We start from the raw sequence: 57,671 nt of genomic DNA on the forward strand, positions 1-57,671 counted from the left end.
GCGCAGGTGTTCGTTGATCAGCGCGTCGCGGTGTGACTGCAGGGCGGCGTCGAACTTGGCGGCCTCCAACGCGGGCAAGGTGATGCGGTAGGTGGTGGACTGCTCGCCGACGGTTTTGCTCAGCGACGGTTCGGGGGCGGGGGCGGGGCGTTCGGGCTCGGGGCGCGGTTCGAGTTTGGCTGCAAAGCGCAGTTGGCTGACGGTGGCCACCGAGGCCAGCTGCGCGTAGTGCTCATCAGATCCCGGGCCGGCGTGTTGGGCGATCACCCCGACCTGATCGGCCGACAGTCGGCCCTCCCGTAACTCGGTGGTGCAGCGGGGAAACTCCTCGATGCGCTGGGCGATCGCGGTGATCGTCTTGGCGGTGGTATCAGACAGACCCAGCTTCCAGGCCACCAACGCTTTGACCGAGCGCGCCCCGGTGATACCCCACGACCGCTCACGCTCGATCGCAGCCACGATGTCCACGATGCGCCCATCGATGGCGTTGCGTTGACCGGCCAACTCCTCGAGCGCAGCGAACTGCGCCCCCAGGCGCTCATCGGCCGAGAGCTCCTCAGCCCCACAAGGCGCGGCGCTCAACGTCATAACCGCATCATCACACCCACCACCGACAAATTCCGGCCCCCAAAGTCCACCTCGCCAAGATTGTGCACAAAATGCCGAAAACTGCTGCAGTCGAGTCGATTCCCGACAAAAGATGGTCAGTCGAGGCGCGGACCCTAGCTCGCGGTGCTCAAACCCGCGAGCTTCTGGATGAAGCGAATCTCGTTATCGTCGTGCGCCCGACCGTCGGGGTGGATCAGATCGCTGAACCACGTCTCCGGAAGCGTCGTGTACGGATCGTTCCAGGAGTCCCACGGAAGGTACGTCTGCGTCCGCCCGGCGACGAAGCCCCAATTGTAGGCACCGACGTTGCGCCGCTTGGCAATCGGCAGGATGCCCTCGACCGTGCTGCCGAGGTTGCGGGCGAGGTACTCGGTGCACAGGATCGGCCGGCCCAGCGGGGCGAGCTCGTCAATGCGGTTCTCGAACTCGGACGGCTCGGCGTAGCTGTGGAAGCTGATGATGTCGGAGAGCTCGAGCTGCAGGCTGGCGATTTCACTGCGGCTGCCGGGGTCGCGCCAATGGCCCTGCCACACGCCACTGGTCAACGGTTGGATCGGCTTCACCGCTCGCACCCACTGGAACACGTGTGGCAGGAACGCCGCGACCAGCTTCAGCTTGTCTGCGTGCTCGACCTTGCGGTAGTCCTTCGCGGGGTTGTCCGGCTCGTTCCACACGTCCCACCCCAGAACCCGCGGATCGTTTCGGAACTGGCCGACCACGCCGGTGACATAGCTCTGCAGCACGCGGGTGTAGGCCGGATCCTCCAGGCGGTGAGCGCCAGGGCTTTGCACCCAGCCCGAGTTATGCACTCCCTTGATCGGCGCGCGTTGAGGGCCGGCCTTGGGCAACGGATCCCAGCACGAATCGAACAGCACGAACAGCGGTTTGATGTTGTGGCTCGCCGCGATGGAGACGAACTGGGAAAGCCGCTGGCTGAATCCGGCCCGGTCCGTCGCCCACAGCTGGTCGTGCAGGAACACCCGCATGGTGTTCATCCCGATCCGCCTAGCAACGCTGAGCTCACCGGAGATGCGGCGTGGATCGTAGGTGCCCGCCTGGAACATTTCGAGCTGGTTGACTGCGTTCGAGGTGACGTAGTTGGCGCCCAGCAGCCAGCCCTGCTCCCCGTACCAGGCATTGGCGCGGTCAGCCGACCACCGCCCCGTCTCGGCCGCAGCGGCGGACGGCAGCTTGGTCAGCGCCGCGGCGGCTGCAAAGTACAGCGGGAGTTTGAGGGCGGTTCGCCGGCGCACCTTGTGAACATAGTGTTCACAGCTGACCCGTTTGGTCCTCGTGTCTCATCTTGCAACGCAACAGGTTTCGAATCGTTATCAACCAGGTGACGCAAGTCACGCCTGACGAGACAGGCTCAGACCGTCAGGCCGTCGGCGACCCGCGGCACCCGCTCGGCCTCCGCGCCGTCGAGCACCATCGCCGCAACCCGGTCCCTGTGCTCCTCGGTGCTGCCCAGCAGAACCGCGTTCGTCGCGGCGCGCTTGTAGTAGAGATGCGCCTGGTGTTCCCAGGTGAACCCGATGCCACCGTGCACCTGAATGGTGTCGTTGGCGACGTGGGTCAGGGCGCCCGAGCAGACCGCCTGAGCGATGCTGGTGGCCAGTGCCGGATCGTCGGATCCGTCCGCCAGCGCCCAGATCGCGTGATAGGCAGCCGACCTCGCGTGCTCGACGTCGACGAGCAGGTTCGCGAGCCGGTGCTTGACCGCCTGGAACGACCCGATCGGCCTGCCGAACTGCAACCGCGACTTCGCATAATCCACTGACAGGTCGAGCAGATGCTGAGCGGCGCCCACCTGCTCCACCGCAAGCAGCGCCGCACCGACCTGCAGCGCATGGTCGATCACCCGGGTGGCTTCCTCGGCCCCGGCGATCACGCGGGCAGGCGCATCGGTGAACGTCACGTTCGCCTCGGAGCGGGTGAGGTCGAGCGTGGCCAGCGGTGTGCGCTGCACTCCGTCGGCGGTGCCGTCGACGGCATACAGGGCGACGCCGTCACCGTCACGTGCGGCGACCAACAGAACATCGGCGATGCCGCCGTCAACAACCTGAGTCACCGTGCCCGACAACGTATCTCCGGAAGCCGACACCGAGACGATGTCCGGATCGAACGCGCCGGCGCGGTCCACCACGGCGAACGCCGCTGTGCGCCGACCCTCGACGAGGTCGGCGAGCAGTTCGTCGCGCACCGGCCCTGATGAGGCGGCCACCAGGGCCGGGATCGCCAGGTACACCGTGCCGAACAGCGGCCCACACGCCAACCGTGCCCCGAGCTCCTCGATGGCCACGGCCTGATCGATGAGCGTTCCGCCGACTCCGCCGTCGGCCTCGGGCACCGACAGACCCAGCACGCCGAGCTCGCCGCCGAGTCGGGCCCAGACTTTGGGATCGAACGGCGGGTCGGACTCCATCAACCCGCGGACGGTCTCCTCGGAGAAGTGTTCGGCGCTGAACTTGCGCACCGCATCGCGCAATTGGCCCTGTTCCTCGGTGAATTTGTACTCGGCCTGCGAGGCTGGGCTGTCAACCACGGGGAATCTCCTTCCACGGCATGCCGGCGTCGGCACGCAGGTCACCGGGCAGCCCGAGGATGCGTTCGCCGAGAATATTGCGCATCACCTCAGACGTCCCGCCTTCGATGGTGTTGGCGCGGCTGCGCAGGTACCGCTGCTGGATGGGCCCCTGCCAGTCGCTGTCCCTTTTTGCGACCGGGTGCCCGCTAACCTGCTGATAGCCGTGATACAGAATCCCTTCTGGCCCAAGGAAATCCATACACCACTGGTAGATGTCCTGGTTGAGCTCGGCGCCGACCAACTTGCCGACCGACCCTTCCGGGCCGGGTCCGCCGACCGTCGCGGCCGCGCGTGAGCGTTCGGAGGTGAGCCGTTGCGCCTCCGAGCGCAGCCACAGCTGTGTGAGCCGGTCCCGCAGCACCGGGGTGTGGCGCTCGGGTCGCGACGCCCACAGCCCGGTCGCATCGGCGATGGTGCCTGCGCCGCGCCTGCTGCCGCTGCCGCCGAGTGCGGTGCGTTCGTTCATCAGCGTCGTCATCGCGACGGCCCAGCCGTTGTCGACCTCGCCGAGGCGGTGCTTGTCCGGAATGCGGGCGTCGCTGAAGTAGACCTCGTTGAACTCGGCCTGGCCCGTCATCTGGCGCAGCGGTCGCGTCTCGACGCCGGCCCCGTGCATGTCGATGACGAAGTACGTCAGGCCCTTGTGCTTGGGCACATCGGGATTGGTGCGCGCGAGCAGCAGCCCCCAGCGCGCTCGGTGCGCGAGGCTCGTCCACACCTTCTGGCCGTTGATGACCCAGTCGTCTCCGTCGCGCACGGCCGATGTGGCGAGCCCGGCCAGATCGGAGCCTGCGCCCGGCTCGGAGAACAGTTGGCACCACAGATCGTCGGTGGTCGCCAACGGGCGCAACCAATTTCGTTTGACGTCATCGGTCTGGGCGTGTTCGCGGATCGTGGGCGCGGCCATGCCGTAGCCCATCGGGTTGAGCCCGAGGGGCACCGGGCCGCCCGCGCCCTGCAGGATGCGGTCCGCGACGGCCTGCAGACCGCGGGACACCCCGAGCCCACCGAGGCCTTCGGGAAAGTGCACCCAGGTCAGACCGGCGTCGTAGCAGGCGCCGAGGAATTCGGGAATCGGCACGCTCTTCGGGTCGTGGTCGGCGACGACCCCGCGCGCCAGTTCGGCGACCCGACCGGCATCAGCGTCATTGCTCATGCAGTCACGATAGAAACTCGACGCGCGTCGAGAATCGGCGGGCTCCTCAATTCGGGCTCTGCTTGCGCGCTTGAGGTGTGCGAGCGACCGCCTTTGTACGTCTTGTTACGGCGTGTTGCCGTACAGACGCGGTCGCTCGCGCTGACTTAGCCGCGCTGACTTAGCCGCGGTACTTGGCGACCTTGTCGGCGTAGTCGTCGAGCAGTCGCAGCGACTCGTCGCGCGGTTTGGTGGGTAGCAGCAGGTTCGCCTGCCGGTAGCCGAGGTCCTCGAGCGCGCGCCAGTAGTCCGGATTCGCAGGCGTTCCGAACGTCGTCAACGGGACGTCATGGCCCGCACCCTCGCGCATCTGGTCGATGCGTTTGGCCAGCCTCTCGACCGGCAGTGGATTGGAGATCCAGCCTGCCTTATGACGGATCACCCGCTTGACCGTGGCATCGGAGTCGCCGCCGACCACGATGGGCGGATGCGGTTTCTGCACCGGCTTCGGACGCAGGAACGAGGAGTCGAAGTCGACGAAGCGCCCGTGATACTCGGCGGGTTCCTCGGTCCACAGCGCTTTGATCGCCTCGATGCGTTCGTCCAGCAGCGCACCGCGGGTCTTGGGGTCGGTGCCGTGGTGGCGCAACTCCTCGATGTTCCACCCCGCGCCCACACCGAACACGAACCGGCCGTCCGAGATCACGTCGATACTGGCCGCTTCCTTGGCGGTGGTGATCGGATCGCGCTGGATCAGCAGCGCAATCCCGGTGGCCAGCTGGATCTTCGTGGTCACCGCCGCCGCCGCGGCCAGGGTCACGAACGGATCCAGGGTCCGGTAGTAGACCTTCGGCAGGTCCCCGCCCATCGGATACGGCGACTGCCGGCTGGCCGGGATATGGGTGTGCTCGGCGACCACGAGTGCGTGAAAGCCCCGCTCCTCGATGGCGCGGGCCAACGACACGGTGTCGATCGTGTCGTCATTGACGAAGGTCGAAATCCCGAAGTCCATGCCGCTCTCGCTTCCGTCGATGCGCATGCCAACGCCGGCGAACGACGCGGCTATTCCTCAGGCCAGCGGTTCACCGAACTTGGTCAGCACATGCCATTCCCCGCCGAACATGTCGAGTCCCTGCCCGTTGGCGTCCCTGTCGGTCTGATCGCCCGCATACCGGTAGAGGGGATGGCCGCGGTATGTCACCTGCTCGCGGCCGTCGCGACGCGGCACCGTCCTGGCCGACGCCACGTCGATACCGACACCGCCGGCCGGATCGGCATCCGCCAACAGCGGCAGCCAGGTGTCGGCGCATTCGTCGTAGCAGGTCGGTTCGTTCGGAGCGTCCTGGGAGAAGACGTACAGCGTGCGGCCGGTGCTGTCGACGATGATCTGCCCGAGGTCGCCGCGGTCGTCGATCCCGAGCGAGACGTCCCCGATCGGCAGCTTCCGATCGACCGACGGGGGTGGATTCGGCGCCGGGGTGCGCGGTTCGGTGCGCGGTGCGGCCAACGGCGTCTGGGTGCCGGACTCTGCCGTCGCCGTACTGTGGGTCTCCTTGTTCTCGAGCGCGGCGCAACCGGTCAGTGCCATCAGGCTGACCATCAGGATCGACGCGGACGTCGGCGACGTTCGTGGCGTGGGCATGATCAATCCATTTCCTTCGGTGTCAGCGCTCAAACGTGTCAGCGGCCCGCGCCGCGCGCCAACTCGATCACGTACTGGTTGACGAAATCACCGGCGGGCGGGTCGCCCTTGCCGCATGTCCCGTCGGATTCGCCGGGCCGCTTGACCCACAGATAGGCGTCGGCGTGCGGACCCGCGGTGGCCGTGGTGGGCGCGACACCGAGGGCCCGTCCGCTGGGGTTGCACCAGTAGAGCTCGCCCTCGGCCGGACCGTTCCCGTTGCGGGAGGTGTCGATCACGTAGTGCTTGCCGTTCGTCAGGCCCGAGATCGCTTCGCCGTAACCGATTTCATCTTCGGTGGTGAAGAAGTTCGCGACGTTGAGGCTGAACCCCCGCGCCCCGGCGACACCGGCCTGGTTGAGCCGAGACGCCATCTCCTCCGCGCTGTGCCAGCGCAGGTGGCCCGCGTCGACGTACACCGCGGTCGACGGGTTACGGGTCAAGGTGTCCACGGCGTAGCGGATCAGGTCGAAGCGTTCCTGACGCTGATCCCCGGACAGGCAGTCGGCCATGGCGAGCGCGTCGGGTTCCACGATGACCGCCGCGGGCACCGGGCCGATGTCGGCGGCGATGCCGTCGATCCACTGGCGATACGCCTCACCGGATCCGTGGCCTCCCGCGGCGAAACTTCCGCAGTCGCGGTGGGGAATCCCGTAGATGGCGAACACCGGTAGGGCACCGGCGGCCTGCGCATCGCCCGCATACTTCGCCACCGTCGACGCCGACGAACCCGGCACCAGCCAGTAGGCCTGCGGGGTGTTGGCGACCGCGGACAGTTCGGGGCTGGGCGGGTCCGCAGCTTGCGCGGCGCGCATCGCCTTGGACGTCGGGTTGACGTAGAAGGGCTTGCCCGCCAACGGGTTGCCCTCGCTGGCCAACCGCACCGTCGGCGCCGGACCCGGCGATACCGGGCCGGCGAGGAGCCCCGCTGAGGCGACGACCACCAGGGTGAGGACGGGTGCGGTCATTCGCGAGACGGCGCGAACAGCTGAGGACATCACCCCAGGGAAATTAATGGCTCACGGTCGGCCCCGCCAATCCGGCCCTGGTAACCGACCGTGCAGCCTGCGGCCATGCTCGGCGAGGGCTCGAGGTTTGCGCGCGTTAGTGTGCTGGGGTCGGCCTTACCGACAAACCGGCAGAAATGATGAGCAGATCTATGACCGCAGCACCTGAGACGTCGGCTATCGAAGCGCGGGTCGGCCATTGGTACCGGATGGCCGACCCCTATCTCGTCGGCCGCGAGAAGGTGCGCGAATACGCCCGCGCGGTGCAGGACTACCACCCCGCGCACTGGGACGTGGCGGCCGCCGCTGAGCTGGGATATCCGGGTCTGGTGGCGCCGCTGACGTTCACGTCGGCTCCGGCCATGTCGTGTAACCGCCTCATGTTCGAGCAGGTGGTCGTCGGTTACGACACCTACCTGCAGACCGAAGAGGTCTTCGAGCAGCACCGTCCGATGGTGGCCGGCGACGAGCTGGTCATCGACGTCGAGTTGACGTCGGTGCGCAGGATCGCAGGCCGGGATCTGATCACCGTCACCAACACCTTCACCGACACCGCAGGCGAGCGGGTGCACACCCTGCACACCACCGTGGTGGGGCTGACCAGCGACGACGTGGATCCGGACATCATGACCGCCGTCCACGCCAAGATGATGCACGACGTGGACATCTTCGCGGTCAGCGGAGCCGACGGCGCATACGAGAAGACTGTCCGGCCCGAGGGCGAGGCCCGGATCGCCGACGGTTCGGACCGCCCACCGGGGACACCGTCGTTCGACGAGGTGAAGGTCGGCGACGAGCTCCCGGTGCGCCACACCCGGTTGTCCCGCGGGGATCTGGTCAACTACGCCGGCGTCGCCGGGGACGCCAACCCGATCCACTGGGACGAGGACATCGCCAAGCTGGCCGGGCTTCCCGACGTCATCGCCCACGGCATGCTCACCATGGGCCTCGGTGCCGGATTCGTCTCGGCCTGGTCCGGTGACCCGGGCGCGGTGACCCGCTACGCGGTGCGGCTGTCCGCACCCGCGATCGTCTCCGCCGAGGAAGGTGCCGACATCGAGTTCAGCGGCAGGATCAAGTCGCTGGATCCCGCGACCCGATCGGGTGTGATCGTGGTGGCGGCGCGATCCGCGGGAAAGAAGATCTTCGGCCTGGCGACGATGAACATCCGCTTCCGCTGAGGCTCGGCGCGGCTCAGCTGTCGGCCCGCGCGTCGCGCCCCTGCGGCCTACGCAATCCGAGGGTGCGGCGACCGGCAGCGATCAGCTTCTCGCGCAGTGCCTCCTCGGGGATGTCGCCGTAGTCGAGGCCGGCCGCGGAGGCGATCCCGGACATCAGGACCGCGGCCCTCACCTGGCCCCCGAGACCGGGTTCGACGCCGGCGAGCAACGCCATCTGCCGCTCGACCACCTCGCGCCATTCGGCGCGTGCGCGCAACAACCCGGTGACTCCGGGGTCGCCGGTGAGCAGGGGCAGGAGTTCGCGGTTCGAGGCTGCGATCGCGGCGTAACCGACGAGCATGTGGTCGGCGCGAGCGTGCGGACCGCGGTGCGCCTCGGCTGCTTCGACGAGTGCGGCCACCTCGTGCACAACCGGTTCCATCACGGCGCTCAACAGTTCGTCACGGGTTCGGAAGTGGTGGTAGATCGCGGACTTGGTGAGCCCGAGCTCGTCAGAGATCATCTGTAGCGACGTGCCTGCGACGCTGTGCCGCTTGAACAGCTCGATCGCTACGTCGATGAGCCGTTGCCGGGTCGGGCCGCCGGTTTCCGTCGGATGGTCACTCACACGGGTCTCTCTGTCGGACTGCTTACAGCCGCCCACTCTAGCTGACCAACCGTACAGGAGCGTGCTGTACGGTTGGTCAGGGGTTAGCTTTACGCTTGGTCAGGAAACCTGAGGCTTACGGAAGCTGTCGCGAGCGCCGCGCAAAAGAGGAGAACCATGTCAACTGACTTCGATCGCAGAGATCGCACGGCGTTCGGCCTGTCCGGCAAGGTCGTCGTGGTCGTGGGTGCGGGGCAGAGCGCCGGCCCCGGCACGGGGAACGGACGCGCCATCTCGATTCTGGCCGCGCGCCACGGCGCAGAGATCGTGGCTGTCGACCTCAACCCCGCGGCGGTGCAGGAGACGGTCGAGATGATCACCGCAGAAGGCGGTCGCGCCTACGCCGTCGAAGCCGACGTCGCCGACAAAGGTGACTGCCAGAACATCTTCGACACGGCGATGGCGACCAGCGGCCGCGTAGACGGGATGGTCTACAGCGCGGCCACCAATCCCCCGTTCGATTTCGACTCGAACTCGATGACCGTCGAGAACTTCAACTACGGCATCAACGTCAACATGCTCGGCTGCTACCACTGCAATCTCTTTGCCGCCCAATGCATGGAGAAGAATCCTGGCGACACCACCGGGAGCATCGTCAACATCTCGTCGATCGCCAGCGTCAAGAACGAGCTCGGGCTGAACATCGGCATCATGCCCTACGCACTGGGCAAAAGCGGTCTGAACCACATCACCGAACTGGCCGCCGTCCAGTTCGCCGAAGCCGGAATCCGGGTCAACACATTGATGTTGGGTCCCATCGACTCCGTACTGGCCAACCGGGAGTCGCAATCGTTGTTCGGATTGAACGCCGACGAGGCGACCGAAAGGCACAGCGAGGTCGTCAAGCTGAAAATGGGCCGCGGCAGCGTATGGGAATCCGCCTACGCCGCGCTCTATCTGCTCGCCGACGAATCACGGTTCATGACCGGACAACAGATCCGCCTCGACGGTGGAGCCACCCTGGTGCGGTGACGCGGGGCCGCGCGTTTCAGCAGAGCCGGAGTAGCGCGCGGCTGACGATGTCCATCGCCGCGCCGGTCGAGATGCCGAGGTCCGCGCTGATCATGTTGACCGTATCCGGTGCCAGGACACCGACGCTGCTGGCCGCGCAGGCCCGGTAGCCCTGTGTGAGCAGCTCTTCGGATGTCAGGAAGGAATACCGGGATTGGAGCTCGCGCAGGAACTCGTCCTCGGTCGCTCCGGCGGGTGCGGCCAGGACGACTGCGAGGGTGGCGACTCCGACCCCGAGACGCATTACGGGAAACATGTCGAACCTCCATCGGATCGGGTGTTTCCACCATCGACGGATCCCATTCGTCAGGCAGGTCGATGGTATGCCCGCGACGATGCGCCCGGGGCGCTTTCAGCAAACCTCCTTCAGGGTCGCGGCCGGCTACGCGAAACCGTCAGGGCAGGACCACCCGATCCCACACCCGGTGTTGGCCGAGCGCGTTGAGCAGTGACTGAACCAGCGTCGCCGTGTCGGGGCCGGAGAACAGCCCGGGCCCGTCGGTCGGAACCGCTACGGTGCCAGCAAGCTCAGTTCCTTCCGGCAGCATCGCGATCGCCTTATGGTGCCGGTACATTTCGTCGACGATCGTCTTCGCCTTGGCGTTCGCCGGCGATCCCGCGATGAGGATCGCGTCGAACTCCACCGAGCGGGCGGTCGCATAGGTGCGCGACACCGGGATGGGGCCGCCGTCGTGCTCGAGGGTGCCGCCGTGCGTGGCGACCACGAACGGCACGTTCTTGGCGTTCGCGATCGCCATGACAGCGGCCGCGACGCCGGCGAGGTCGGACTCCGGACCCGTGAGGATGCCGATCTGGCGGCCCTCGACGGGCCATTCCTGCCCGACTTGCGACAACGCGGGACTGAGTACCTCAGGGTCCGCGGGGACGACCGTGGGAGCAGGCGCCGCGAGGCCCAGCCCCTCGGCCACCTTCGCACACAGGTCCGTGTCGACGTTCGCCAGCGCCACCAGTTGGCGCTCCTTGATCGCCTGCTCGTAGCACTTGCCGAGTTCGAACGTGTACGCCTCGGCGACGTGCTCCTGTTCGGCCGCACTCAGGCTGCGGTAGAACAAGGTCACCTGGCTGAAGTGGTCGTCGTAGGTGGCCGGTGCGTCGCGCCGTTTCGTCGATTCGGGAACGACGGTGGGCACCTCGATGAACGCGCCGGTGTCCGCTCCAGCGAGGAAAGGGCAGCCGCCGTCGAGGGAGTTCGGCTTGTACGGAGCCACGCCGGGGTGCACACCGGACTGGTGGAACCCGTCGCGGAACATGTCGTTGACCGGAGCGTGCGGCCGGTTGATCGGGATGTGGCTGAAGTTCGGGCCCGCCAGCCGGGTGATCTGCGTGTCGAGGTATGAGAACAGCCGCGCCTGAAGCAGCGGGTCGTCGGTGATGTCGATACCGGGCACCAGATGGCCGGGATGGAAGGCGACCTGCTCGGTCTCGGCGAAGAAGTTCGTCACGTTGCGGTTGAGCTGCATCGTTCCGATGACCTTTACCGGCGCCAGTTCCTCGGGCACGATCTTCGTCGGGTCGAGGAGGTCAATGCCCTCGAACATCTGCTCCGGGGTGTCCGGGAACACCTGCACCCCGAGGTCCCACTCCGGGTAGACGCCCTTCTCGATCGCGTCGGCGAGGTCGCGTCGATGGAAGTCGGGATCGACCCCGGCGGTGATCTGCGCTTCTTCCCAAACCTGGGAGTGCACCCCGAGGCGCGGCTTCCAGTGGAACTTCACCAGCGACGTCGATCCGTCCGGCCCGATCAGCCGGAACGTGTGCACGCCGAACCCCTCCATCATCCGGTACGACCGCGGAATCCCGCGATCGGACATGTTCCACATGGTGTGCGCCTGGGCTTCGGTGTGCAGCGACACGAAATCCCAGAAGGTGTCGTGTGCGCTTTGGGCCTGCGGGATCTCGCGGTCCGGATGCGGCTTGGCGGCGTGCACGACGTCGGGGAACTTGATGCCGTCCTGGATGAAGAACACCGGGATGTTGTTGGCGACGAGGTCGAAGGTGCCTTGCTGCGTATAGAACTTGGTGGCGAACCCGCGGGTGTCACGCACCGTATCGGCCGAGCCGCGGTTGCCGAGCACCGTCGAGAAACGGACGAAGACCTCGGTTTCCTCGCCGGACTTCAAAAACTGTGCCTTGCAGATCTTCTCGGCGGCGCCATTGCCGCGGAAGACACCGTGCGCGCCGGCGCCGCGGGCGTGCACCACCCGCTCCGGGATGCGTTCGTGGTCGAAGTGCGTGATCTTCTCGCGAAGGTGATGGTCCTGCAACAGGGTCGGCCCGCGCTCACCGGCCTTCAGGGAGTGGTCGGTGTCGTACAGCCTCGCGCCTTGTGCGGTGGTGAGGTACGCGCCCTGCTGTCCGCGGGCGGTCAGTGGTCCGTCGGTGACAGTGCCCGTCGCGGTCCGCAGTTTGGGCGCCGTCTGATCGGGCTTCGGCGGCAGCGGGTCGCGCGGGGCCGTCGGCTCGTCAACCGACGGGGCCTCCGGACCGGGCGCGCCGGGAATGTAGGACGGATTGTGCTGTTCGGCCTGGCCTTCGCGCTTGAGTTCTTCATTGCCGAGCAGCGTTCCGGCCGCTTCCTTGGCCTTGCCCTTGGCCTCCTCGACCATGCCCTTAACGGCTTCCTTGGGTGCGCGGTCATCCGCCATCGATCTCTCCCTATCGCGACTGTTTCGGTGCCGATAGCCGTCATCGACGACGGCTGGCTTCCTCGCGGCGGCGGGTTTCCCGTGCAGGGCCACTTGAAACGTTTTCGCGGGCATCAATGCCGATGCCGGGTGGCGAGCGTTCGTGCTACCAAGCCCGAGTGATTGCGGCCGGTCTCGCAGTTTCCGCCGTCATTCGACATGCCTCGTTTAGCCTCCGTGAGGACGCACAACTCGACCGCGGCGCGGGACCCGGAGGGACACCTGTGAGCACCTACCTGCCGGATCGCGCCGTCGAAGACAGGACGCTGACAAAGGTCACCTGGCGCCTCATCCCGTTCCTCTTCCTGCTCTACGTCGTCAACTATCTCGACCGGGTCAACATCGCGTTCGCCGGACCCAACGGCATGAACGACGACCTCGCGATGAACGCCAAGACATTCGGCTTCGCCTCGGGGATCTTCTTCCTCGGCTACCTGCTGCTCGAAGTGCCCAGCAACATCGCCCTGAACAAGTTCGGGGGCCGGCGTTGGCTGGCGCGGATCATGGTGAGTTGGGGAATCATCAGCGCGGCAATCGCTTTCGTACCGAATGCGCAGACGTTGATCGTCCTACGCTTCCTTCTCGGCGTGGCCGAGGCCGGCTTTTTCCCCGGCATCATCTTGTACCTCACGTTCTGGTTCCCCGAGAAGCAGCGGTCGAGGGCGGTTTCGCTGTTCATGGTCGCCGTACCCGTCTCGACCGCGGTCGGATCGACGATCTCGTCGTTGATCATCGACTGGGGGCACGGCTTCTTCGGGTTGGCCGGCTGGCGTTTCATGTTCCTGGTCGAGGGGCTTCCGGCCGTGATACTGGGCGTGATCTGCTGGTTCTATCTCACTGATCGGCCCGGTACCGCGGGCTGGTTGCATCACGACGAAAAGGACTGGCTGCAAACGACATTGAACCAGGAGCGGGCCGCTGCCGAGCGCAGTGGTCACTGGCCGCTGAAGAAGGCGCTGACCCATCCGCGCATTCTGGCCCTGGCGTTCATCTACTTCGGGATCACCTACGGGCTGTACGCGGTGGGTTTCTTCCTGCCCACCATCGTCGCCGGCTTCCAGGAGGAGTACGGCGTACATCTGGGCATCATCCAGCGCGGACTGGTCACGTCGATTCCGTATGCCGTGGCCGCGCTCGTCATGGTGCCCTGGGCCTGGCACTCGGACCGGACCGGCGAGCGAGTCTGGCACGTCGCGATCCCGGCGATCGTGGGCGGTGTCACCATCCCGGCAGCCCTTTACATGACCGACGTCTACCTTGCGATGCTGGCCGTCACGTTGTGCACGTGTGCCGTCATGTGCGCGTTACCCGTGTTCTGGTCCCTGCCATCGTCTTTCCTCACCGGAGCGGCCGCCGCCGGCGGTATCGCACTGATCAACTCGCTGGGAAACCTAAGCGGGTTCGGTGGCCCCTACATCACCGGCTGGCTCACCGACCTGACCGGTAACAGCAAGGTCGCGCTGTGGGTGGTCGGCACGCTGTCGTTGGCCGCCGCCGCTCTGGTCGTCGCCCTGGGTGCCAGGCCCCGACCCGCTGGTGCGGAATGACGCCCGAGATCAGCAGTCAGTTGCAGGAAGGCCGGCGAGCACCCCGTCGATGATCTCCGCCGCGGTCCTCGCGGCCCGGTCGGCGTCACCGGCGGCGATGTGGTCAAGCAGCACACCATGATCGACGACCTCCACAGCGGCGTCCTGGCCGCTGGCGACGCTGGCGGCGATGGCTTCCATCAATCCCCGATACAGCTCCGTCAGCGTCGCGTTGTGCGAACTGCGGACCACCGCGAGGTGAAATTCGGCGTCGGCGCGGGCGAATTCGTCGGTGTCCCCGTCGGCCAGACAGGCGTCTCGACGCGCCAACAATGCGCGCAGCTCGCCCAGATCGTCCTCGGTTCGGCGGCGCGCCGCTGCCCTGGCACCCTCGACCTCCAGCGCGCGCCGGACCGCAAGCACGTCGCGCCACTCGGCGCCGCAGAGCCGGCGCAGCGCACCCGACACCTCACTGGTGGCCCGGACATAGGTGCCGTCACCCTGCCGCACCTCGAGGATGCCGGCGTGGGCCAGCGCCCGAACGGCCTCGCGCACGGTGTTGCGGCCAACACCCAGCGACGTGACCAGGGCCGTCTCATTGGGTATGCGCTCCCCGACCGGCCATTCGCCGCGCGCGACCGAGTCCCGCAACTGCTCGATGACCTGGTCGACGAGGCCCGACCGGCGTGCGGTGACCAACGGCACAGGGACATCCTTTCAACCAATCATGGGATGTATGGCAGATTAGCAGGATGCGTGTCGGGCGGCGGGATGATGAAGCAGACCTGTCGCCGACGCAGCTCAACGTGGGCGTCGAGGACTCCGCCGAGGCTGACCGCGCCCCCATTTCGGTGGTCGCTGGCGGTGCGTTGCTCGCGCTTGCCGTGATTTTGACCGCGCTCAACCTGCGCCCGGCCGTGACCAGTGTGGCGCCCCTGCTCGGGGAGATGCGTGCAGAACTCGGCGTCTCAGCGACGTGGGCCGGTCTCCTCACCACGGTCCCCGCATTGTGTTTCGCGGTCGCGGGGCTCACCGCGCCCCGGCTCGCCGCGCGCATCGGGCTCGGTCGCACCATCTCCGCCGCGTTGGTTGCGCTCACCGTCGGTCTGCTCGCCCGCACCGTCGGCGGTCCCCACACCGTGATCGCCGCGACTTTGATCGCCTGCGCGGGGATCGCGTTGGCCAACGTGTTGATCCCCGTGGTGATCAAGGGGTCGTTCCCCGCGCGGGTCGGGCTGATGACCGGGATCTACACCGCTGCACTGCAAGGCGGTGGTGCGTTGGGGTCGGCGGTGACTCCCGGGCTCGAGGATCCGCTGGGAGGGTGGCGCGCCGCGCTGGCGGCGTGGGCGGCGGTCTCCTTCGTCGCGCTCGTGGCGTGGCTGCCCACGTCGCGACGACACGCAGGCACGTGGGCGGCGAACACCGCCCCCGCCGGGGGCGGACGCTCACTGCTGCGAAACCGGTTGGCGTGGACGGTGACGCTGTTCTTCGGCTGCCAGTCGCTGATGGCGTACATCGTGATGGGTTGGCTGCCAGAGGTTTTCATCGACAACGGCGTCGACAAGACCCAGGCCGGTCTGCTCGTCGGGGTCACATCGCTGGTCGGTGTGCCCATCGCGTTGGTGATCGCGCCGCTGGCCGCGCGCAGCCGGGGACAGAGCGCATGGATCGTCGGTCTGGGCGCCGTGGGCCTGGTCGGCACGGTCGGGCTGATGCTCGCCCCCGGCGCGCAGCCGTTGCTGTGGAGCGTGCTGATCGGAGTCGGTATGGGTGTGTTCGCCCTGGCGCTCGCCGTCATCGCGCTGCGGGCCCGAAACGCCGAGGACACCGCGCAATTGTCCGGTATGGCACAGGGATTCGGCTATCTGATCGCGGGCGTGGGCCCGTTCCTGTTCGGGTTGCTGCACGACCTCACGCACGGGTGGACGGTGCCGTGGATGATGTTCCTCGGTGTCTACGTGGTGCAGATTGCGCTCGGTACGCTGGCCGGTCGCCCGCGCTACGTCTGATCCCCGCGCTTGAAGGCTGCGTCGAAGAACGCCAACTCCAGCCGCATCGCGCGCCGGTAGGCAACCCGGGCGGCGGACACATCGACGGACTGCTGATCGAGCAGCCGCTCCAACAGTGAGGCCACCTCGTCGAAACCCGGATCGGCGTACGTCTGCACCCACTGGGCATACGGGCCCGCGGTGTCGGCGTCGAGCGTGACCCCGACGTGCGCGTACAGCCGCATGCACGGCGTCATCGCCGCGCACACCACGCCGACCTCGGCGGTGGCGGCGGTGGCCAGCAGGAACTCGGTGTAGGCCAGCGTCGCCGCAGCGGGTTCGACGCCCGCCATGTCGATCCCCCATGACGCGGCATAGGACGCGTGCAACCCGAGCTCTTCGCGCACGCCTGCGAGCAGATCGGCGAAGGTCAACAGGGTGGCGGTATCCGCACTCCTGGAAAGCGCCAGACCGTATGCACGAGCGAACGATTCGAGGAAGAACGCGTCCTGCGCGATGTAGCCGGCGAACAGATCGCGGTCCAGCGAGCCGTCTCCGATACCCCGAACGAACGGGTTGGCGAGCACCTCGGCCACCACATCGGCGTTCTCCGTCCACAACTGCGTTGCCAGTGACATGCCCACGGACTCTAGTCGCGGCCCGCTCGGCATTGGTCGGCACCAGCCTTGGCGAGGCCGTCGGGTAGTCCGCGGCGCGGATGGGTACTCCGCAACCCATGACAGACAGGGAATCTCGCGGTGACAAATCCGACGGCGGCTCCGCCGTCGTCATCTTCGCCCCGCTGCCCGTGCTCACCGTGACGGTCGAGAACCGCTCCGGTGAGGCCGACATCCACGTCCACGCCGGAGGCCAGGGTGTCTGGCAGTCACGCATGATGTCCTCGCTCGGCGTGCCGGTCGTTTTGTGCTCGGCGCTCGGCGGCGAAACGGGCGACGTCCTCGGCCACCTCCTGCCCGCACCGAACATCACCGTGCAGACGGTGCCGGTCAGCGCGCGCAACGGAGCGTACGTGCACGACCGCCGATCCGGCGGCCGCGAGGTGATCGCGGAGGCTGAAGGCAGCCCGCTCGACCGCCACGAACTGGACTCCCTCTACGAGCTCACCCTCACCGAGGGTTTGACCCACGGCCGGGTCCTGCTGTCGGGCCCGCAGGAAGACGATGTACTGCCCGCCGACCTGTACCGCCGCCTGTCCACCGATCTCGGCGCCAACGGCTGCAAGGTGGCGGCGGACCTGTCCGGCGAGCGGCTCGAAGCGGTGCTCGCCGGCGGACCGGACCTCATCAAGGTCAGCCACGAAGAGCTGCTCGACGACGGCCGGGCGAAATCGGAGGACGCGAAGGATCTGGTCGCCGCCATGCACAAGATGCGTGACGAAGGTGCGAACATCGTCGTCGTGTCCCGCTCCGGCGACGCTCCTGCCTTGGCCCTGCTCGGTGAGGACGACGACGACGACGACGTGGAGATCACGATGCCCACGTTGGAACCGGCCGATTCGGCGGGTGCCGGGGACTCGATGACCGCGGGCATCGTCGCCGCGCTGACCAGTGGCCGGCCGCTGCGGGAGGCTCTGCAGATCGGGGCGGCGTGCGGTGCCCTCAACGTCGTGCGGCACGGGCTGGGCACCGGCGGTGCGCGCGCCGTGGAGACGCTCGCCGAACGGGTGGAGTTGCGCCCGTTGAAGTAGCGGGCATCGCACTGGAGGAGGTTGACGCGTGCCGCGCGCACTGGTGACCAACGACGACGGGATCGACTCGCCCGGCCTGCATGCGCTGGCGAATGCGGCGCTCGAGGCCGGGCTGGAGGTGATCGTCGCCGCCCCCGCCGAGCAGGCCAGCGGGGCGAGCGCCGCGCTGAGCGCCGTGCGCCGCGACGGCCGAACCGTGGTAGAGCCCCGAGAAATACCCGCCCTCGACGATGTCGAGGCGTGGGCGGTGCAGGCCCAGCCCGGACACATCGTCGCCGCCGCACTCAACGGCTGGTTCGACCCGCGACCGGACCTCGTGCTGTCCGGAATCAACCACGGCGCCAACGTCGGCCGGGCCATCCTGCACTCCGGCACGATCGGTGCGGCGCTCACCGCGAAGATCAGCGACACCCGCGCCCTGGCGGTGTCGCTGGACGTCGCGCTGCATCCCACGGGCGAGCGGTACTGGGAGACCGCCGCAGGTCTGCTGGCGCCGGTGCTGGAACTGTTGCTCGACGCACCCGACGGCACCGTCCTGTCACTGAACGTCCCCGACCGGCCCGCCGACGAGGTCGGTCCGCTCCGCCACGCGCGGCTGGCCCGGGGCGGGGCGGTGCAGACGCGCGTCGAAGAGGTCCGCGACGGCGGTGTGCGCCTGAGCGAGGTGGAGGTACCAGATGATCCGGAGGAGGACACCGACAGCGCGCTGCTGGACGCCGGTCATCCGACGCTGACCGAGCTGCGATCGGTCGAGGCACACGACGGTGAACTCGTGCGCAAGTGGTTGGCCGACGGACCCTAGGCCGGCGGCATCAGGTCCGGTCCGACCACCGGAACAACGCAAGGCAGCCGATCAGCCCGGCGATGCTCCACGCCGCCAACACGACGAAGATGCGCCAGTGCTCCCAGCTGCCTGCCGGTTCGAACGCGACCATCTCGGCGGGCAGCAGCACCGACCGGAAACCTTGGGCCATCCACTTGACCGGGAAGAGGGAGCCGATCACCAGCATCCACGCCGGCAGGATCATCAGCGGCACGTACGTGCCCGAAACGAACTGCAGCGCAACCGATGGGCCGTTGGTGATGACAGCGGCGGACACGGCGTTGCTCGCCAGGTTGCTGATGAAGATGCCCAGCAGTGAACAGCTGACGATGCCCAGGACCGACACCCAAGCGAGGGTGAACCACCCGTAGGCGTCGGTCGGCAGGCGCAGTCCGAAGACCAGCACCCCCACCCCCAGCAGCAGGACGGCCTCGGCGAGGCTGACCACCGCGACGAGCACGATCTTGCCGACGAAGTACGACGACGCCGTTGTCGGCGTACCCCGAAGCCGCCGCAACGCGCCGGTGTCGCGGTCGGCGGCGATGCTGGTGCCGAGGTTGACAAACGACGTCGACAGGATGCCGTAGGCGAGCATGCTCGCCGCGATCACCGCACCGGTGCTGGTCTGACTCCCGGGCAGTTCCGCGGAGAAGATCGAACCCAGCAGCAGGCAGATCACCGCGGGCATGGAGAACGTCAGCACCACCTGTTCGGGCCGCCGGTAGAACATCTTCAGTTCGGGGACGACCCGCGACAACCCGATGCGCAGCGGCGACGGGAGCGCAGCTCGTGCGGTGGCGCGGTGTCGCGGCGGCGATGGGACGATGACGTGTTCGATATCGGTCATGGCTGGCCGATCAGGTGGAGGTACGCGTCTTCGAGTGTCGGCCTACTGATCGTCAGCTGCGCCAGTTCCGCACCATCCCTGCTGTGTCGACGGACGAACTCAGTCGGGAAATCCGTTGTCTCCACCCGGATTTGACCGCCCTCCATCCATCGCACCGTGGCCGCCGAGCTGACGTGCTCGGTCAATCGCGTCGGCGAGTCGACGGCCACCACCCTGCCGTCCGCGATCACCGCGACACGGTCGGCCAGAGCGGCGGCCTCTTCGAGGTAGTGGGTGGTCAGCACGATCGTGGTGCCGTCGGCGGCCAGCAACTTGATCAGCTGCCAGAACTGCCGCCGCGCTTCGGGGTCGAAACCCGTTGTGGGTTCGTCCAGGAACAGCAGTTCGGGCTTGCCGATGATGCCGAGCGCGACGTCGAGGCGGCGGCGTTGACCGCCGGACAGCGCCCGCACCCGGGAGTCCGCGACGGCGTCCAGGCCGACGAGCTCGAGCACGTCGGCGGGTTCTCGAGCGGTGCCGTAACAGCTCGCGAACATCTGCACGGTCTCGTGCACCGACAGCATCCCGGCGTCGCTGACCTCCTGCAGCACGATGCCGATCCTGGCCCGCCAGCTTCGTCCCGCCGTCCCGGGGTCCTCACCCAGTACTTGCACAAGCCCGGCGTCGCGAGTTCTGTTGCCCTCCAGGATCTCTATCGTGGTGGACTTGCCTGCGCCGTTGGGACCGAGGATGGCGAAGACCTCGCCGGAGGCGACGTCGAGGTCGAGGTTTGCAACGGCCTGGGTCGGTCCGTAGGCCTTGTCGAGTCCCCGCACGTGCACCGCCGTCGAAGCCGCCTCGGTCACGGCGCAGCGCCGCCTTCGAGTTCGGCGAGGAGTTCGCGCAGATCGGCTTCTGACATCTCATCGATCAACTGATCGACGTCGTCATTCATGGCCGGCTCGGTCGGGGGCGCGGCTTCCGCGGCGGGTGCCTCCCCGTGGATCGTGCGCAGTTCGTCGAGCACCCGGGCGGCCAGCGAGTCGACGCTGACGCCCTTGAGAATCTCCAGCACCGGAAGGTCGATCGGGAACGTGGTGTTGATCCTGACCCTGAAGTCCATCGCCATCATCGAGTCCAGCCCGATGTCGTCGAGCATGTCGTTATTCGCGAAATCGGTGACTGCACAGTCGAATACCGCAGCTACGAGGCGCTCGATCTGATCGGTGATCACGTTGAGACGCTCTCCTTCCGGGGTCTTCGACAGCACGTCGAGCAACGACCCGTCCGCTCCGGCCTCCGTCGGCGAGGCGATGGCGGCGTCGAGGTCGGCGAACATCTTGGGAAGGTGTCCGCCGAGAAGCTGGCGGGCACGGTTCCAGTCGGCGCTGATGGCGATGACGTTCGGAGCGGTCTGGTTGATCAGGCGGTCGAGGATCAACGCGCCCGCCGCCGGGGTGATCAATTCGATTCCGCGCATGGCGTAGACGTTTTCGAGGTTGAGGTCCTCGACCATCCCCACCGACCAGGGTCCCCAGCCCACGGTGACGGCCGGCAGGCCCTGTGCCTGCCTCTGATGAGCGAACGCGTCGAGGAACGCGTTGGCGGCGGCGTAGTTTCCCTGCCCGGGTGAGGCGATGACCGACCCCGCGGAGCCGAACATCACGAAGAAGTCGAGTTCTTCGGCGGCGAACGCGGTGTGCAGCGCCCGCGTACCGGTGACCTTGGGACCCAGCACTTTGAGGAAATCGTCTTCGCTGACGTTGACGAGTAGTTGGTCGTGGACTGCGCCCGCGGCGTGGATGACTCCGCGGACGGGCCGGTCTCCGGTGCGGTCGTGATCGGCCAGCCAGGCCGCCACCGCATCGGCGTCGGTGATGTCGACGCTCGCCGCACTGACCTGTGCCCCGAGGCGTTCGACGGCCCGGACGGTGTCAACGGCGGTGAACTGCGGGTCGTCGCGAGTGATGTTCGGCCACCGGTCGCGCGGCGGCAGCCCGCTTCTGCTCAGCAGCGCGATGTGTCGCGCACCGTGCTCGGCCAGATAGGTGGCGACCGTGCGGCCGAGCGCGCCGGTGCCGCCGGTGACGACGTAGGTGGCGGTGGGAGAAAGCTTGGTGGGAAACGGTTTTGTGAGGTTCGCGGTGTGTCGCAACCGCGGGACCAGCGTCACCTCGCCGCGGAAAGCCACCTGATCCTCGGACGTGGAATCGAGGATGTGCCGATAGACCCGCGCAGCGGTGTCACCGACGTCGTCGGTGTCGTCGATATCGATCAGACCGCCCCAACGCTCGACGAACTCCTGATGACCGACGACCCTGCCGAGTCCCCAGACCGTGGACTGGTCGACGGCCAGCGGTTCGGTGCCCAGCGCCGGCTGAGCGTTCGCGGTGACGACGTACATGCGCGGCCTCACGCTGTCATGTGCGGCCAGCGCCTTGGCGATGCGCAGCAGCGTGAGGACGCCGAGGTGGTTGGTGCTGTTCCCGTCGGACGCATGCGGCTCGACGACGAGATCCATTGACCAGCAGTCGATGACGCCGGTGAGTTCGCTGTGTTCGGTAAGGTGTTGGTCGAACAGCTGGCCGACGTGCTCGGGGCGCCGTTCGTCGATGGCGTATCCGCCGTCGACCGCGGTGACGGTGTCGACAGGGCGGTGTGCGACGGTGCACACGCGATGGCCGCCGTGGCGCAGTCGATCGGCGAGCGCCGAGCCGAACCCGGTTTCGTCGACAAACACCAGCCATGACCCGTGGCCGGCCGGCTCCGCACCGTCCTCACCGCTCGGGTCCGTCGCGGGAACCCACTGGAGTTCGTAGAGCCCCTTGTCGATTCGTTCCGGCGACATGCGGGTCGAAGCGCTCAGCGATCGCACCGTGAAGCCCTCGAAGACGGCGAGCCGCTCACCGCGATGGTCGCAGATCGTGATGTCGCTTTCGATCTCCTCGGCGGTCGCGGACCTGACGGCCAGTCGTACGGTCATGTCCCCCTTTGGCGTGCCGTACACGGCGCTGCGCCGGATCCGGGTGGGAAGGTATGGGCTTTCGGCGGCACTCCCGCCGGGAAGCGGTGCGCCGAACAGCGTTTGGAAGGCACCGTCGATCAGCGTCGGGTGGAACCGGTAGTCGTCGAGCTCGGCTGCGATCGGCGCCGGAATCTCCATCTCGGCGACCACCCAGCCGTCGCCTGCGGTGAGGCCGGTGACGGCCCGGAACGCCGCCCCGTAGTCGAGTCCGATGGCTTCGGTGAGGGCGTAGAACTCGTCGCCGCTGAGAGCGTTGGCGGGCGCCGCCTCGGTCATCGGAGGCGGGCCACCCGCCGATTTCGGCAGCGTGGTGAGTTCGGCCGTGGCGGTGATCGTCCACTTGAGCTCACCGTCGGGGGTCGCGGTGTGAGCGGCGAACTCCAGGGCGCCGGTGTCCTGGTTGAGGGTGGTCCGCAGGAGGGGGTCGCAGGTGTCGTCGAGGATGAGCGCGCGGTGCAGCACCAAGTTGTCGACGGCGAGGTTCACGCCGTAGGTCTCCTTCGCCGCGGCCAGCGACAGCTCGATGTAGACCGCGCCGGGTACGACGACGCTGCCTTGGACCCGGTGGTCGTCGAGGAACGGCACGAGCGCGGTGCTCAATTCGATTTCCCACGTGGGATGCACGGCACTGATCGGCTGGCCCAGCAGCGGGTGCACCGGGTGATAGTGCAGCGATTCGGTGGCCTCCTGGGTCTCGTTCCAGTAGCGCCGGGTCTGCCAGGGGTAGCGGGGCAGCTTGAGCAGGCGCGCTTCACCGCGCGGATACATCGCCTCCCAGTCGATGTCGTGGCCGTGGTCGTGAAGCGCGCCGAGGCCGGTCATGAACGTACGCACGTCGTCGTCGTTACGTCGCTGGGTGGCCTGAACGAGGGTCTTCTGCGCGCCGGCGATCTCGAAGATCGACGAGGCCAGCACCGGATGCGGTCCCAGTTCGACGAAGTGCGTGTAGCCGTCATCGAGCATGCGGCGAATCGCCGGCTCGAAAAGAACTGTGGCGCGGGTGTTCTGCCACCAGTAGGCGGCACCGGAGTGGTACTCCTTCAACAGGCCGCCGGTGACCGTCGAGTAGAGCGGGAGCGTCGCAGGCTGTGACGACATCCCGTGGAGGGCGTCCTGCAGATCGTTCTTGATCGCATCCATGTAATGGGTGTGATAGGGCACTTTGCCGGTCAGGTACCGGGTGAAGACCTCGGCCTCGTCCAACCGGCGGGCGATGTCGTCGAGGACCTCACCGTCCCCGGCGATGGTCACAGCGGACGGGCTGTTGACCGCGGCCACCGAAACCCGCCGACCGAATTCGTCGCGCATCCCGTCGTCGAGCGCGGCCATCAGCGAGTCGGTGTCCAGGCCGACGGCCAGCATGCGGCCCTGTCCGCTCGTCCGTTGTTGGAGCCTGCTGCGGTGGTAGATGACCTCGGTCGCCTGCTCGAAGGTGAGGAGCCCGGCGAGCTGGTGGGCGGCGACTTCGCCTGCGCTATGGCCGATCACGGCATCGGGTCGGATGCCGAACTGTTCGAGTTGTGCGGCCAGGGCAATTTGGATCGCGAAATTGGCCGGCTGGGCGAACTCGGTCTCACCCATGCGGGAATCCGCTTCGTCGCGGCGGAGTTCCTCGATCAGGGACCAGTCGGTGTGACGCGCCAGCTCGCGATCACTTCGCGCGATGCTCTCGGTGAACGCGGGCAGGACGTCGAGCAGTCCGCGGCACATCCTCCACCATTGCGGGCCCATCCCGGTGCAGACGAACACCAGCTTGGGCGCAGTCGACGAGGTGCGCGCCGAGGCGACCTGGCCGCCGTCGGCGAGGGCGCGCAGTTGCTCACGTGCATCCAAGACGTCGTCGCTGACCAGGGTGTGGCGGTGGCTGAGGTGCGAGCGCCGTTGGGACAGGGTGAATCTCAGGTCAGAGATGTCGATGTTCGGCTCGGCATCCAGGTGGTCGGCCAACTGGCGCGCCGTCGCTACCAGGGCCTCCTCGCTGCGCGCCGAGATCGGCAGCAGCGTGACGGGGAGGTGCTCGGCGATGCTCGATGCGGGCGTGTCGGTCGGAGTCGGTGGTTCGGCGAGCACGGCGTGGGCGTTGGTGCCGCCGAAACCGAACGAGTTGACCCCGGCGACTCGTCGCCCGGCGGGGAAGGGGCGGCCCGCGCGCGGCACGTCGAGCTTGAGCTCGGTGAGAGAGACTTGGCTGGTGGGGTTTTGGAGATGTAGGTGCGCGGGGATATAGCCGTGCTTGAGCACCAACGCCGTCTTGATCAGTCCGGCGACCCCCGCGCCCGCTTCGAGGTGACCGATGTTGGTCTTGACCGATCCGATCAGCAGCGGATCTGTGCGCTCCGACGTGAGCGTCGCGGCCAGCGCGCGCATCTCGACCGGGTCGCCGACGGGTGTCCCGGTGCCGTGCGCTTCGACGTAGCCGACATCGGTCGCCCGGACACCGGCCCGACGCAGCGCCGAGGTGATCGCCGCGGCCTGAGCCTGCGCGCGGGGCACGGTGATGCCGTCGGTGCGGCCGTCCTGAGACACCGCGGTCCCGAGGATCTGGGCGTAGATCTCGTCGCCGTCGCGCAACGCCTGCTCGAGCGGTTTGATGACGACGACGGCCCCGCCCTCGCCGCGCGCATAGCCGTCGGCCGACTCGTCGAAGGCCTTGCAGCGCCCGTCGGGGCTGAGGAACCCGCTCTTGGACTCCGCGATCGCGGTGTTGGGTCCGATCATGATGTTGACGCCGCCGGCCAGCGCGAGGTCGCTCTCACCGTTCCAGATGCTCTGCGCCGCAAGGTGCACCGCGACGAGCGAGCTCGAACACGCCGTGTCGATCGTCATGCTCGGTCCGCGGAAGTCGAAGGCGAATGAGATCCGGTTCGCCAGCATCGTCATCATCATCCCGGCGGCGGAATGCGTCTTGAACTGGTAGCGGCTGCCGCGGCCCTGGTTCTGCAGCAATTGGTAGTCCAGCGTGAAGCCGCCAATGAACACCCCGACATCGGTTCCGGCGAGGTGGTCGGGCCGGATGCCCCCGTCCTCCAGTGCCTCCCAGGTGGTCTGCAGCATCAGGCGCTGCTGCGGGTCGATCGAATGCGCCTCCCGCGGCGAGATGCCGAAGAACTGCGGATCGAACTGGTCGATGTCGTCGAGGAATCCGCCACGGCGGGTGACCATCTTGCCGACCTTCTTGGGGTTGGCGTCGTGGAATCGGCCTGCGTTCCAGCGTGATTCGGGGACCTCGCGGGTGGCGTCGACGCCGTCGGTCAGCAGTCGCCAGTAGTCCTCGGCGGTGGTGACGCCGCCCGGTAGGCGGCATCCGATCCCGACGATCGCCAAGGGCGCCGGCCGGTCCAAGATGTCGTGCGTTTTCATACCTGCAACTCACGGATAGCGGTGTGGATCCAGCCGGAGCTGACCGGATTGTCCTGTTGTTCACGGCGATACACGGAGCGAAGCTCCCTCAACAAGGGGTCGCGCTGCCACGCCTGCACCTGCGTGACGGCGGCGTCGTCGTCGAACAGCGCGGACTTGTCGGCGAGCACGGTCTCGGCCAGCTGACCCGCGAGCTGACGCAACAACCGGCCGTTGGCCTCGAAAACGTCGGTGAAGTCGGTCGTCGGTTCCATCATCGCCACGTGCAGCGTCTCCATGAAGTTCAGCGGCACGTACAGATCGACGAACCGTACCGGCGATTCGCGGCCTTCCACGGCGGCCCACTCGCGGAAGAACCGCTGCACCCGGTTGCTCAGTGCGATCAGGCCTTCCAGGTGCGGGACGACCGCGGGATCGTCGGCGACGCTGACGAAGCGGCCGTTGCGGTAGAGCAATCCGATGAAGCCCCAGTAGAAGGCGATGTCCCAGACGACCTTGGCCGCCATCACCGTCGGTGTGCCCATGAGCGGGTACTGCTTCTCGTACACCGCGAGCCACATGTCGGCCAGCGACCGGAACAGGGAGTCGCTGATCCCCGCACGGGCCACCACGTCTTCACCGTCGAGTTCGCGTGTGATCATGTCGGTGATGAGGCCGTTGCCGATCGCCACCAGGTCCAGCCCCGAGGAGTACAGCGGGTCAAGAAAGACACCCGCGTCGCCGGTAAGGCACCATCGCGCGGCGCCGTCGAAGACCTTCGTGGCGGCGTGGCTGTAGTGCTTCATGACGCGGAAGTCCATGATCAGGTCTTCGTGTCGGGCGACTTCGTCGGCGCACTGCGGTTCGTGTCGCCGGATCCACGCCTTGGCCTTGTCCAGCGTGTTGAACTCGTCGAACGCGTGGAACTCGGGATCGGCGACGATTCCGACGCTGGTGGCGCCGGAGGCCAGCCGGATGAGCCAGACCCAATAGCCCTCGCCCATCAGATGATTGGTGGACAGCGCGCGGTCACCTTCGACCAGTCGCGCGTGCCAGTCCGCGTCATCGGTCCATTGTCCGATGTCGAGTTCGGCCTTGACGCGGAACCATGCGGCGTTGCAGTGGTGTTCGGTGGCCCGCTTCAGGTTCAGCTGGCGCGACAGCGCCCGGTTGCGGCCGGACGCGTCGACCAACCAGCGTGCCGTCGTGCGGGTGGTCTCGTCGTCGCCCTGGTATGTCACGGTGTGCGCGTCGACGCCGAAGTCCACGGTTCTGACGCGGCCGCGAGCGATGCGTATCCCGGCGGCTTGGCATCGGCTGGCGAGTTCGTTCTCGAGCCTGCCCCGGTCGATCTGATAGGTCACCTGCGGCACGAACGCGGAGCTACCGACTTCGACGCGGCTTGCGATGTCGGTGTTGCCGTCGTGTGAGAAGAACATTCGCAAGCCCATCTTGCGGATCTGCGCGGTGCTCAAGTGGTCGGCCAGGCCGAGGCGTTCGCGGAGGTAGTGCGCGGACACCTCGACCGTCGATTCGCCCACCGTGTGGGTGATCTCGGCGACCGGACGCGCGTTCGGCTCGATGATCACGATCCGGGTGCGGGGCCGTGCGGAGCGAAGCTCCAACGCCAGCGTCAGGGCCGCCGCTCCCCCTCCGATGATGGCCACATCGTGGTCTGTTGACGCGGACCCGTTGGAGGACAGCTGGTTCCGGATCTTGCGGGCGAGGGCGGCACGAGCCTCGGGGTCGAGTTCAGACAGCTTCGATCGCACGTGCGTTACCTTCCCTCTGTCGCCGGAACGGCGGACGTCGCATCGGCGAGGTCTGCTTCCGGCAGCGTGGTGTCCACCGGAGGCCGGTGTCGGCCGTAGACGAATTCGAAGATCGGGGCGGCCATCAACGTCGTGACGATGGCGACCAGCACCAGGATGGTGAACAGCGTCGGGGTGATGATGCCGGCCTCCAGACCGATGTTGAGAAGGATGAGCTCGATCAACCCGCGTGCGTTCATCAACGAACCGAGCGCGATTGATTCGCGCAACGGCACCTTGCTCAGCCTGGCCGCGGCGGCGCACGCGACGCCCTTCCCCGCGATCGCCACGATGAGCACGCCGAGCGTCAGCGCCCAGAGTCCCGGCGTGTTCACCAAGCCGATCTCGGTGTTGAGACCGGAGTAGACGAAGAAGAGCGGCAGCAGCAGCCTCGTGGTGAGTGGCTCGATGGTCTCGGTGAGGCGTCGGGCGAACAGTCCCGACGGCATGGCGACACCGATGATGAAGGCGCCGAAGATCGCGTGGATTCCGATGGTGTCGGTGAGCCAGGCACCGCTCATCAGGACGATCAGGACGGTGCTCAGCACCCATCCTGGAATCGTCCGCTGCTCTTCGGATTTCGCGCCGAGCACCCGCGCCGCCCGTCGCCCGAGCGTCAGCACCACCGCGGTGTAGAGCAGTCCGCCCACGATGGCCGTGATGGCCGTCGCCGGGGTTCCGCGGTGCACGGCGACGACGACCGCCAGGATGCACCAGGAGATCGCGTCGGCGGTGGCGCCGCACGCGAGCGCCAGAGTGCCGAGAGATGTTCCGGTGAGCCGCTTTTCGAAGATGATCCGGGCGAGCATGGGGAACGCGGTGATCGCGATGGCCGCGCCCATGAACATCATCGCCATGGCGGGACTGACGTCTTCACCGAAGAATCCACCCGAGGACAGCAGCGGCACCGCGATGACCGCGCCCAACACCAGCGGAGCCAGGGTCCCTGCCGTGGAGACTGCGACGGCGGTGCGGGCGCGCTGTTTGACGTGCTCGACGTCGAAGTTCAGCCCCACGACGAACATGTAGAGCACGAGGCCGATCTGCGCGGCGGTGTAGAGCACGACGTTGGACGTGCCTGTCGGAAACAGGTCTTCCTGCACACCGGGCGCGATTCTGCCCAGCAGGGAGGGACCCAGGACGACACCGGCGATCATCTCGCCGACGACCGGTGGCTGGCCCACGCGTTGCGCCAACAGGCCGGCGAGGCGGCACGCCGCGAGGATGACCGCCAGCGCGAGAAAGAAGTGAACTGCCGTTGCCGCGGGCATGTCAGGTCCTACGTTCTGCAGTGCAGACCGTAGAGGTCCTGTGGGGTTCGGAGCGCAGCGCTGCGCGGGCGGGCTCCACCAGTCCGTCTATGACTCACCTCATCGTTTCCGACTGCCCGTCTCGCCGGAGACGATGCATCTTCGATGCGGTGGTATTGACAGATTGAGCGGCCGCTAACCGTGGGAATTCTTTCCGATTGGTGACGCGCGCTGATCGGTCGCCCGACCTGCGGTGTCAGGCGCCCGACTCGGCACCGTTCGACTCGCCCTCGGCCCGCTCATCAATTTGCTCGTTGATGTAGCGAACGAGCACCGTGAGCATCGCGACCGTCGGTACAGCAAGGAAGGCGCCGACGATCCCGTACAGCGCGCCGCCCGCGGTCACCGCGAGCAGCACCACCGCCGCGTGTAGTTTCATCACGCGACTCTGCAGCAACGGCTGCAGCACATTTCCCTCGATCTGCTGTACGGCGATGATGACGGCGAGCACCAGCAGCGCATTGACGAACCCGTTGGCCACCAAGGCGATCAGCACCGCGAGCGCACCGGCGACGAAGGCGCCGATGAACGGAACGAACGCACCGATGAACGTCAGCACCGCCAGCGCAGGCGCAAGCGGGACACCGAGTACCACCAGGCCGGCGCCGATGAATACCGCGTCGATCAGAGCCACTCCCGTCTGCGCACGGATGAAGCCGCCGAGGTTGTCCCACATCCGGCCGAGCACCGTTTCCAGATGCCGGCCTGCGCGCCGCCCGGTCAGTCCGACAAGCCAGGGTGAGAACTTGCGGCCGTCCTTGAGGACGAAGAACGACAGCACGACGGTCAGCACCAGTGTCACCAGGACGCTGCCGACCGTGCTGACCCCGCTGACGACACCGGTCGCGATCGCCGAAGACCTTTCCCGCATCGCGTTGACCAGTGAGTCGGCGAAGCGCTCCAACTGCTCTTGTCGGAGGTTGAGCGGGGGTCCCGCGGTCCAGTCCTGCAGCCGAGTGATGCCCTCGGTCGCCTGGTCGATCAGCGCAGGCATCTGGTTCAGCAGTGGCGGGATGATCAGCGCGATGAGACCCGACGCGATGGCCAGAAACAGCAGCAGCGTCGTCAGCGCCGCGGCGGCAGGCGGCAGACCGGCGCGGTCCATCAGCACGCGCGCCGGCGGCCACAGCACCGTGCACAGGATGACGGCGAGCAGGACCGGCAGGAAGATCACCCACAGCTGGGCCACGAGCCAACCGAGCACCACCGCGCCCGCAGCGATCGCCACGATGACCAACGACCACTTCGCCATCCATAACGCGCCGCTGCCGATCAGGGCTCCACGATCCCGCCGGGGTGCTGCGCCGGGGCTGTGTTCGCTCACGAGCATCCCCTTCTCAGCGTCCACCCCAACTCGACAGGACCGAGGTCGTCTACCCCGGCCCGTTGCATCGAAAACCGCACCGCTTCCACGCCGGGTCTCGCTGATCTGGCAGGTTGAGGAACTATCGCCCGGGGTTGTCGAGTTCCACTCCGTCGGCACCCGCGCTGCGCGACGCGGTGGACCCGGCCGGTGCGAGGATGCGCCGGAGGAAGGCGATCTGATCGTTGACGACCCGCTCATGCCAACCCTCACCGGGATACACGTCGAAATGGTCGCAGGGGTAGTGATGAACCGTCGCGCGCATCCGTGTCGCAGCCGCGGTGGCCGCTGCAGGCGGGGCGGTACGGTCCTGATCACCGATCTGCACGAGGGCCGGGCAGGTGACTCGAGCGGCGCTCGCGATCGGTCGATGAGCACCCATGACCAACACCAATCGGGCAGCGAATTCATTGCGCCAGGTGGGTCCCGCGATGCGACGCATGCCTTCGTGGGCCCCGTCGGCGCTCAGACCGGCCACCTCCCCCGGTGCACCCACCACCGGGATGAGCACCGGCGAGCGGCCACGCCCCTTCGCCGTCACATCCCTTATGCCCTGGGCCATCACGCGCAGGACGTAGCGCGGCCCGAGTGTGCGCAGCATATGAGCCACCACGGGTAGCCCGTCGGTGGCCGGCGTCAGCGAGATGATTCCCGCGAGGTGCGGGTCCTCGGCCGCAACCTTGATGACATGCCCACCCGACAGCGACACACCCCAGGCCACGATCCGCGCCGGGTCCACATTCTCGAACCGCCGGGCGTAGTCGATTACCGCGTGATAGTCGGCGACCTGCCCAGACAGCGAGATCAATTGTCTTGGCTGTCCCGAGGATTCGGCGAAATGCCGGTAGTCGAACGTGACGACTTCGGCGCCGGCACCGGCCAGCGCTTCGGCGAACGCGAACAGCCCGCAATCCTGGGTGGCGCCGAGACCGTGCGCCATGACGACGCAGGGCCGCCCCGCCGGGCCTGTCAACGCGTCCGTCGTCGCGGCGAAGCGCCGCGCCGCGATGATGTCGCCGCCGACTGGAATCTGAATCCGCGTGCCTGTCATTGCGCCGTTCCCTTCAACGACGCTGACCCCTTCAACGACGCCGTCCCTCCGAACAGCGCCGTGTGCCATACGTGAATGACCGCCGCGAGAAGCGGACCGGCGGCCTCCGGCCCGTCATCGGAGCGCACGTGACGGTCGAGGACCCGCTCGTTCATCGAGATCAACGCGTGCGCAAGCGGTCCGGGATCTCCGACGTCGATGGTGGGCTGGGTGGTGATGAACTCGCAGACGAACTCCTCGTACCGCTGTAGCCACTGGTCCCAGATCGCCCGTGCTTCAGGGTCGGAGTCGCGGGCGTCGAGCATCGCCCGGAACAGGGTCCGGTGGGCGTGCCACGACTCGAACGTCCGCGTCATCGCGTCGGCCACCGACGCGCGCGGGTCGCCGCCGCCGGCCAGGAAACCGCCGATGGTGAAGACGTCGTCCTGGAAGATGTCGGTGAGCAGTTCGGTGACGACTTCGTGCTTACCGGCGAAGTAGAAGTAGAACGCAGGCCGCTTCAGACCCGCTGCCCGCGCCACCTCGGCGACGCTGATCTCGGCGAGCGACTGGGTCTGCAGTTGCTTCTCAAAAGCCTCGAGCAGCCGCAGTCGGCTTTCGTCCCCGCGCGGTTGCGGCCGGCGCGCGTTGCGGCGGGACGTCTGCGTCGACTCAGGCGGCACCGGCTGCCTCGCGTGCCCGGCCGACCAGCTGGACCGGACCGAACTTCTCGACGCGGCGCCTACCTGCCGGCAGCTCACGCTTGCGCATGTCGCGTTCGTAATCCCAGTAGTCCACCTGCTGGGTGTGTCGCGGTTTGTCGGCGAAGTGACCGACGTACTTGCGTTCGTCGGCGGCGATGACGCGCCACATCTCGGCTTCGGACGGCGGCCGGTACGTACCGGCGAGATACGCGGCGGCCAACCGGGCCTGGCACTCCACGAAGGGGAACAGCGTGGGCACCGCCTGCGCGAAGCCGAGGAAGAGCAGGTCGTCGATCCCCGGTTTGAGGATCCGCTTGTACAGCGGGAGCCGGTTGTCGGGAGCCTCGATGAAACTGCGGTCGAAGAACGGGAACGTGATGTTGTATCCCGTCGCGTAGATGATCACGTCGGCTTCCACGGTCGAGCCGTCAACGAACACCACCGAACGTCCGTCCAGGCGTTCGATATTCGGTTTCGCGGTCGCGTCACCGGAGCCCAGCCGCATGAGCAGTTCGGCGGATTGGGTGGGATGCGCCTCGAGGAACCGGTGGTTGGGTTTGGGCAGGCCGTAATTCTCGGGATCGCCGAACATGAACCGCGCGAACGGCTGCATCGCTCGCCGCTGCCACGACAACGGGATCACCGGCAACGAGCGCGCGACCTTGTCGGCGGTCTTCCCGAAGATGTACTTGGGCACGATCCACGCACCCGAGCGGGTGGAGAGATAAACCGTGTTGCGCCAAGACTTCTGGGAGAGCTCGGAGACCAGGTCGGCTGCCGAGTTGCCGATGCCGACGACGACGATGCGCTTGCCGCGCAGATCGAGCGGTTCGGTGGGGTCGATGTAGTGGTGGGCGTGGATGCTCTCGCCGGTGAACTCGCCGGGAAAGTCGGGTGTGCGCGGATCCCAGTGATGCCCGTTCGCGACCACCAGCGCGTCGTACCGTCGCGTGTGCCCGTCCGCGGTGTCGAGTTCCCAACCGCCGTGGGGCAAACGCCGCGCGTGCTTGACCTCGTTCTGAAACTGAATGCGGTCCAACAGGCCGAAGGTTTCGGCGTAGTCGTCCAGGTACTCCTTGATCTGGGAGTGATGCGGGAAGTCGGGGAGGTCGTCGCGCATCGGAAAGTCGCGGAACGACAGGCATTCACGTGAGGTGTCGATGTGCAGCGACCGGTACGCGCTGGAGTGGCCGTTCGGATTGCGGAACGCCCAGTTCCCGCCGATCCGGTCGGAGGACTCGAAGCAGTCGTACTCGATGCCGGCGTCTGCGAGGTTTTTACCCGTGGTCAAACCGCTGATGCCTGCGCCGATGATCGCCGTCGTGGGTGATGAAGCCATGTTGCCTACCGTTGTCGTGAATTCCGTCACTGGCAACACTACCGATTTTCTGACAGCTGTCAAAGAATGGGTGGGCCTCGCCCGCGCCGACGGTGCGGTCGGCCCTGCCTAGACGGTGAAGCCCCCGTCGACGTTCCAGTTCGCGCCGGTCACGAACCCGGATTCGGAGCCCGCCAGAAAGCTCACGATGGCAGCGACATCGCCGACGTGTCCGTAGCGGCCTTGTGCCGTCACCTTCTTCAAGCTCTCGGGAAAGTCGCCGCTGTTGTCGGGGTTCGCATCGGTATCGATCGGGCCCGGTTGGACGTTGTTGACGGTGATGCCGCGCGGGCCGAGCTCGCGGGCCAATCCGCGGGTGAAGGACGAGACCGCGCCCTTGGTCATGGCGTAGACCGAAAGCCCCGGTCCCGGAACGCGGTCGGCGTTGATACTGCCGATGTTGATGATCCGCGCGCCCTCATCCAGGTACTTCACCGCTGTGCGGACTGCCCAGAACATTCCGCCGATGTTGGTCGCGACCAGACGGTCGAATTGCTCGGCCGGGAAGTCGTCGATCGACGCCAGGTGGGCGACGCCGGCATTGTTCACCAGCACGTCCAGACCGCCGAGATCGGCCACGGTCTGGTTGACCGCGGCGGCAACTTGAGCGGGGTCGGCGGCGTCGGCCTGGATGGCCACGGCCCGCCCGCCGCGCTCGGCGACTTGGGCCACGAGCTTTTCGGCATCCGTCGCCGATGCCGAGTACGTGAAAGCGACCGCGGCGCCGTGGGATGCCAAACGACGCACGATTTCCGCGCCGATCCCGCGTGAACCACCGGTGACAAGCGCTCGCCGTCCGGCCAAGGGTGTGGTGCTCATGTCTTCTACCTCTCCGGGGAGTTACGAACTCACTACGTTTGACGTCAAGTCCCGGAGGGCGTGCCGCATTCCCGGTACAGGGAGCCGCGAAGAGTTGGGCTAGGTGGTGATCCGCATCTCGGCATCCGGGTGCGAGCTGAGCGTGACGATGATCGTGCCGCTACCCGTCGCGAACGTGGTGTTCGCATATCCGATGAAGCCGTAGTGCCCGTCGATGGTCGAAACGGCGGTGATGTCGCTGCTTCCCGAGGCGCCGGTGTCGAGGTTCACCCAATCGGCCGTGACGGTGAGAGAACAGGAGCCGTCGTAGGTGCCGGCGTCGTAGCTGATCGCGACGCGAACCCCGTTCTCGACGCGATCACCGACCTGAACCGGGGTCAATTGAGCCTCGGCGCTGACGCTGCCGGCGCATGTCGGCGAGGCCACCACGGGAACACGATCGAGTTGGGCGAATGGCTGGGCATGGGCCGTCGCCAGCCCCAACCAGGATGCAGCCAGCACAGCGGCCACTGCGCCGGCGGCACGAAGCGAGCTCATGATCGTGTCATCGGCGATCGAGGTGACGGTGTTAGCGGTTTTCTCATTCGTGACCGGTTTTCGAGAAGTTGAAGCGCCGATACGCCCATGATTGAACCCTGAAAAGCCAAACGGTCCTATCCGTCGATTCGATCAGCACGCTGCGGCGCTGGTCGATGCTCGTCATGGCCCTCACTGCGACATTGTGCGCCAACGTGTTCATCAACGGGGCCGCGTTCCTTATCCCTGAGCTGCACCTCGACGGCGAGCTTCATCTCGCACAGGCCGGTCTGCTGTCCGCGATGCCCAGCTTCGGAGTGGCGACGACGATGTACGCGTGGGGCCACGTGGTGGACCGGGTGGGCGAACGGATCGTGCTCACAGCAGGTTTGGCACTTACCGCGGCGGCGGCGTTCGCAGCCGCAGCAGTCGATTCTCTGGTGGCGACGGGGGCGTTTCTACTCCTGGGCGGGATGGCCGCGGCGAGCAACAGTGCCGCCAGCGGCAGACTCGTGGTGGGGTGGTTTCCGCCGAACCGGCGTGGCTTGGCGATGGGGATTCGGCACACGGCATCCCCGCTGGGCGTAGGACTGGGGGCGCTGGTCATCCCCCAACTCGCCCAGCACCACGGTGTCGCCGCGGCGCTGTTGTTTCCCGCGGTGTTGTGCGCGGCGTCGGCGTTGATCAGCGCGACCGGCGTGGTGGACCCGCCGAGGCCACCGCGGTCGGAGGCGCCGACCGAGCATCTGGCCAATCCCTACCGAGGCTCGACGGTGCTGTTGCGGATCCACGCCGTCTCGATGCTGTTGGTGGTGCCGCAGAGCGTGGTGTGGACATTCACCCTGGTCTGGTTGATGGCCGACCGCGGGTGGTCGGCCGCGTCGGCGGGGGTTGTGGTGACCGTCGCGCAACTGCTCGGTGCGGTCGGCCGGGTCGCTGCCGGGCACTGGTCGGACCGTCTTGGTGCGCGGCTCCGCCCGATCCAGATCATCAGTGTCGCCGCCGCGCTCGCCATGTTGGTGTTGGCGGTAACCGACGAGCTGGGCGCTCCGTTGAGTGTCGCCGTAATCGTGATCGCGTCGATGATCACCGTGACCGACAACGGGTTGGCCTACACCGCGATCGCCGAATTCGCCGGACCGTTCTGGAGTGGGCGCGCGCTCGGCGTTCAGTACACCGGTCAGATGGTGACGATGGGCGCTACGCCGCCGGTGTTCGGCGCGCTGATCGCGGCCGTCGGCTATCCGGTGGCCTTCGCGGCGTCGGCCATCTTCCCGCTCGTCGCACCACTTCTGGTTCCTGTCCATGCCGACCGGGAGATCGCCGACCGCGGCTGACCGAGCGGGCAGGGCTGGGTCGTGTTCGCAAAGTGCGCACGCGCGAGCCTATTTCGTGAGGACCCGGCCGTTTCGGCTGCTCCGGATTCGCTGGTCGTCGATGCCGAGACGGTCGGCGGGATACTGATGGTCGAGACGGCCCGCCCCGTCTTAGGTGGCGGTGCGTCCGCCGTCTGCGGGCAGGATTGCGCCGTGGATGAAGCTGGCTTGGTCGCTGGCGAGATAGGCGATCGCTTCGGCGATTTCGTCGGGAGTAGCCGTGCGGCGCGCCGGCGCCTGGCGCATCATCTTGTTGAGCCCGTCTTCACCGAAGACCGCTTTGGCGTTGTCGGTCAGGGTGGGCCCCGGGGCCACGGCGTTGACCCGCACACCGTGGGGCCCGTATTCGGCAGCCCAACACTTGGTCAGGTGATTCAGCGCGGCCTTGCTCGATGCGTACACCGCCGAACCGGCGGTGCCGAATGAGGCGACCATCGTTGTGACATTTACGATCACGCCCCGCCCCCGTGCAGCCATGGCTGGGGCCAGGGCGGCCACCAGATAGAACGGCGCTTTGACGTTGAGTGCGTAACAGGCGTCGAAATCTGGTTCCGGAACCGCTGCAGTGGCTCCGAACACGCCAATCGCCGCATTGTTGATCAGAATGTCGACCCGCCCAGCGACCTCAACGGCGTGTGCGGCCAACGCCTGGCACTGGTCGGAGTCGGTCAATGTGGCGCTCAGAAAGTCGGCGGCACCCCCGGCTGCGCGTATCTCCGCGACGACGCGGTTCCCGCGTTCCAGATCTTGTCCGGAAGCTAAGACGTAAGCGCCGCGCTGGGCCATCAACTTCGCAGTGGCCTCACCGATCCCTCTCGTAGCACCGGTCACCAAAGCCACATTCCCCGCGAAAGACACGCCCTTGAGCATAAGAGCGGCTTCGAGCGACGGGCACCACTACCAATCGACCCATGGCGCTGTGACGCCGGCAGGCCGGGTGCCGGGACCTCTCCGAGATAAGGGGTTCCGGCACCACGACCGTGTCCGGCGTCAGCTCGCGAGCAGTTCGTCGATCTGATTGATCGCCTGCGCCGTGCCCTCTTCGACGCCCATCTCGAGCACCTTCTGCAGGCCTTCGGCCGACTCGTATGTGCTGACGTAGGTCGCCCTGGTTGAGCCGTCGCCGATCGCCTCGAAGGTGTAGACACTGTGCGCGACCGGCATGTCGCTCGCCGGCTTGAGGTCGTCGTCGGCGAATCCGTCTTCGAAACTGAAGCTGCGCGGCTCATCGACGGCCGTGACCTTCCAGTACCCGCCGTATTTCTCGCCCTCGGGTCCGGTCATGTAGTAGGTGACAGTGCCGCCTGGCGTGAGCGCATGCTCGACGACGGTGGCGGGGTAACCCGGTGGGCCCCAGACCTTCTCGAGTTGCCGAGGGTCGGCGTAGATCTGCCAGACCCGCTCGACGGGCGCCGCGAACTCCGCGGTGATCGTCAAGGTGCGGTCGTCGATGTTCTTGCTGATGTTGGTGACAGGCATGGTTATTCCTCGCTGAGTAGGTCGTCAATGCGAGCGATGCGACCGCGCCAGACGTCCTCGAGCTCTGTGAGCATCGAGGCGACCGACCGCACCGCCTCCACATCACCACTCGCCAGTTGCTCTCGCCCCTGACGACGCTTGGAGATCAGGCCTGCCTTCTCCAGCACGGCGACGTGCTTCTGCACCGCGGCGAAGCTCATGTCGTACTGCGCCGCGAGCGCCGTGACCGAATGCTCCCCGGCCAGCACCCGACGGAGAATGTCTCGCCGAGTGCGGTCGGCCAAGGCGTGGAAGAACGCGTCCGCTCTGTCCTCGTCCTGGTCGGTCACCATCAGTAATATACAACCGATTGGTTGTATGTTGTCAACCGTGTTAGCGCCAATGCCCGGCGTGCGCCGCGGTCGGCGACGTTGCGACAAGATGGGGTGGTGAATCCGCTGGAGCAGTTGACCGTCGAGCAGCTGCGCCGGCGGACCAGCATGAAGTGGCGGACGCATCCTGCAGATGTGTTGCCACTATGGGTCGCGGAGATGGACGTGCCCTTGGCCGAACCCATCGCCGACGCGCTGAATACGGCAATCGCCTTGGGGGACACCGGGTATCCGAGCGGAGCGGGCGCGTATGCCGAGGCCTTGTCCGGGTTTGCGGCGCGTCGTTGGGGTTGGGACGGACTGGCGGTGCAGAGCGCCGCGCTCGTCCCAGACGTGATGCTGGGCATCGTCGAGGTCCTCAAGCTGATCACCAGGCCCGGCGACGTCGTGGTCGTCAACGCGCCCGTCTATCCGCCGTTCTACGCCTTCGTCACGCACGCCGGCCGCCGCGTCGTCGAGGCGCGGCTGGGTATGGACGGTCGTATCGACCTGGAGTCGTTGGATGCGGCGTTCGGCACGGCCGCCACGGTGAGCGATCGGGTGGTCTACCTGTTGTGCAGTCCCCACAATCCGACCGGCGCCGTGCACTCGGCCGATGAGCTCGCACGCATCGCGACGCTCTCCCGCGATCATGACGTACGCGTTGTTTCCGATGAGATTCATGCGCCATTGGTGTTGGCCGGAGCGGACTTTACGCCGTATCTGAGCGTGGCGGGCGCCGAGGACGCCTTCGCTGTCACGTCGGCCTCCAAGGCGTGGAACCTCGCCGGCCTCAAGGCGGCGGTGGTGGTCGCCGGCCCCGAGGCCGCGGCAGACCTCGACCGGATGCCCGAGGAAGTCAGCCACGGCCCCAGCCACCTCGGCGTCATGGCACACACGGTGGCGTTCAACGAGGGAGAGGCATGGCTCGATGCGCTGCTGGCCGGCCTGTCGGCGAACCGCGACCTGCTAGGCCAACTGATCGCCGAACACCTGCCTCTCGTCGACTACATCCGGCCGCAAGGCACGTACCTGGCCTGGCTCGATTGCCGCCGACTCGACCTTGAGGAGCCCGGTAGCGCCGACGGCCCCGGCATCGTCTCCGACCTCGCCGGCCCGGCGCGGGCGTTTCTCGACCAGGCGCGGGTGGCGCTCAGTTCCGGGCATGTCTTCGGCTCCGGCGGCGCCGGTCACGTCCGGTTGAACTTCGCCACCTCGCAAGCCGTCCTCGCCGAGGCGGTCAAGCGGATGGGCGCGCTCAGCCGGTAAACCCCTCGCCCTTCGTCGATAGGTCGTGGCTCGTGAAGGTCAGCGGGATCTGCCGTCCGCGGGCGATCTTGTTCAGCATCGCGATCCGCTCGCGCGCGGCCGCGCCGGTCTTCTTTCTCTGCTCGCGGATCGGGTTGGACCACGGCAGCTTGTCGGCCACCATCGCGATACGGACGTTGAGTTTGGCGATCTCGGTGAAGATCCGGACTCGGCGTTCGTAGTTGTACCCCAGCGGCTCGAAGAAACTGCCGGCCACCATCGCCTCGATCTGCTGGTAGCCGAACACCGCGCCCGCCGGAACGAGTGCGAGGGTTGCAGTGAGCTGGTTGGCATGGCGAGCCACCAACTTCTTGACGACGCCCGGGAGGGTTTCGGTCAGCGTCGTCAGGTGCGCGGGACCCGCGATCGCGTCGACGAGTTCAGCGCGCCACGGCGACGGGTTGCCGCCCCTGGCCAGCACGTAGTTCAACGACTTGATCAGCTCCAGACCGGTCGGGGAGTAGAGCCGTTCGGGCGCACCCCACAGCCGCCCCGAGTACGACGAGTACTCGGCGAGGTCCTCGAGTTCCTGGCTGGTCAGCTTGCGTCCGAACGCGTGGTCGACAAGGCGTCCGAGCAACATGCCGCTGCCGAATCCCAGCAGTGACGTCACCGGGATCGGCTCACCGAACTTGAGATAGACGTCGTCGCCCCACTTGCGGCGCAACCCGCGACTGGCCAAGCCGTGCATCAACCGCACCCGGATCACATCCTGGAAGGCCCCCGAGTGCCGGTCGAAGATGTCGGGCAGCGTGAACTCCGCGAACACCCGCGCGGTCTCGATGAAGCGACGCGGGCCGTCGTCGGCGAAGCGCCCGGTGGCACCGGTGGATGCCGAGATGTCGCCGGTCATCGCGGTCTCGTAGAACGCCCACCCCTGGATGATCATGGTGGCGGTCTTGGTGGCCGACATCGCCAGCATGCGGCCGCGTTCGGCGGCCTCCAGGTCGAACCGGCTCGGCAGCTGATCGATGTGCTCGAAGAATTCGACGAACTCCCGGGGTGGGTCCTCGAGTGAGTCGATGCCCTGAGTCAGCGCCTGTTCGTACAGCGCGCGGCCCTTCTCGTAGCCCAGCCGCTCGAACGCGTCGACCACGCCGATGATGTGCTCGTCGCCTTGCCAGAAGTAGTCGTCGCGCAGCCGCGTCAGTTCGTTGGGTTCGATCTCTTTGTCGATGTCGATCCACTGGCCGAACATGAACTCGCGCATCTGCCGCCACTGGGCGGCGAAGTGGTCTCGGCCCGGCGGGATGGGGCGCAAGGGCCGATCCGGGTGATCGCGCCGGTTGAATTCGACGTCGTCGAGCCGGATCTCTTGCCGCTCGCCAGTCACAGTCATGTAGCCGAATCCAATCTCATAAGCACAGGACACTGACTTCGACGTTATCGCACGACCTCGAAATATGTGAATGGCGATTCCGTCGTTCACAGCCCCGAAGAGGTCCGACACGCAGCGGTAGGCGTGCGTCTGGCGGAGTTCATCACGTTGTGTCGACACCGTGATCACCGCACGCTCTCAGGTTCCGCGGAGATGTCGGTGGCCCCGTCTACGATTCCTGCGGCACCCTTCTCGGCATCGACACAAAGGACCTGCAGTGAGTTACACCGCCGCCGACATCACCGAACTCGATGATGTCCAGCACACACGCCTGCGGCCGGCGGTGAACCTGGGACTCGACGTGCTCAACACCGCGTTACGTGAGTTGATCGACAACGCCATCGAGGAGGTCGCCGATCCCGGCAACGGTGGATCCACCGTGACGATCACCCTGCACGCGGATGGATCGGTCAGCGTCGCCGACGACGGCCGCGGCCTGCCGGTCGACACCGATCCGGCGACAGGAAAGAACGGCATCGTCAAGACGCTCGGCACCGCGCGGGCCGGCGGGAAGTTCTCCGCGCACACCGATGCTGCGAGCACCGGGGCCGGTCTGAACGGAATCGGCGCCGCCGCAGCGGTATTCATCTCCGCGCGCACCGACGTGACGGTGCACCGGGGCGGCAAGACCTACGTGCAGAGCTTCGGGCGCGGTTACCCGGGGACGTTCGAGGGCAAGGAGTTCGACCCCGACGCCCCGTTCACCCGAGCCGACACCCAGAAACTGCGCGGCACGGGAAACCGCAAGCCCGCCATGCAGGGCACCACCGTTCGCATCCTGTTCGACCGCGCGGTGGTCCCCGACACCAGCGTCGATGTCGGCGAAGTGCTGTTGCGGGCGCATGCCGCCGCCCGGATGTCCCCCGGTGTGCATCTGATCGTGGTCGACGAAGGCTGGCCCGGCGACGACGTGCCCGAGGCGTTTCTCGAACCGTTCAGCGGCCCTTGGGGTACCGACACGCTGCTCGATCTCATGTGCACCGCCGCGGGCACTCCCGCGCCCGACGTCCGCGCCGCGGTCGAGGGTCGCGGCGAGTACACCACCGGTCGCGGACCGACGCCGTTCCGCTGGTCGCTGACCGCGGGCCCGGCCGAGCCGGCGACGGTGGCCGCGTTCTGCAACACCGTGCGGACCCCCGGCGGCGGGTCGCATCTGACGGCCGCGATGAAGGGGCTCTCCGAAGCGCTGGCCGATCGTGCGTCGCGGATGCGGGATCTGGGCTTGGCCAAAGGCGAAGACGGCCCCGAACCACAGGATTTCGCCGCTGTCACCGCACTGGCCGTGGACACTCGCGCACCGGATGTCGCTTGGGACTCGCAGGCCAAGACCGCGGTGTCGTCGCGGTCGCTGAACGTGGCGATGGCCCCGGACGTCGCGCGCAGCGTCACGGTGTGGGCGGCCAACCCGGCCAACGGCGATGCGGTGACCCTGTGGACCAAGCTGGCGCTGGAGTCCGCGCGAGCGCGGCGCAGCGCGGAAGGTGCGAAGGCACGATCACGCGCAGCTTCGAAGGCCAAGGGGCTGGGCACCAATCTGTCGCTGCCACCGAAGCTGCTTCCCAGTCGCGAGACCGGCCGCGGGTCGGGCGCCGAGCTGTTCCTGTGCGAAGGCGATTCGGCGTTGGGCACCATCAAGGCCGCCCGCGACGCCACCTTCCAGGCGGCGTTCCCGCTGAAAGGCAAGCCGCCCAACGTGTATGGGTTCGCGCTGAGCAAGGCGCGGTCCAAAGACGAGTTCGACTCCATCGAGCGCATCCTGGGCTGCGGTGTGCGGGACAACTGCGACCCGGAACTGTGCCGCTACGACCGGATTCTGTTCGCCTCCGACGCCGACCCCGACGGCGGCAACATCAACTCCAGCCTGATCTCGATGTTCCTCGACTTCTACCGTCCACTGGTCGAGGCGGGGATGGTGTACGTCACGCTGCCGCCGTTGTTCGTGGTCAAAACCGCCAGCGAGCGCATTTACTGCCAGGACGAATCCGAGCGCGATGCGGCCGTGGCCAAGCTGAAGGCCGCTTCGAAGGGCCGGGTCGAAGTGCAGCGCAACAAGGGGCTCGGCGAGATGGACGCCGACGACTTCTGGAACACGGTCCTGGACCCCCAGCGGCGCACCGTTATTCGCGTCCACCCCGACGACGGTGAGAAGAAGTTGCACCACACGTTGTTCGGTGGGCCGCCCGAGGGCCGGCGCACGTGGATGGCCGAGATCGCCGCGCGCGTCGACACCAATTCCCTGGACCTCGACTAAGACCTAGGCAGATACCGTGACCGCCACCCTGGACATTCCCGAGCAGAACCCCGACCTGGTCGTCGACCAGAGCGCCGACGACTACTGGAACCTCTATCAGCTGACGTTCGCGCTCTACAGCGTCAGCGACCGTGCGATCCCATCGGCCTACGACGGTCTCAAGCCGGGTCAGCGTCGTCTGCTCTACCAGATGCACGAGTCGAAACTGCAACCCGGTAACAAGCCGCAGAAATCGTCGAAGATCTGCTCCGCGGTCACAGGCAACCTCCACCCGCATGGCGGCACTTCGATGTACGGCGCTGCAGCGCTGATGGCCGCCGAATTCCAGCGTGTGAAAGTCATTGACGGACAAGGTGCTTTCCCCCGTATCCAGGGCGACATCCCCGCCGCCGACCGCTACACCGAGATGCGGTTGTCGGCACCAGGCGCCGCGCTGACCGCTGAACTCGACAGCCACGCAGTGCCCATGGTGTCGACGTTCGACGGCGAGTGGATCGAGCCGACGGTGCTGCCGGCCCAGTGGCCGGTGCTGTTGTGCAATGGGGCCGTCGGCATTGCCGAGGGGTGGGCCACCAAGGTGCCTGCCCACAATCCGCGCGAGATCATGGCCGCTTGCCGGGCGCTGCTGAGAACGCCGAACATGACCGACGACCGGCTGGTCAAGCTGATTCCGGGTCCAGACTGGGGCTGCGGAGCGTCTGTGGTCGGGACCGCGGGCCTGCGTGAGTACATCACCACCGGGCGGGGCCAGTTCACCGTGCGGGGCACGCTCTCGGTCGACGGGAAGAACGTCCTCATCACCGAACTGCCGCCTGGCGTGGCGAGCAACACGGTGCAGGAACGCATTCGGGCCCTGGTCGAGTCCGGGGAGCTCGCTGGTGTGGCGGACATGTCCGATCTGACCGACCGCCGCAACGGGCTGCGCATCGTCGTCACCGCCAAACGCGGCCACAGCGCCGAACAGATCCGCGATCAGCTGCTGGCCCTGACACCGCTGGAGTCGACCTTCGCCGCAAGCCTCGTCGCCCTCGATGAGAACCGCGTCCCGCGGTGGTGGTCGGTGCGCGAGTTGATCAAAGCGTTTCTCTCGCTGCGTGATTCGGTGGTGTTGCACCGCAGTGAGTACCGGCTGGAGAAGGTCACGGCGCGACGTCATCTGGTGGCGGGTCTGATGACCATTCACCTCGACATCGACGCCGCCGTGGCGGTGATCCGTGGCTCCGAGACCGTCGACGAAGCCCGCCAAGGGCTGCAGGACCGGTTCAAGATCGATGCCGTTCAGGCCGACTATGTGCTGGCACTGCAGTTGCGCCGCCTGACCAAACTCGACGTCATCGAGCTGCGGGCCGAGGCCGAGAAGCTGGACACGGAGTTCGCCGAACTCACCGAGCTGGTGTCGAATCCGGATGCGCGTCGGAAGGTCATCGACAAGGAACTCGTGGAGACGGCGAAGCTGTTCAAGGGCCCGGAGTTCGATCGTCGCACCGTCTTGGACTTCGAGGCCGCGCCAGTCACCTCCAACGGCGGTGACGACGGGCCCCGTGAGCGAAAGGTCAATACCGCGTGGCGGCTCGACGACCGCGGCGTGTTCTCCGACAGCCACGGCGAGTTGCTCACCTCAGGGCTGGGTTGGGCAGTGTGGACCGACGGCCGGGTGAAATTCACCGCCGGTGGGGGTCTGCCGTACAAGGTTCGCGACATCCCCGTCGCCCCGGATATCACCGGGCTGGTGCGCTCGGGTGTGCTGCCGGACGGTTACCACCTGGCGTTGGTGACCCGACGCGGAAAAGTCCTGCGCATCGACCCGGCGGCAGTCAACCCTCAGGGTGTTGCCGGCAACGGTGTGGCCGGGGTGAAGTTGGCGGGTGACGACGACGAGGTCATCGCCGCGCTGCCCGTCTCGTGCGCCAACGGTGAGGCAATCCTGTCGTTGGCCGAAAAGAGTTGGAAGGTCACCGAAGTCGCCGATATTCCGGTGAAGGGCCGCGGGGGCGCCGGCGTCGGGTTCCATCCGTTCGTCAAGGGTGAAAGCGCGTTGCTTGCGGCGTCGATCTCGGCGACGGGGTTCGTGCGTGGAAAGAGGGCGGTCCGAGCCGAGAATCGGGCCAAGGCGTCGATCAAGGGCTCGGGTCTGGACGTGACGCCGGCCGGATAGCCGAGGGTCACTTTCCTTTACGTGAGCTGCGCGACGTGTTTCGCGCGGCCGTGGCTCGGCAGACCAATGCCACCAGGGAGTCGATCTCCTGGGACGTCAGCGCTCGTCCTTCGAAGAGCGAGACCGACACGGCCGGTGACAGCATCATGTGCAGCACCATCGCCGGATCCACGTCGGCACTCACCTCGCCGCGACCAACGCCCCGCTCGATCATCGCGAGCCATTGCGAGCGATCGTTTCGGAACCAGCCCATCATCGCGTCGTTCAACGACGGATACCGGCCCGAGATCACCGTTGCCATGATGGCGCGCTCCACGGGGTCGGCTGCGAGCGAGGCGAGCTCGGCGATCAGGGACCGGACATCGCTCTCCCATGCCCCGGTGTCCGGGGCGTCGGTGCGATCACGGGTGTGGAACACGAGGGCGTCGTCCAGCAGTGCGGCCGAGGTGGGCCACCACCGATAAATGGTTCCTCTGTTCACCCCCGACCGTGCCGCTACCTCCGCGATCGGAAGCTCCACCTTGCCCGCGGTCAGCAGCTCCAGACATGCGCGCAGCACTGATTCGCGCACGCGCTCGCTGCGTCCGCCGGGGCGGACCCGTTGCCTACCTGCGGGATTCGCGCGCTTGCGGTGCGTTGGCGAGCTCACGGTCCTCAACCCCCGATAACCTTAAATAAACAATCTGTTGTTATTATGCCTGCTGTCCATCGCCGATGTGTTTGGAGGAATGCTGCACACGTCACGAATAGCGGTGCGCCGCGCAGACGTCGCGTGCCGCTGTGCCCGACGCCTCGGAAGGAGCAGCGTTGAGCTCTGATGCCGGATTGAAGATCTCCATGGGTCTGCCGACACTCTTCCCGCACGGGCGCGAGACGGAGCTTGCCTGGTATCGCAAGATCGACGAAGGCCCGTGGTACGGGCTCGTCACCTACGAACGGCTCGTGTACCCGCACAGCTGGTCGGTCGTACCGCAGCTTGCCGCCGCAGCGGCGGTGACGGAGCGCGTGCGGTTGTGGACCGACGTCGTCGCACTGCCCCTGCGAAATCCGGTCCTGTTCGCCAAGGACCTGGCGACCGTAGACGTCCTGTCGGACGGGCGCCTGACGCTGGGGGTCGGCATCGGCGCGTGGGATGAGGATTACCTCGCGGTCGACAGCCCGCTCGAGCGAAAGCGGCAACGCATGGACAGCGCGGTCGCCGCGATGCGCAGCGTGTGGGCTCAGAAGCCCCCCGTCGAGGGACACTTCCCAGTCGGCCCCGCGCCCATCCAGAACGGCGGTATCCCGCTCGTCGCCGGTGTGATCGGCCCGAAGGCACTCGCTCGAGCCGCGCAATGGGCTGTCGGGGTGACCGACCCGGCTCACTCACTGCATTTCGACGCCGAAGCGTTGGCCGCGCAGCGCGAGCGTGTCATTCAGGCGTGGCAGGCCGCGGGCAGGACGGATCGGCCACACTTCTCCGCGCCGGTCTGGTTCGCGCTCGGCCCAGACCCGGAGCACCAACTCCAGGAGCACGTGAAGGACTTCTGGGAGCAAGAGGTCGGCTCTATCGGAGACGACGCCTCCACATACTTGACGCCTCCAGGCGCAGGGACGTTCAACTGCGGAGCGTCCGGACTGCTCGCCGCCGTCAACGGCGCGCGAGAGGCGGGGCTCGACGAGCTCAGGCTCATCCCGTCCACCACCGACCCCGATGAAATCGACCGGGCACGCGATGTGCTTGGGATCTGATCCGGCCGCGCGTTCGACGGGGCATGTCAAGAATCCGGGCTGGCCGGTAACGGCGGAGCATCGAATTTGACACTGCCCCTGCGTGCCTCCCGAATCACAGGCGTCTCATAGTTAACATCACGCCGTGCAGGTATCCCGGCGTGACGCACTGCGCTACGCCGCCACGGTGTCCGCACTGGCCGGACTCGGTGCGGCATCAGCGGGTAGGCACGCGCCGAGGGCCGAGGCCGCCCGCCCCACGCTGATCGACTATGCGATGCGCCAGATTCCGGCGCAGGACATTCGGGCTGCCGGCCACTCCGGCGTCATCAACTACGTGTCGACCTCACGACCCGGCTCCTCGTTCGGCGCCAAGCCGATCACCCTGCCTTACGCCAAGACGCTGGCCGCGGCGGGTTTGGTGATCGTCAGCAACTACCAGTACGGCAAACCGGGCGGGACCGCGCCATCGGACTTCACCCGCGGGTACGCCGGTGGCGTCGCCGACGCGAAAACCGGCTGGCACCTGCACACCGCCGCCGGCGGCGGACGCACCGCGCCGATCTTCTTCAGCGTCGACGACGACATCGACCGCCAGACCTGGAATAACCTGGCGCTGCCGTGGTTCCGCGGTATCAACTCGGTCATCGGTGTGCAGCGCACCGGCATCTACGCCGGTATCCGACCGTGCCAGTGGGCCGCTGCCGACGGGGTCATCGGCAGATCAGGCTCCGCTGGCCACGTCTGGGCCTGGCAGACCCGGTCCTGGTCGAACGGACAGCTCTACCCCGCCGCGGTTCTCTACCAACGCATCATCGACACGGCCTCGAACCCCGGACCGGTGGTCGGCGGCATCCGCGTCGACGTCAACGACGTGCTGGCCCAGGACTGCGGCCAGTGGAATCTGCACCCGTGACCGATGGCGGTCAGCGGCGTGGTGTCGTGGTGACGTGCACGTGGTCGTAGTGGCCGTAGCCTGAGCCCGCCGGACCGCTCGGCGTGTAATACGTGCCGCGCCAGATCACGTCCTGTAACCCGAATCGGCTCGAGTTGCTCAGCATGAAGTCGCGGATCGCGTCGCCGAGCGCGATGCCCTCGGCACTCTCGGGATTGGGGATCATGATGTCGATCGCCAACCCGCTCGGATGCCACGGCTTGGAGTCGGGCCGAACGCCGTCGATGTCGGCGATCTGGGGGAATCTTGCGCTGATGGCGCGGGCGGCGAGCACGGTGTTGACCTGTAGGCCCGCCTCGTTCGCGACGCCGGCGGGCAACGCCTCCGGGACGTCGACGCGGGCGGCCGCCAGAGCTTGAGCAGGGTCCACGGGCGGCTGGCCGGGCAACGCGAGGATCGCCGGGTCTGGCGGGGCGGGCGCAGCGGGCGGCGGAGGCGGTGGTGCTGCTGGCGGGACGGCGTTGTCGACGACCGCTTGCTGTTGCGGTGTCAACGCCGCGTACTGCGCCTCCGCAGCCGCGATCTTGCGCAGCAGATCATTCCATTTGGCCTGCAGGTCCGCGCGCACCGCGGCGGCCTGCTCGGTCGCAGCGCGGGCGTCGGCGGCCGACTTCTCGGACGCCTGCGCGGCCGACCCCGCGCGGTCACGCTTTGCGTGGTACGTCTTCATTTGCTCAGCGGTCGTGGCGCCGACCACCCGCTGCAGCGACAGCTTGTCGAGCAACTGCTGCGGCGAAGACGCGGTCAGCAGCGCCGCCGCCTGACCGTTGCGGCCACTCATGTAGTCCATCGCCGCAATGCGGTCGACCGCTGCCTGGTAAGGCGCAAGCTCGGCGTTGACGGCGGCAAGGGCATCGAGGTCGGCGCGGTGGCGCTCGTCGGCAGCCTTCTGAGCGGCCTCTTTGGTGTCGACATCGCGCTGCGCCGCCGTGACGGCCTCGCGAGTCTGCAGCGCCTGAGCGGACAACTCGTTGAGCTTGGCCAGCGCGTCGTCCGCCGGGTCCGCATTGACGGCGCCGATCGAGGCGACCAGCACGAGAACTGCGGTTGCAGCACCGCACACCGTTCGTCGGAGTGAGTGGCGCATGCCGGTCACGCGGATTGTCACGATCCTTTTATTGCAGGGACCAACACTTGGTCCGGCCACGTGTGTCTCGGACAGGTTAAGAACTGGCGTCGACAATGTCTACTCGTCCGTCAGTGTGAGCTCTTCCTCCCGCCGGCTTCCGACTCGCGACTGGGATTCCGCGGGGGGGCTCATCGATCCGTCGGTGTTGGGCGCCGTCGCCCGAGCGGGATGCCTCCCTCGGCCGGATCGTCCCCCGGTGTGCCGTCGTGAGCAGCCCGCTGAGTGCACCTCCACCGCAGAGTGGATACCGCAGGTGTGGAGATGCCTCGACTTTGCTGATCGTGTTTATTCAGCGTGGGAGGGGGCATGGGGTTCACCATGAGTCACGCCCCAACTCAAGGCCCGGCGATGGCTCTCTGAACGACACCTGGAGAACGCCTGATGTGCTTGAGGGCAGGATTCCGTGACATCCAGTGCCCGATGGCACCGGGTGTTACCGACCCTGCTAGCCAGAAGCCGACCGTGCAGGCCCGAGGACCGGAGCACACGAGATGAACGTCCGAAAGATTCTGCTTCTTGTAGCCACCTGCCTGGCCGCCACGCTCCTCTTGGCGCCGGGTGCCGCAGCAGTCCCACGGCCGGTGATCCCCGGAGCCGACGCCGCCATCGCCAAGGCCGAAAGCCTGCTCGGGACAGACCAATTCGGTCAGTACGGCTGTGAAGCTCTGGTGGCCTACGCATTCGGGGTGCCGCAAGAGCGATACGGTTGGGACGGCGCTTCTGAGACCATGTACCAAACGCTCCTCGAACAGGGGAAAATCCACACCGACATGAACCCCCCGCGTGGGGCACTCGTCTTCAGCGTGGGATCCATCGGCCCCCATATCGACATCGCGCGCGGGGACGGGACCTACACATCCGGCGGCGTTCAGGGTCTCTCACCGGGATACGGCGACGGGCACAACATCCAAATCCTGCCCAGCCCCAATGTGGCAAACGACTGGACCTACCGGGGCTGGAGTCTGGGCTACCCGGAGTAAGCCGGGCCTCTGGGAACAGGATGTCGGTGCGATCAGGACGGTGAATCGCTCAATCGTCGAGAATCGCGACGGCCCTTGTCCACCCGGCCGACGCAGCGTGCACCTTCACCGGAAAACAGCTGATCTGAAATCCGCTGTCCGGGAGCGACTCCAGATTGTGGAGCTTCTCCAGATGGCAGTACCCGATCTCGCGTCCCGCGCGGTGCCCCTCCCAGATGATCGAGGGATCCCGCTCACGGGAATACCGTTGTGCCGTGTAGACAAACGGCGCATCCCAGCTCCAGGCGTCGGTGCCGGTCAGGCGCACACCTCGCTCCAGCAACCACAACGTCGCCTCACGACCCATGCCGCAGCCGGACGAGACGTAATCCGCCTCGCCGTAGCGGGCTCCGGCCGCGGTGTTGACCACAACGATGTCGAGAGGCTGTAGCTGGTGGCCGATGCGATCGAGTTCGTCTGCTACGTCAGCGGCGGTGACCACGTAGCCCGCTTCGAAGTGCCGGAAGTCAAGCTTTACCGCCGGTTGCAAACACCATTCGAGCGGAACCTGGTCAATGGTGATCGCCGGCGCGCCACCGTCCATCGTTGACGCGTAGTGGTAGGGAGCATCGAGATGGGTGCCGTTGTGGGTGGTGATCCGGACACGCTCGATCGCCCAGCCCTCGCGATCGGGTAGGTCTTCGACCGTCGCGCCAGGGAAGAACGCGACGACTTCAGCCGCTGTGTCGGCGTGGCTGTAATAGTCGATCTCCGGAAGATGTCCCGGCGGATCGGATGCGATACCCGCCTGTAGCGGCACCGAGATATCCACGAATCTACGCATCTGGTTCTCTCCCAATCACTTCTGTCGATCGCTGTCTGTCAGGCGACGTTCGTTCCGGCGACACGTTTTCAGGCCGGTGCGGGGCCGATGAACTCGACGCCGGCGCGAATCGCGGGACGGTGCCTCAAGATTCGGAAGTGCGCCAGCCGGCCGAGGCCTTTCGTCGTCAGCAAGCGTGCACCCGGCCATGACGCCACGATCCTTTCGCTTGTCACATAGGGAGTCTCGGGGTCATCGGGGTCGTGGATGAGCAGCATCGGCGGATGGCCGGTTCGGCCGGCAATCCGGACCATGTTGGTGTCCTCCAGCGGCATCCCGATCCGGCGTTCAAGACGTCGATGCAGACCGGTGCGTATCCGTCGACCGAAGCCGTGGCGTGCGGCGAAGAGGTCCAGATAGATCGGGAATTCGCCCATCGGCGCGAGAAACACCAACCGCCCGACCGTCGTGCCCCAGGTCGCCGCCAATGCGGTCGCATTGGCCCCGAGGGAGTGGGCGACAACCGCGCGGGCAGGCCCGTGTGTCTGGATCATGGCTGCAACCGCTTCGGCGCACTCAATGGCGGTGGTGCGACCAGGCGCGAGCGCGCCCGCATCGGACTCGTTGTGGCTGGGCAGGTCGAATGCGATGACACGATGTCCGGACTCGACGAGAGGTTTGACGAACATGCCGAGGTGGTGGCGGCGCCCGCCCCAGCCGTGCACGAGATAAACCGGTGGCCCATCGCCCCAGGCCTCACCCATGATCCGGTGTCCGCTCCAGTGTGCTTCCAATGGTTGACCGGGCGGGACACCGGGAGGCATACGCAGACTGGACTCGATGACCGGCGGCGTGCACCACAACTCGGTCGCCCACCGCGCCCCGACTGCGGGCGCGACTCGCTCCAGCAGCCAGAACATCCGGCGCACCCAGGTGGCGACCGGGGGTTGCACACCGGAACCCTTCACATCGAGAGCGGTTGGGCTTGGAGCACCGCCGCCACCTGAAGCAATGGTGTTCGCCTTGGGTGCAGCGATGTGCGTGGCACTACCACAGTCGTCAGAAGTAGCTCGACCTCGGCGAGCGGGCGGGCGGTTGTTCGGGTCCGGCACACGTCGAGGTTAGCGAGACGATGCAGCCAGGCGACATCTCCTTGTCCAACGGCGTGGCCGGGCGGCGACGAGAAAAGGCCGTGGGGCGATGCCCGACAGCTTAACCACTGATGCCCGGTGAGACAGATTGCTCGGCCCAGGCTCGCGGCTGACCGACCTGTCAGACCCTTGGAGGACGCTGAATTCACAACAGTTAGCGCCATCAGCGAAAGGAGTTCTGCCGTGTGCTGGCAGTGCGACCACCCCGAGGCCACCCGGGCCGACTATCACGATGTACTCCGGCGGACGATTCTTGAGCACGGCTGGGCCGTGCAGTTTGTCGAGAGCGACCGAAACCCGTTCGCCTACACCGTAGGACTGCATCCAGCCGGTCTGCCCGAACTGCTGGTGACCGGTGTTTCACCCGAATGGGCGGTTAGGCTCCTCAACACCGTTGCCAACTACCTGATCCGCGAGCGGGTCCCGGCTCCCGGCGACACGATGCAACTACCGGACGGCTGGCAGGCCGAGTTCGTCGCGGTCGCGCAGCCGGACGCGCATTTGACGCTAGCGGTGGAGTTGTACGGCCCCGAGGTGCGCGCGCTGCAGCTCGTGTGGCGAGACGAAGACGGACATTCGGCCTGGTGCCCGGACTTCAACAAAGGCGGCTGCCGACAACCGGTGCTCGGCATTCGCGGTCCGCACCCTTAGCGACGTGCGGAATCGTGGCCGTTGCAGCCGAGTTCTGGCCGGCTCATATCCCACGAATCGGCTTACGCGGCCAGTTAGTCATGGCCGGTGATGACGTCGAGTTTCTCAGTTGAGGATCTCCGCATTTTCGTCCGAGAGAAGCGCAGATAACCGCTCTCGCCACGACTGCAGCTGTTCCGGTGCCAGTCGCGACCACTCGGTGATCTCGCCAACGATCCGCAAAGGGGCCGTGCTGCGGTACGACCGAGTGGGGTTGCCGGGGAACTTCTTGTCGGTCACATTCGGGTCATTCTCGAACTCCCCGGTCGGCTCTACCTTGTACACCCTCGGAAGTGCCTGACCCCCAGCGAGTTCGGCGGCGATCTCCGCGGCAAGGCCAGCCCCATCAACAAGAGCGGTGAAGTAGATGTGGTTCATCACGATCTCGGGACGGTAGTTCGACCTATGGCCCGCGGTGAGGAACTCGCCCACACGCAAGTTTGCGGTCGTGCCGTGAAAGAACGGGCCTTCATCCAGCGATTCGGACACCTGAAATCCTTCGGACGCACTGCTGAGACGCCCCAGCATGCAGCACCACCCGGCCCTTGCCGCAAGCCCCCTGTCAGGCCTTATCCTGGAAGTGAGGGCAGCTCGCGCGTATTCCGTATGCCGGGCCTCATTCCACCGAATGACCACACCGGATTGTTGCAGCCATTCGTCCCTTCTGAATCTTCCTCTAGTGCAGCAGCTTTCGCGGTCCTACGATTTCCGGTGTGGCACCGTCACCACCCGGTGCGCGCCGCCGGCGCTGGGCTCGATCTCGAAATCCCTCTCGTTGTGACGCCCCAGAAAGCGGGATTGAAAATGTGCCTGGGCGGCTAACCTGCACGGATGCCGTCGACGCCTCTTCCCGTAGTGCTGGCCACGCTCGCCCTTCGACGGCGCCTCAAGCAGCTGGCAGACCGTTTGGTGCCGCCTCAGATCGCGATGCTGGATCTCGGCGAGGGCGTCGGCGGCGTCCAGATCGCAGCAGCCATCGCCGAACTCGGAATTGCCGACGTGCTCGCCGACGGGCCGATGACCGCTTCGCAGATCGCCGCCCGAATCGATTGCGATGCCGACGCCGCCCATCGGCTGCTGCGCGGCGCGGTCGGTAGCGGTCTCTGCACAATGAATCGGCGAACGGGTGCGGTGAAGCTGACCCGTACCGGAGCGGTATTGCGCAGTGACCATCCCGCTTCGCTGCGGTCCTGGATGCGCTACAAGGGGATGCGGTCGACCGTGGACGCCTGGGGCGGCCTGGCCGCCAGCGTGCGTAGCGGCAGAAGCGCTTTCGAACTCGTGCACGGGATGTCGGTGTGGGAGTGGTTCGCCGCGCATCCCGACGAGCAACGCATCTTCGCCTCGACGATGCGTCAGGCTACCGAGATCGCCGCGCGGGCCATTGCTCGCGTTTACCCGTGGCCGGACGGTGCTGTGGTGTGCGATGTGGCCGGCGGGATTGGCACGCTGCTATCGGTGATCGTGGGCGAGGCGCGCGCGGATCTGCGTGGGATTTTGGTGGACAGTGCGGGAATGATCGCCGAAGCCGAAGGATTTCTCGCCGACCGTGGTCTGACTGATCGCATCGATCGCGTCGAGGGTGACATCTTCCGCGCCATCAATGCCACCGCCGATGTGTACGTACTCAAGGATGTGCTGCACGACTGGGACGACGAACGCTGCGGAAGGATTCTCGCCGCGGTGGCGGCGAGCATGCCCCACGGCAGCAAGCTCGTCATCGTCGAATATCTTCAGGACCCCAATCGCCCGAACCCGTTCTCACCGCTACTCGACCTCCACACGCTGACCCAGCGAGACGGCGGGCGTCTGCGCTCGGTCGAGGAGCTGTCGGCGCTACTCACCGGCGCCGGCCTACGACCGACCGGGCGCACGTTCTCGGTCGTACCGCACGACCTCATTGAAGCCGAGACGATCTGAAGGGTTCTCTCCCAACGAATTCGGCGTGTTGTGAGTGCTTGTCGTCCTCGCTGCGTAGTCGAGCTCGGCCTGCTTTTCCGTTAGCGCGCAGCGCGGTCGATGAGTTTTTGGCACCCGGCCGGTCCAACCTGGTGACACCTTAGGAAAGGAGACCGCCATGTCGGAGCTTCTCGTCGACTTCATCACCTCCCTCGATGGTCACGCATCGGCAGAGGGGTGGCCCGGGTTCTGGTGCCTCGAGGGCCCGGAGTACCTCGCCTGGCTCGGTGAACAACCCGAGGTCACGTACCTGATGGGAGCGAACACCTACCGCCAGATGTCGGGATTCGCCGCCGGCCAGGTTCCGAATGGGCAAGACGAGTTCAGGCCCGAAGAAGAGGCGTCCGTGGACGAGCTCACGAACGCCTCCAAGGTGGTGTTCTCCTCCTCACTCGAGGAACCACTGACGTGGGCCAACTGCACGCTCGTCCGCGACGATGCCGTCAAGGCGGTCTGCGACATGAAATCGAGCGGCTCGGAGCTCCTCGGCACCATCGGTAGCCTCAGCCTGTGCCGGTCGCTGCTGCGAGCAGGACTCGTCGACCGCTTCCGGGTCGTGATGTTCCCGGTGATCACCGGGGCTACTGGCGCAGAACGCATTTACGACGGCTATCCCGACGTCGCTCTCGAGATGACTGAGCACCGCACCTTCGACGGCCGCATCCAGCTGGTCGAGTACAAGCCCCGCGTGCTCGAGCACCCCCCACTTGGCGTGCCTGCGTGACGTCAGCCCCACACGGGTCTGTATGGCCTCCGAAATACCAAGGCCGCCAATGCTCTACAGCCTAACGATCAACGCGCTGACGAGAGCCCTGCCACTGCCTGATAACAAACGACAGCACAATGAACTCGACAGAAAGAGTGTTGCCTTGTAGGTTCTCACTTCCCGTTGCATATGATCACGGTCCTGACCTGCGGTGATTTGATCTGTCTCATGTGGATGGCATATGGGTTTGTCTCACGAACGACTACATTTCCTAGGACTGACGCTTTGTCACTGACTGAATCTCCGCGCGTCGATGGCTGACGCGGCCAACGTGGCACGGTGGATTCGTCACCTGACGAAAGTGCGGGCGTACGAGTGCTGTAGGTCACGGCCGGGACCCGAACCACTTTGCCGATGCTGGCCGCACCCCTCAGTGCCGCAAACGACGCAGGCCGTTTCGACGCAATGCGCGTCGTCCTTCACAATCACGACGTCATCACTGTCGGCCAAAACTCAGTGAATTCGCGCACCAAGCCTTGCAAGTGATCATCCACGCGGTCCTCGTCCAGGCGCGCGGGGTGACGTGGCTGTGTGACTGTGCACTACGTCGACGATAGCCCAGCCTCACCGCGACGACGCAGAGGTCACCTTTACCGTAGACGTCACCGAACGCCTCTCGGCGCTGACATCGTCCGAACTGGCGGCGACGGTCCGCGCGCTCGCGACGCTGCGCCAATCCCTGGAGGCAGCCAAGGCGGGACTCCCCGCGGGGTGGTTCCGGGGCACTAAACCTCAATGCACCGAGCTGTTAGCACGCATTCTCGGATTGGGTCGAGTTGGCGGCGCCGCCGACGGTACCGAGCCTTGACTCGGCCACTCCCGGCGACGAGGAAGACTGCTCTCCTGGTTGCCGCAGTATTAGGAACGACGGTTCTGAAATGTCTGTCGCGCAGGAGGTCTCGGATGCCCCGATTCCTGGTCGCTTCGTATCGGCGGTGTGTCAGGATGCTGCGTGGACCTCGGCTGTTCAGGCAACGGGCGGCCGGTCGGCCGCATTCCATCGAGCAGCAAGGTGAGGTGTCTGTTGGTTGCGGTGAATTCGTCGCTGGTCCTCTGCGCGATGGCGAAGGCCATGATGACGACTGCGGTGAGGTCAGCGGCCGTGAGGTCGGGGCGGATCGCCCCGACCTCGCGAACGCGCGACACCACTCGTTCTTTCGCTTCGTTATAGGCCTGCATGGTGTCCATGCCCATGACGGCGTGCTCCCTCGCCAGAGACAGCAGCACCGAATGTCGACTGAACGCTTGAACGGTGCCCGTGATCGTCGCGACCAGGTCCGCCCATGGGTCGGGGCCGTCCTCGACGACCGCGGGCGCGATCTCTTCGGTGAACACATGCTCGGCTGCAGCCTTGATGAGGTCCTCGCGCTTGCCGAAGCGCCGGTGGAGGGTGGCGACGCCGAGCCCCGCATGCTGGGCGATGTCCTCCAGCGCCACGGCCGGCCCGTCGGACTCCAGTTTCTCGATAGCCGCGGTGACGATGCGCAGATGGTTGCGTGCGGCATCCGCCCTCAACCCCCGTTGACTGCTCGCCGTCACAGCAACAACGTAACAATCAGCTACTCATCAAGGATTCGCAGTGCACCAGACGGGCAATGTCGGACGGCAACGCGGGCGCGCTTTTCATCGGCTCCGCAAACCTCCTCCTTCACGAGGAGCACAAGTCCGTCGTCACCTTGGTCGAAAACGGTGTCGTCGGCCATTACACACATGCCCGCACCGACGCAGATTTCGCGGTCGGCCCGTATTCTCATCTGTCGATCACCAGGTGACCTGAAGCGACGTCACGCCGTAAACGAGATTGAATTCCCGGAACCGCATGTCAGTCGGGTCTTCGGCGAGCGCCAGACGGGGGAAACGTTGCAACAGAGCCGGAAACGCGATCCTCATCTCCATCCTGGCCAATGGTGCTCCCAGGCAATGGTGGATGCCGTGCCCGAACGCCATATGACCCATTGCGCCGCGCCCGATATCCAATGTGTCCGGGTCGTCGATGAATTTCGGGTCGCGGTTGGCCGACGGCAGGGACAGCATAACCAGGCGCCCTGCGGGGATGATGACACCGTTGATCGTGATCTCGGTGGTGGTCAGCCGCGGCAGGGAGTGCTGGACGACCGAAAGGTAGCGCAGCAGCTCCTCGATCGCCGGACCCACGGCGGCCGGGTCGTCGCGGACGGCGGCCAACTGGTCGGGGTGCTGTAACAGGGCGATGGCGCCCAGGCCGAGCATATTCGAGGTTGTTTCGTGCCCTGCCACCAGCAGCAGTCCGGCTATCCCGACAAGCTCGTTATCAGTGAGGTCGTCGCCGTGTTCGGTGGCGAGCATGCCCAGTAGGTCGTCGCCTGGATCCTGGCGCGCCCTCTGCACCAGCGAAAACATGTATTGCCGGGCAGCGATCATCAGTTCCCGACGCTCTTCGGGCGGCAGCGAGAAGTTGAGCTGGCGCGCGGTTCGCTGCTGGAAGTCGTCGCGGTCCTCATACGGCACGCCGAGCAGTTCGC

At 66.6% G+C, this 57,671-nt stretch carries 51 protein-coding genes (1 of these 51 running past the window's edge); 16 read left to right on the forward strand and 35 right to left on the reverse strand.

The annotated features are described in order from the left end of the window. From A5759_RS05585 to A5759_RS05615, 7 genes are all read right to left on the reverse strand, one after another. Positions 1-588 (reverse strand): DUF222 domain-containing protein (locus tag A5759_RS05585; RefSeq protein ID WP_156616821.1); only part of this gene is annotated, 588 nt, incomplete at its 3' end. A gap of 134 nt (positions 589-722) precedes the next feature. Then, complete coding sequence (locus A5759_RS05590) at positions 723-1,862, reverse strand: 1,4-beta-xylanase (RefSeq protein WP_066840950.1); 1,140 nt, start codon at positions 1,860-1,862, stop codon at positions 723-725. A 116-nt stretch (positions 1,863-1,978) separates the two neighbouring features. After that, a complete protein-coding gene (locus tag A5759_RS05595; protein WP_068194913.1) occupies positions 1,979-3,154 on the reverse strand; it encodes an acyl-CoA dehydrogenase family protein in 1,176 nt (391 codons plus the stop codon). After that, positions 3,147-4,352 (reverse strand): acyl-CoA dehydrogenase family protein, encoded by a 1,206-nt coding sequence (locus tag A5759_RS05600; RefSeq protein WP_068194918.1) that lies wholly within the window; start codon positions 4,350-4,352, stop codon positions 3,147-3,149. Before A5759_RS05600 ends, A5759_RS05595 begins: the two co-directional genes overlap by 8 nt. A gap of 160 nt (positions 4,353-4,512) precedes the next feature. Further along, a complete protein-coding gene (locus A5759_RS05605) occupies positions 4,513-5,343 on the reverse strand; it encodes an LLM class F420-dependent oxidoreductase (RefSeq protein WP_068195199.1) in 831 nt (276 codons plus the stop codon). 57 nt (positions 5,344-5,400) lie between these two features. After that, positions 5,401-5,973 (reverse strand): hypothetical protein, encoded by a 573-nt coding sequence (locus A5759_RS05610; protein WP_068194919.1) that lies wholly within the window; start codon positions 5,971-5,973, stop codon positions 5,401-5,403. Between the two features lie 38 nt (positions 5,974-6,011). Then, a complete protein-coding gene (locus A5759_RS05615; protein WP_068194921.1) occupies positions 6,012-7,010 on the reverse strand; it encodes a glycoside hydrolase family 6 protein in 999 nt (332 codons plus the stop codon). 161 nt (positions 7,011-7,171) lie between these two features. On the opposite strand from A5759_RS05615, the gene A5759_RS05620 reads away from it, so the two are divergent. Beyond that, positions 7,172-8,200: a fused (3R)-hydroxyacyl-ACP dehydratase subunits HadA/HadB gene (locus tag A5759_RS05620; RefSeq protein WP_068194924.1), complete on the forward strand. Its 1,029-nt coding sequence runs from the start codon at positions 7,172-7,174 to the stop codon at positions 8,198-8,200. A gap of 13 nt (positions 8,201-8,213) precedes the next feature. Here the strand turns inward: A5759_RS05620 and A5759_RS05625 are convergent, their stop codons facing one another. After that, positions 8,214-8,807, reverse strand: coding sequence for a TetR/AcrR family transcriptional regulator (locus tag A5759_RS05625; protein ID WP_068194927.1), 594 nt, complete (start codon positions 8,805-8,807; stop codon positions 8,214-8,216). A 156-nt stretch (positions 8,808-8,963) separates the two neighbouring features. On the opposite strand from A5759_RS05625, the gene A5759_RS05630 reads away from it, so the two are divergent. Beyond that, positions 8,964-9,818 carry an SDR family NAD(P)-dependent oxidoreductase gene (locus A5759_RS05630; protein ID WP_068194929.1) on the forward strand — a complete coding sequence of 285 codons (855 nt, stop codon included), beginning with the start codon at positions 8,964-8,966 and terminating at the stop codon, positions 9,816-9,818. A 16-nt stretch (positions 9,819-9,834) separates the two neighbouring features. On the opposite strand, the gene A5759_RS05635 is transcribed toward A5759_RS05630, so the two are convergent. After that, positions 9,835-10,101 (reverse strand): DUF732 domain-containing protein, encoded by a 267-nt coding sequence (locus tag A5759_RS05635; protein WP_068194932.1) that lies wholly within the window; start codon positions 10,099-10,101, stop codon positions 9,835-9,837. A 151-nt stretch (positions 10,102-10,252) separates the two neighbouring features. Beyond that, the gene (locus tag A5759_RS05640) at positions 10,253-12,523 is read right to left on the reverse strand and encodes a catalase (protein ID WP_068194934.1); all 2,271 of its coding nucleotides are present in this window, start codon (positions 12,521-12,523) and stop codon (positions 10,253-10,255) included. 263 nt (positions 12,524-12,786) lie between these two features. Between A5759_RS05640 and A5759_RS05645 the strand changes: the two genes are divergently transcribed. Beyond that, on the forward strand, positions 12,787-14,109 hold the full coding sequence (locus A5759_RS05645; RefSeq protein WP_068194936.1) for an MFS transporter: 1,323 nt from the start codon (positions 12,787-12,789) through the stop codon (positions 14,107-14,109). A gap of 9 nt (positions 14,110-14,118) precedes the next feature. Here the strand turns inward: A5759_RS05645 and A5759_RS05650 are convergent, their stop codons facing one another. Further along, positions 14,119-14,793 (reverse strand): FadR/GntR family transcriptional regulator, encoded by a 675-nt coding sequence (locus A5759_RS05650; RefSeq protein ID WP_068194940.1) that lies wholly within the window; start codon positions 14,791-14,793, stop codon positions 14,119-14,121. 47 nt (positions 14,794-14,840) lie between these two features. On the opposite strand from A5759_RS05650, the gene A5759_RS05655 reads away from it, so the two are divergent. Then, a complete protein-coding gene (locus A5759_RS05655) occupies positions 14,841-16,100 on the forward strand; it encodes an MFS transporter (RefSeq protein ID WP_068194943.1) in 1,260 nt (419 codons plus the stop codon). Here the strand turns inward: A5759_RS05655 and A5759_RS05660 are convergent. Next, positions 16,091-16,717 (reverse strand): TenA family protein, encoded by a 627-nt coding sequence (locus A5759_RS05660; RefSeq protein ID WP_068195202.1) that lies wholly within the window; start codon positions 16,715-16,717, stop codon positions 16,091-16,093. The two genes, A5759_RS05655 and A5759_RS05660, sit on opposite strands and share 10 nt — an antisense overlap. Positions 16,718-16,815: 98 nt before the next feature. On the opposite strand from A5759_RS05660, the gene A5759_RS05665 reads away from it, so the two are divergent. Then, positions 16,816-17,787, forward strand: a complete 972-nt coding sequence (locus tag A5759_RS05665; protein WP_068194946.1) for a 1-phosphofructokinase family hexose kinase — start codon at positions 16,816-16,818, stop codon at positions 17,785-17,787. Positions 17,788-17,815: 28 nt separating this feature from the next. Continuing rightward, positions 17,816-18,589, forward strand: a complete 774-nt coding sequence (gene surE, locus A5759_RS05670) for a 5'/3'-nucleotidase SurE (protein WP_068194949.1) — start codon at positions 17,816-17,818, stop codon at positions 18,587-18,589. Positions 18,590-18,599: 10 nt separating this feature from the next. Here the strand turns inward: surE and A5759_RS05675 are convergent, their stop codons facing one another. From A5759_RS05675 to A5759_RS05725, 11 genes are all read right to left on the reverse strand, one after another. Beyond that, positions 18,600-19,457: an ABC transporter permease gene (locus A5759_RS05675; protein ID WP_068194952.1), complete on the reverse strand. Its 858-nt coding sequence runs from the start codon at positions 19,455-19,457 to the stop codon at positions 18,600-18,602. Further along, positions 19,454-20,302, reverse strand: coding sequence for an ABC transporter ATP-binding protein (locus tag A5759_RS05680; RefSeq protein ID WP_094294841.1), 849 nt, complete (start codon positions 20,300-20,302; stop codon positions 19,454-19,456). Before A5759_RS05680 ends, A5759_RS05675 begins: the two co-directional genes overlap by 4 nt. Beyond that, positions 20,299-25,821, reverse strand: a complete 5,523-nt coding sequence (locus A5759_RS05685) for a type I polyketide synthase (protein ID WP_068194955.1) — start codon at positions 25,819-25,821, stop codon at positions 20,299-20,301. Before A5759_RS05685 ends, A5759_RS05680 begins: the two co-directional genes overlap by 4 nt. Beyond that, the gene (locus A5759_RS05690; protein WP_068194958.1) at positions 25,818-27,572 is read right to left on the reverse strand and encodes an NAD(P)/FAD-dependent oxidoreductase; all 1,755 of its coding nucleotides are present in this window, start codon (positions 27,570-27,572) and stop codon (positions 25,818-25,820) included. The genes A5759_RS05685 and A5759_RS05690 overlap by 4 nt, the downstream gene beginning before the upstream one ends. A 5-nt stretch (positions 27,573-27,577) precedes the next feature. Beyond that, positions 27,578-28,882 (reverse strand): cation:proton antiporter, encoded by a 1,305-nt coding sequence (locus tag A5759_RS05695; protein WP_068194961.1) that lies wholly within the window; start codon positions 28,880-28,882, stop codon positions 27,578-27,580. A gap of 235 nt (positions 28,883-29,117) precedes the next feature. Next, a complete protein-coding gene (locus tag A5759_RS05700; protein WP_082961996.1) occupies positions 29,118-30,251 on the reverse strand; it encodes an AI-2E family transporter in 1,134 nt (377 codons plus the stop codon). A 115-nt stretch (positions 30,252-30,366) separates the two neighbouring features. Beyond that, positions 30,367-31,335: an alpha/beta hydrolase gene (locus A5759_RS05705; RefSeq protein WP_068194963.1), complete on the reverse strand. Its 969-nt coding sequence runs from the start codon at positions 31,333-31,335 to the stop codon at positions 30,367-30,369. Next, positions 31,332-31,997, reverse strand: a complete 666-nt coding sequence (locus A5759_RS05710) for a TetR/AcrR family transcriptional regulator (RefSeq protein WP_068194965.1) — start codon at positions 31,995-31,997, stop codon at positions 31,332-31,334. Before A5759_RS05710 ends, A5759_RS05705 begins: the two co-directional genes overlap by 4 nt. Then, a complete protein-coding gene (locus A5759_RS05715) occupies positions 31,987-33,357 on the reverse strand; it encodes an NAD(P)/FAD-dependent oxidoreductase (protein ID WP_068195208.1) in 1,371 nt (456 codons plus the stop codon). Before A5759_RS05715 ends, A5759_RS05710 begins: the two co-directional genes overlap by 11 nt. A gap of 108 nt (positions 33,358-33,465) precedes the next feature. After that, the gene (locus A5759_RS05720; protein ID WP_068194967.1) at positions 33,466-34,215 is read right to left on the reverse strand and encodes an SDR family oxidoreductase; all 750 of its coding nucleotides are present in this window, start codon (positions 34,213-34,215) and stop codon (positions 33,466-33,468) included. A 99-nt stretch (positions 34,216-34,314) separates the two neighbouring features. Next, positions 34,315-34,752 (reverse strand): hypothetical protein, encoded by a 438-nt coding sequence (locus A5759_RS05725; RefSeq protein ID WP_068194971.1) that lies wholly within the window; start codon positions 34,750-34,752, stop codon positions 34,315-34,317. 164 nt (positions 34,753-34,916) lie between these two features. Between A5759_RS05725 and A5759_RS05730 the strand changes: the two genes are divergently transcribed. Next, the gene (locus tag A5759_RS05730; protein ID WP_231984560.1) at positions 34,917-36,068 is read left to right on the forward strand and encodes an MFS transporter; all 1,152 of its coding nucleotides are present in this window, start codon (positions 34,917-34,919) and stop codon (positions 36,066-36,068) included. Between the two features lie 150 nt (positions 36,069-36,218). Here A5759_RS05730 and A5759_RS05735 read toward each other — a convergent pair whose 3' ends face one another. The 3 genes from A5759_RS05735 to A5759_RS05745 all read right to left on the reverse strand — a co-directional run bounded on the left by A5759_RS05735 (position 36,219) and on the right by A5759_RS05745 (position 37,918). Next, positions 36,219-36,965: an SDR family NAD(P)-dependent oxidoreductase gene (locus tag A5759_RS05735; protein ID WP_231984561.1), complete on the reverse strand. Its 747-nt coding sequence runs from the start codon at positions 36,963-36,965 to the stop codon at positions 36,219-36,221. A 132-nt stretch (positions 36,966-37,097) separates the two neighbouring features. After that, positions 37,098-37,586 (reverse strand): SRPBCC domain-containing protein, encoded by a 489-nt coding sequence (locus A5759_RS05740; protein ID WP_068194978.1) that lies wholly within the window; start codon positions 37,584-37,586, stop codon positions 37,098-37,100. A gap of 2 nt (positions 37,587-37,588) precedes the next feature. Next, on the reverse strand, positions 37,589-37,918 hold the full coding sequence (locus tag A5759_RS05745) for a helix-turn-helix transcriptional regulator (RefSeq protein ID WP_066843336.1): 330 nt from the start codon (positions 37,916-37,918) through the stop codon (positions 37,589-37,591). Between the two features lie 147 nt (positions 37,919-38,065). On the opposite strand from A5759_RS05745, the gene A5759_RS05750 reads away from it, so the two are divergent. Continuing rightward, on the forward strand, positions 38,066-39,205 hold the full coding sequence (locus tag A5759_RS05750) for a MalY/PatB family protein (RefSeq protein WP_082962010.1): 1,140 nt from the start codon (positions 38,066-38,068) through the stop codon (positions 39,203-39,205). Here the strand turns inward: A5759_RS05750 and A5759_RS05755 are convergent. After that, a complete protein-coding gene (locus A5759_RS05755) occupies positions 39,195-40,583 on the reverse strand; it encodes an oxygenase MpaB family protein (protein WP_068195214.1) in 1,389 nt (462 codons plus the stop codon). The genes A5759_RS05750 and A5759_RS05755 overlap by 11 nt on opposite strands. A gap of 256 nt (positions 40,584-40,839) precedes the next feature. Between A5759_RS05755 and A5759_RS05760 the strand changes: the two genes are divergently transcribed. Continuing rightward, the gene (locus tag A5759_RS05760) at positions 40,840-42,873 is read left to right on the forward strand and encodes a toprim domain-containing protein (RefSeq protein WP_068194985.1); all 2,034 of its coding nucleotides are present in this window, start codon (positions 40,840-40,842) and stop codon (positions 42,871-42,873) included. A 16-nt stretch (positions 42,874-42,889) separates the two neighbouring features. After that, positions 42,890-45,028, forward strand: a complete 2,139-nt coding sequence (locus tag A5759_RS05765) for a DNA gyrase subunit A (RefSeq protein ID WP_068194988.1) — start codon at positions 42,890-42,892, stop codon at positions 45,026-45,028. 7 nt (positions 45,029-45,035) lie between these two features. Here A5759_RS05765 and A5759_RS05770 read toward each other — a convergent pair whose 3' ends face one another. Beyond that, positions 45,036-45,677 carry a TetR/AcrR family transcriptional regulator gene (locus A5759_RS05770; RefSeq protein ID WP_068194991.1) on the reverse strand — a complete coding sequence of 214 codons (642 nt, stop codon included), beginning with the start codon at positions 45,675-45,677 and terminating at the stop codon, positions 45,036-45,038. Between the two features lie 158 nt (positions 45,678-45,835). Between A5759_RS05770 and A5759_RS05775 the strand changes: the two genes are divergently transcribed. Both A5759_RS05775 and A5759_RS05780 read left to right on the forward strand, forming a co-directional pair. Then, positions 45,836-46,759 (forward strand): LLM class flavin-dependent oxidoreductase, encoded by a 924-nt coding sequence (locus A5759_RS05775; protein ID WP_156616824.1) that lies wholly within the window; start codon positions 45,836-45,838, stop codon positions 46,757-46,759. A gap of 124 nt (positions 46,760-46,883) precedes the next feature. Further along, a complete protein-coding gene (locus A5759_RS05780) occupies positions 46,884-47,654 on the forward strand; it encodes a DUF1906 domain-containing protein (protein ID WP_068194998.1) in 771 nt (256 codons plus the stop codon). 10 nt (positions 47,655-47,664) lie between these two features. Here the strand turns inward: A5759_RS05780 and A5759_RS05785 are convergent, their stop codons facing one another. Next, the gene (locus A5759_RS05785; RefSeq protein WP_068195000.1) at positions 47,665-48,789 is read right to left on the reverse strand and encodes a glycoside hydrolase; all 1,125 of its coding nucleotides are present in this window, start codon (positions 48,787-48,789) and stop codon (positions 47,665-47,667) included. 524 nt (positions 48,790-49,313) lie between these two features. On the opposite strand from A5759_RS05785, the gene A5759_RS05790 reads away from it, so the two are divergent. Beyond that, entirely contained in the window at positions 49,314-49,802 is a 489-nt protein-coding gene (locus A5759_RS05790) for a hypothetical protein (RefSeq protein WP_068195003.1), read from the forward strand. A gap of 49 nt (positions 49,803-49,851) precedes the next feature. On the opposite strand, the gene A5759_RS05795 is transcribed toward A5759_RS05790, so the two are convergent. Beyond that, a complete protein-coding gene (locus A5759_RS05795; RefSeq protein ID WP_068195006.1) occupies positions 49,852-50,625 on the reverse strand; it encodes a cyclase family protein in 774 nt (257 codons plus the stop codon). Positions 50,626-50,693: 68 nt separating this feature from the next. Then, a complete protein-coding gene (locus A5759_RS05800) occupies positions 50,694-51,617 on the reverse strand; it encodes an alpha/beta fold hydrolase (protein ID WP_082962011.1) in 924 nt (307 codons plus the stop codon). Between the two features lie 321 nt (positions 51,618-51,938). On the opposite strand from A5759_RS05800, the gene A5759_RS05805 reads away from it, so the two are divergent. Next, a complete protein-coding gene (locus tag A5759_RS05805; protein WP_068195010.1) occupies positions 51,939-52,406 on the forward strand; it encodes a DUF4262 domain-containing protein in 468 nt (155 codons plus the stop codon). A gap of 105 nt (positions 52,407-52,511) precedes the next feature. Here A5759_RS05805 and arr read toward each other — a convergent pair whose 3' ends face one another. After that, the gene (gene arr / locus A5759_RS05810; protein ID WP_068195220.1) at positions 52,512-52,934 is read right to left on the reverse strand and encodes an NAD(+)--rifampin ADP-ribosyltransferase; all 423 of its coding nucleotides are present in this window, start codon (positions 52,932-52,934) and stop codon (positions 52,512-52,514) included. A 342-nt stretch (positions 52,935-53,276) separates the two neighbouring features. Here arr and A5759_RS05815 point away from each other — a divergent pair, with 342 nt between their 5' ends. Further along, the gene (locus tag A5759_RS05815) at positions 53,277-54,365 is read left to right on the forward strand and encodes a methyltransferase (protein ID WP_082962000.1); all 1,089 of its coding nucleotides are present in this window, start codon (positions 53,277-53,279) and stop codon (positions 54,363-54,365) included. Positions 54,366-54,522: 157 nt separating this feature from the next. Beyond that, the gene (locus A5759_RS05820; RefSeq protein ID WP_068195015.1) at positions 54,523-55,128 is read left to right on the forward strand and encodes a dihydrofolate reductase family protein; all 606 of its coding nucleotides are present in this window, start codon (positions 54,523-54,525) and stop codon (positions 55,126-55,128) included. A 900-nt stretch (positions 55,129-56,028) separates the two neighbouring features. On the opposite strand, the gene A5759_RS05825 is transcribed toward A5759_RS05820, so the two are convergent. The 3 genes in view from A5759_RS05825 to A5759_RS05830 are tightly spaced (at most 20 nt apart) and all read right to left on the reverse strand, a layout consistent with a single transcriptional unit that may run on beyond the window. Next, entirely contained in the window at positions 56,029-56,709 is a 681-nt protein-coding gene (locus A5759_RS05825; protein WP_082962001.1) for a TetR/AcrR family transcriptional regulator, read from the reverse strand. A gap of 20 nt (positions 56,710-56,729) precedes the next feature. Further along, complete coding sequence (locus tag A5759_RS25555; protein WP_082962002.1) at positions 56,730-56,924, reverse strand: ferredoxin; 195 nt, start codon at positions 56,922-56,924, stop codon at positions 56,730-56,732. A gap of 7 nt (positions 56,925-56,931) precedes the next feature. Continuing rightward, a protein-coding gene (locus A5759_RS05830; RefSeq protein WP_068195022.1) for a cytochrome P450 crosses the window boundary here: on the reverse strand, positions 56,932-57,671 show its 3' portion. Its footprint extends 457 nt past the window's final position; only the last 740 of its 1,197 coding nucleotides appear in the window; the start codon falls outside the window, past its right edge; its stop codon occupies positions 56,932-56,934.

The organism is Mycobacterium sp. 852014-52144_SCH5372336 (assembly GCF_001665615.1).
GTDB classification, from domain to species: Bacteria; Actinomycetota; Actinomycetes; order Mycobacteriales; family Mycobacteriaceae; genus Mycobacterium; species Mycobacterium neumannii_A.

What these genes read in the sequence shown, in the direction of transcription:
- A5759_RS05600 (WP_068194918.1), bottom strand. Translation starts at nt 4,352, where the DNA reads ATGAGCAATGACGCTGATGCCGGTCGGGTCGCCGAACTGGCGCGCGGG.
- A5759_RS05605 (WP_068195199.1), bottom strand. Translation starts at nt 5,343, where the DNA reads ATGGACTTCGGGATTTCGACCTTCGTCAATGACGACACGATCGACACC.
- A5759_RS05610 (WP_068194919.1), bottom strand. Translation starts at nt 5,973, where the DNA reads ATGCCCACGCCACGAACGTCGCCGACGTCCGCGTCGATCCTGATGGTC.
- A5759_RS05615 (WP_068194921.1), bottom strand. Translation starts at nt 7,010, where the DNA reads ATGTCCTCAGCTGTTCGCGCCGTCTCGCGAATGACCGCACCCGTCCTC.
- A5759_RS05620 (WP_068194924.1), top strand. Translation starts at nt 7,172, where the DNA reads ATGACCGCAGCACCTGAGACGTCGGCTATCGAAGCGCGGGTCGGCCAT.
- A5759_RS05630 (WP_068194929.1), top strand. Translation starts at nt 8,964, where the DNA reads ATGTCAACTGACTTCGATCGCAGAGATCGCACGGCGTTCGGCCTGTCC.
- A5759_RS05635 (WP_068194932.1), bottom strand. Translation starts at nt 10,101, where the DNA reads ATGCGTCTCGGGGTCGGAGTCGCCACCCTCGCAGTCGTCCTGGCCGCA.
- A5759_RS05640 (WP_068194934.1), bottom strand. Translation starts at nt 12,523, where the DNA reads ATGGCGGATGACCGCGCACCCAAGGAAGCCGTTAAGGGCATGGTCGAG.
- A5759_RS05655 (WP_068194943.1), top strand. Translation starts at nt 14,841, where the DNA reads ATGCGTGTCGGGCGGCGGGATGATGAAGCAGACCTGTCGCCGACGCAG.
- A5759_RS05660 (WP_068195202.1), bottom strand. Translation starts at nt 16,717, where the DNA reads ATGTCACTGGCAACGCAGTTGTGGACGGAGAACGCCGATGTGGTGGCC.
- A5759_RS05665 (WP_068194946.1), top strand. Translation starts at nt 16,816, where the DNA reads ATGACAGACAGGGAATCTCGCGGTGACAAATCCGACGGCGGCTCCGCC.
- A5759_RS05675 (WP_068194952.1), bottom strand. Translation starts at nt 19,457, where the DNA reads ATGACCGATATCGAACACGTCATCGTCCCATCGCCGCCGCGACACCGC.
- A5759_RS05685 (WP_068194955.1), bottom strand. Translation starts at nt 25,821, where the DNA reads ATGAAAACGCACGACATCTTGGACCGGCCGGCGCCCTTGGCGATCGTC.
- A5759_RS05695 (WP_068194961.1), bottom strand. Translation starts at nt 28,882, where the DNA reads ATGCCCGCGGCAACGGCAGTTCACTTCTTTCTCGCGCTGGCGGTCATC.
- A5759_RS05700 (WP_082961996.1), bottom strand. Translation starts at nt 30,251, where the DNA reads ATGCTCGTGAGCGAACACAGCCCCGGCGCAGCACCCCGGCGGGATCGT.
- A5759_RS05705 (WP_068194963.1), bottom strand. Translation starts at nt 31,335, where the DNA reads ATGACAGGCACGCGGATTCAGATTCCAGTCGGCGGCGACATCATCGCG.
- A5759_RS05715 (WP_068195208.1), bottom strand. Translation starts at nt 33,357, where the DNA reads ATGGCTTCATCACCCACGACGGCGATCATCGGCGCAGGCATCAGCGGT.
- A5759_RS05720 (WP_068194967.1), bottom strand. Translation starts at nt 34,215, where the DNA reads ATGAGCACCACACCCTTGGCCGGACGGCGAGCGCTTGTCACCGGTGGT.
- A5759_RS05725 (WP_068194971.1), bottom strand. Translation starts at nt 34,752, where the DNA reads ATGAGCTCGCTTCGTGCCGCCGGCGCAGTGGCCGCTGTGCTGGCTGCA.
- A5759_RS05730 (WP_231984560.1), top strand. Translation starts at nt 34,917, where the DNA reads ATGGCCCTCACTGCGACATTGTGCGCCAACGTGTTCATCAACGGGGCC.
- A5759_RS05740 (WP_068194978.1), bottom strand. Translation starts at nt 37,586, where the DNA reads ATGCCTGTCACCAACATCAGCAAGAACATCGACGACCGCACCTTGACG.
- A5759_RS05745 (WP_066843336.1), bottom strand. Translation starts at nt 37,918, where the DNA reads ATGGTGACCGACCAGGACGAGGACAGAGCGGACGCGTTCTTCCACGCC.
- A5759_RS05750 (WP_082962010.1), top strand. Translation starts at nt 38,066, where the DNA reads ATGAAGTGGCGGACGCATCCTGCAGATGTGTTGCCACTATGGGTCGCG.
- A5759_RS05755 (WP_068195214.1), bottom strand. Translation starts at nt 40,583, where the DNA reads ATGACTGTGACTGGCGAGCGGCAAGAGATCCGGCTCGACGACGTCGAA.
- A5759_RS05790 (WP_068195003.1), top strand. Translation starts at nt 49,314, where the DNA reads ATGAACGTCCGAAAGATTCTGCTTCTTGTAGCCACCTGCCTGGCCGCC.
- A5759_RS05795 (WP_068195006.1), bottom strand. Translation starts at nt 50,625, where the DNA reads ATGCGTAGATTCGTGGATATCTCGGTGCCGCTACAGGCGGGTATCGCA.
- A5759_RS05815 (WP_082962000.1), top strand. Translation starts at nt 53,277, where the DNA reads ATGCCGTCGACGCCTCTTCCCGTAGTGCTGGCCACGCTCGCCCTTCGA.
- A5759_RS05820 (WP_068195015.1), top strand. Translation starts at nt 54,523, where the DNA reads ATGTCGGAGCTTCTCGTCGACTTCATCACCTCCCTCGATGGTCACGCA.
- A5759_RS25555 (WP_082962002.1), bottom strand. Translation starts at nt 56,924, where the DNA reads ATGAGAATACGGGCCGACCGCGAAATCTGCGTCGGTGCGGGCATGTGT.